The sequence below is a fragment of the Pseudomonas sp. PSB18 genome (assembly GCF_014596565.1).
Taxonomy (GTDB): domain Bacteria; phylum Pseudomonadota; class Gammaproteobacteria; order Pseudomonadales; family Pseudomonadaceae; genus Aquipseudomonas.
The window spans coordinates 1-57,671 of record NZ_NOIN01000008.1 but is presented as its reverse complement, the minus strand read 5'-3'; the positions used below and the strand labels follow the sequence as shown (position 1 = coordinate 57,671).

Genomic DNA, 57,671 nt, shown 5'->3' with positions numbered 1-57,671 from the left:
TCTGCCAAGGCCTGGGCCTTCTTCTCTTCGGCAGATTTGCGCGCTGCGTCCTGGGCCTTTTTCTTGGCGGCGTCGGCGGCGGCTTTCTTCTTCGCGTCTTCGGCGACTTTCTTTTTCGCCTCGTCAGCTTCAGCTTTCTTCTTGGCGTCTTCGGCCGCTTTCTTCTTCGCGTCCTCGACAATCTTCTTCTTGGCCTCTTCGGCGGCCGCTTTCTTGGCCTCTTCCTCAGCGGCTTTCTTGGCTTCTTCTTCGGCTTTCTTCTTGGCTATATCAGCCAATTGTTTCTCTTCTGCCTTCTTGGCCTCGGCTTTTTTCGCCTCATCGGCTTTCTTGGCCTCTTCAGCTTTCTTCGCCTCGTCGGCCTTCTTCGCTTCTTCGGCCTTTTGAGCGGCTTCCTCTTTCTTTTGTTCCGCTGCCTTTATCGCTTCCTGCTCGACCTTCTTCTGCTCCATCTGCTCGACTTCAGTCTGCCGCGCAGCGGACTTCTTCGCCTCACCGGCCAGTTTCTGGTTGGTCTGCGTGGTGGCCTGGCTCTTCGACTTGAGCTGATAAAGGGTCGCCTGCACGATCGGCTTGGCCGGCGGCAGCTCCGGCGTCATGGCAAAACTGACGAACAACATGCCGAATACCAGCACATGCAGGCCGATTGCCAGGACGCTGGGCCAGAAGTAGCTTTCCGAGGCGGACGGCTCTCGCTGTTGCTGCATCAGGGCGCCTCGGTGATCAAGCCAACATTACCGACCCCGGCTTTCTGCAGACCGCCCATAGCGCCCATCACGGCACCGTAGTCGACGGTCTTGTCACCGCGAATGAAGACCTGGGTGCGCTTGCCGGCATCGTTGCCGACACGAATGATCTTGGTCACCGCATCGGTCATCTGGGGCAGGGTCATGGCCCGGTCCTGCTGCTTCTCGGTATCGACTTCGCTGCCAAGGTTCCAGTAATAGGTCTTGTCAGCCTTGATCGAAATGGTCAGGACCTGGGTGTTGTTGTCCTGCGGCAAGGCTTCGCTGGAAACCTTGGGCAGATCAACCTTCACGCCCTGATTGAGCATCGGCGCGGTCACCATGAAGATGACCAGCAGCACCAGCATCACGTCGATGTAGGGCACTACGTTCATCTCGGCAACCGGCTTGCGCTTGTTTCGGGCTCGAGCGATTAAAGCCATCGGGAAATACCTGCTTATTCTTCGCTGGTGTGCACTTTGCGGTGCAGGATCGCCTGGAACTCATCGGCGAAGGTGTAGTAACGGCTGATCAGCGTCTCGCTGCGGGCAGCGAAGCGGTTGTAGGCGATAACGGCCGGGATGGCCGCGAACAAGCCAATGGCGGTGGCGACCAGGGCCTCGGCGATACCCGGAGCCACGGTGGCCAGGGTCGCCTGCTGGGCAGAGGCCAGGCCACGGAAGGAGTTCATGATCCCCCACACGGTACCGAACAGGCCGATGTACGGGCTGACAGAACCGACGGTGGCCAGGAACGGCAGGCTCTGCTCGAGTTTTTCTTCCTCACGGGAAATGGCGACACGCATGGCACGGGCCACGCCTTCCATCACCGCCTCAGGGTCGACGCCCGGCTGCTGGCGCAAACGGGAGAACTCCTTGAAGCCGGCACGGAAGATCTGCTCCACGCCCGAATCCGGATCCGGGTTGCTGCCCGCCTGGCGGTACAGCTTGGACAGGTCGATACCCGACCAGAAGCGCTCTTCAAAGCTCTCCAGGGCACGACGACCGGCGCGCAGCAGGTTGCTGCGCTGAAAAATCATGATCCATGAGGTCACCGATGCGGCTACCAGGGTCAGCATTACCAGTTGCACCACGACGCTGGCATTGCTGACCAGGCTCCACATGGAGGTATGGTCGACGACGTTAGCTTCCACGCTTTATCTCCTGCTCTGAGTGTGTACCCGCGCCGCTCACGCCGGCAAAGGCCGCACGTAGAGCTTCGGGAATGGCCCGGGGTTTCAAACTATGGGTGCGCACACAGGCCACCAAAAACTGCCCTTCACAGAGCAGCGCATTATCCGCAGCCCGCCTGACTTGCTGCTTGAAGCGCAGGCTGACACGGTTCAACTCGATGACATCGGCACTTACCAGAAGCTCGTCGTCCAGTCGCGCCGGCGCGTGGTAACGCGCTTCGCTGGAATGCACGACGAATAACAGATCCTCCCCTGCCAGCGCGGATTGGGCGAAACCCAGTTCCCGCAGCCGTTCGGTTCGAGCCCGTTCCATAAACTTGAGGTAATTGACGTAGTAAACGATGCCGCCGGCATCGGTGTCCTCGTAATAAACGCGACAGCGATGTGCGAACGACTCCAGCCCGTTTTGCGCGCGCATACTCTAGTGCTTACTCCTCGGGTTGCCAATCGGCGGCAACTGTTTTTTCATTCTCGAGTGCATAGACGCTCCGGACGTCGTCTGGGACAGCACAATCCGGAAAAAAGTCGCTGCACAAAAGTCGTTCAATCGTCCACGGCATCGAGGAATTCGTCTACCACCGGCATCTCACCCATTCGTGTCGGGATGTTTAAGCCGAAGTGCAGGTAGGCATGGCGTGTCACCACCCGTCCGCGCGGGGTGCGCATGATATAGCCCTGCTGGATCAGGTACGGCTCCAGTACATCTTCGATGGTATGGCGCTCTTCGCTGATGGCCGCGGCCAGGCTGTCCACGCCCACCGGACCACCGTCGAACTTCTCGATCATGGTCAGCAGCAGGCGCCGGTCCTGATGGTCGAAACCACGCTCGTCGATGTCCAGCAGGTTCAACGCCAGGTCGGCAATCGGCTTGGTGATGTGGCCCTTGGCCCGGACCTCGGCAAAATCCCGGACCCGACGCAGCAGCCGGTTGGCGATCCGCGGCGTACCCCGGGCCCGACGCGCCACTTCATAGGCACCCTCCGGGTCCAGCGGCAGCCCGAGAATGCCCGCCGAACGGCTGACGATCGTAGCCAGGTCCGCGTTGCTGTAGAACTCCAGGCGCTGGACGATGCCGAAACGGTCGCGCAGCGGGTTGGTGAGCATGCCGGCGCGGGTGGTAGCACCCACCAGGGTGAAGGGCGGCAGGTCCAGTTTGATGGAACGCGCCGCCGGGCCTTCGCCGATCATGATGTCGAGCTGGAAATCTTCCATAGCCGGATACAGCACTTCCTCGACGATCGGCGACAGCCGATGGATTTCGTCGATGAACAGCACGTCGTGTGGCTCTAGGTTGGTCAACAATGCCGCCAGGTCACCCGGACGCTCGAGGACCGGACCGGAGGTGCTCTTGATCGACACGCCCATTTCCTGGGCGATGATGTTGGCCAGGGTCGTCTTGCCCAAGCCCGGCGGACCGAAGATCAAGGTGTGATCCAGCGACTCGCTACGCCCCCGAGCCGCCTGGATGAACAACTCCATCTGCTCGCGCACGGTCGGTTGGCCGATGTAGTCGGCCAGGCTGACGGGGCGAATCGCACGGTCCTGGACTTCCTCGCGGTCACGGGGCGCACCCGTGGCGGCGATCAGACGGTCAGCTTCAATCACTTAGATCATTCCCTTCAGGGCACGACGAATCATGTCTTCAGTACTCAAGCCTTTTTCCTTGATGGCGGAAATCGCCTTGCTGGCTTCCTGCGGCTTGTAGCCCAGGGAGATCAGCGCAGTGACCGCGTCGTTCTCGGCGCTGGCCGCTGGCACCGGCGCATCCGGCTGGTTCGGCACCAGCGCGAACATGGCCGGCACTGCCTCCCAGGCCTTGAAGCGGTCCTTGAGTTCCACCAGCAGGCGTTCGGCGGTTTTCTTGCCGACACCAGGCACCTTGGTCAGGGCCGACGTGTCCTGGGATTGCACGCAACGCACCAGTTCGTCGACTTCCAGGCTCGACATCAAGGCCAGGGCCAGTTTCGGGCCGACGCCATTGAGGCGAATCAACTCACGGAAAAAATCCCGCTCACGCTTGCCGACAAAGCCATAGAGTAACTGCGCATCCTCGCGCACGACCAAATGGGTGTGCAACGTCAGCGGCTCACCGACCGACGGCAAGCGATACAGCGTGGTCATGGGCACTTCCAGCTCATAGCCCAGGCCATTTACATCCAGAATCAGGTGCGGCGGCTGTTTTTCAGCCAGGGTGCCGCGCAAGCGTCCAATCACGTTTCAGATCCTTGGGCGTTGGCCAGCCGCTGGCTGGCGAATAACAGCCCGGGCATGAAGGCCGACGACACAGGCGCAACAGACTCGGGCTCATGAATGAGTGCGCTGATGCTATCAGAGACGCAGCCGCCCGCCACGACTGCGTGCGGTTCCCAGACCATGAGGCAACAGGCTGGAGCGGGTATGGGCATGGCAAATGGCGATAGCCAGGGCGTCGGAGGCATCAATCTGCGGCTTACTGACCAACTTCAACAAGTGCATCACCATCATTTGCACCTGTTCCTTGTTTGCCGCGCCCGTTCCGACGACCGCCTGCTTGACCTGGGTCGCGGTGTACTCGGCGATCTCCAGGCTTTCCTCGGCGCCGGCAACAATCGCCGCGCCCCGGGCCTGCCCCAGTTTCAAGGCGGAATCGGCGTTACGCGCCATGAACACCTTTTCGATGCCCATGGTGACCGGGCCGTAGGTCTGGATGACTTCGCGCACGCCGCGATAAACGATCTGCAGGCGCTCATGCAACTCACCTGCCCCGGTGCGGATGCAGCCGGACGCGACATACACACAGCCGCGTCCGGTGTCGCGAACCACGCCGTAGCCGGTAATGCGCGAACCGGGGTCGATGCCAAGGATTAAAGTCATAACGCCTGCGGTTTGAAGATGGAATTATTGAACCTGTGGGAGCGAGCCTGCTCGCGATGGCGATCCTCCTGCAACTTTTTTGCAAACTGGACGACCGCTATCGCGAGCAGGCTCGCTCCCACATTCAGAACGGCGGCGACGAGTCAGCCCAGCTGTTCCGCCACCGACTCCGGAATATCGGCATTGGAATAAACGTTTTGCACGTCATCCAGGTCCTCGAGCATGTCGATCAGCTTGAGCACCTTCTCGGCGCCTTCCAGGTCCAATTCGGCACTGGTGGTCGGCTGCATGACGATTTCCGCGTCGGCCGGCTTGAACCCGGCCGCTTCCAGGGCGTTGCGCACGGCATAGAAGGTGGCGAACGACGTGAACACGTCGAACGAGCCGTCTTCATGGCCGACTACATCATCGGCGTCGGCTTCGAGGGCGGCTTCCGTCAGGGCATCTTCATCCAGGCCCGGTGCGAAACTGATCTGCCCCTTGCGCTCGAACAGATAAGCCACCGAACCGTCGGTACCGAGGTTGCCACCACACTTGCTGAAGGCATGACGCACGGCCGCCGCGGTACGGTTGCGGTTGTCGGTCATACACTCGACCATCACCGCCACACCGCCCGGCCCATAACCTTCGTAGGTCAGCTCTTCGACGTTGTCGGCCTCGGTCGCACCGGCGCCACGAGCAATGGCCCGGTCGATGATGTCGCGGCTCATGTTGGCACCGAGCGCCTTGTCCAGGGCCAGGCGCAGACGCGGGTTGGACCCCGGATCGCCGCCACCCTGGCGGGCCGCGACTGTCAGCTCACGGATCCACTTGGTAAAGATCTTGCCCCTTTTGGCATCCTGACGTTCTTTGCGGTGCTTGATGTTCGCCCACTTGGAATGACCTGCCATAACTCGCTCCGGTTCTTCTTGAAACGTTGCCCGCCCTGCGCGCTCGCGCGGTGGCAGACAAGCAGAAATATCGACACCAACGAAAAGGCGCATCCGAAGATGCGCCTTCAGGTGTCAGCCTTACTCAGCCTTTGGCTGTTCACGCAGGCGGATGTGCAGCTCGCGCAGCGCCTTGGCATCCACCGCACCCGGGGCCTGGGTCATGACATCGGCCGCGCTCTGGGTTTTCGGGAATGCGATCACTTCACGGATCGACTGGGCGCCGGTCATCAGCATCACCAGGCGATCCAGGCCGAAGGCCAGGCCACCGTGGGGTGGTGCGCCGAACTTCAGGGCGTCGAGCAGGAAGCCGAATTTCTCTTCCTGTTCCGCCTCGTCGATGCCCAGCAGGCGGAACACCGCCTGTTGCATGTCCTTGCGATGGATACGGATCGAACCGCCACCCAGCTCGGTGCCGTTCAGGACCATGTCATAGGCGCGCGACAACGCGGTAGCCGGGTTGGCTTCCAGCTCTTGCGGCGTGCATTTCGGCGCGGTGAACGGGTGATGCAGGGCGGTAAAGCTGCCATCGTCGTTTTCTTCGAACATCGGGAAGTCGACAACCCACAATGGCGCCCAGTCGCTCGTCAGCAACTCCAGGTCGTGACCGACCTTGATCCGCAACGCGCCCAGGGCTTCACTGACGATCTTGGCCTTGTCGGCGCCGAAGAACACGATGTCGCCATCGACCGCGCCAACGCGATCGAGGATCACGTTCAGGTTGGCTTCAGGGATATTCTTGACGATCGGCGATTGCAGGCCTTCAACGCCTTTGGCGCGCTCATTGACCTTGATGTACGCCAGGCCCTTGGCACCATAGATGCCGACGAACTTGGTGTAGTCGTCGATTTTGCTGCGCGGCATACTCGCCGCACCCGGCACGCGCAAGGCGGCGACGCGGCATTTCGGATCGTTGGCCGGACCGCTGAAGACCTTGAACTCGACGTCCTTGAGCTGATCGGCCACGTCCACCAGTTCCAGCGGAATACGCAGGTCCGGCTTGTCGGAACCGTAGCGGCGCATGGCCTCGTCCCAGGTCATGTGCGGGAAGTCACCGAATTCCAGACCCAGCACTTCCTTGAACAGGTTGCGGATCATGCCTTCGGTCAGGCCCATGATGTCTTTTTCGTCGAGGAAGCTGGTCTCGATATCGATCTGGGTGAATTCAGGCTGACGGTCGGCACGCAGGTCTTCGTCGCGGAAGCACTTGGCGATCTGGTAGTAACGGTCGAAGCCGGCCACCATCAACAGTTGCTTGAACAGCTGCGGCGATTGCGGCAGGGCGAAGAAGCTGCCGGGGTGGGTACGGCTCGGCACCAGGTAGTCGCGAGCGCCTTCCGGTGTGGCACGGGTCAGGATCGGCGTCTCGACGTCGAGGAAGCCGTTCTCGTCCAGGTAGCGACGGATGCTGGTGGTCATGCGCGAACGCAGGCGCAGCTTCTCGGCCATTTCCGGGCGACGCAGGTCGATGAAGCGATAGCGCAGGCGGGTTTCTTCGCCCACGTCGGAGAATTCGTTGAGCGGGAACGGCGGGGTTTCCGCTTCGTTGAGCACTTCCAGCTCATGACCCAGCACTTCGATCATGCCGGACGCCATGTTGGCATTGCCGGCACCGGCCGGACGCAAACGCACCTTGCCGGTGATCTTGACCACGTATTCGCTGCGCACGCGGTCGGCGGTGGCGAAGGTTTCAGCACGGTCCGGATCGAACACCACCTGGGCCAGGCCTTCACGATCACGGATATCGAGGAAAATCACCCCGCCATGGTCACGGCGACGATGGACCCATCCGCAAAGAGTAACTTCCTGACCTTCCAGGCTTTCGTTCAGTTGGCCGCAATAATGGCTGCGCATCATGGTAGTGGTTTCACTTCTCGTAATTCGACATTCGGTTGGAGGCCCTGCCCATGCAAGAACCCGCGCGTATTCATCTCAGTCAGCTTTGTCGCCACCGGCGAGGTTCTTCTTGGCGCCGGTCTTGAAGTCGGTTTCATACCAGCCCGTACCGCCGAGGCGGAAACCCGGCATGGACAGCATTTTTTTCAGCTCCGGCGCCTGGCAGGCGGGGCAGTCGACCAGCGGTGCTTCGCTGATCTTTTGGATGGCTTCCAACTGATGACCACAGGAAGCACATTGATAGTCGTACATCGGCATGGGTTGTCTCGGCGATCAGGTTAATCGCGCAAAAGCTGGGCTTTGCGGCAAAGAGCGGGATTATATCCATTAAATGCAGCCTGTGCAGCCGTAGGGGCGTTCTCCATTCGTTTCCATGGGATGGGAAAACGAATCTGGAAGCCCCCAACGCTGCACAGGGCACCTACCGGCGCGACCGAGTCACTGTGGAGCCCCAGGCCAGTGACGCTCCACGACCTCCATGCCGGCCTCCTTCAAACTGTGCACCACGCAGACCACACGGACCAGGCCGCTGAAATTACGGACCCCGCCATGGCGCAGATGCACCTCCCTGTCGACATGGGACAGCAGCGTATTGATGGAGCAATTGTTGAGCTCGGCGATGTCGCCGAGAATCTCCCAATAGACCCGCTCCAGCCGAAGACAGGTGGCGAACCCGTTCAAACGGATGGACCGGGACAAGGGCCGGGCCAGTTGCATATCGAACCCACTGACGAACGGGTCGATAGCGATGGCCTGCGCCCCCTCCCTCGATTCTTTTCCTTGAATCATACCGTTGACACTCCTTTGCCATACGAACCTCTCAGTCAGGACAACCAATCTGGTGCCCTATGGAAGCTCAACGGAGTCGCCAGATCCAGATGACTTTTTGATCGGCAACGTAGGACAAGCCAACAGTTGGCAGACGATGAATTACATCGTCCTACACACGATGGTTCCCCCCAACAGGCAGGCGCAAGACTGATCGGAATGCCCGATACAAGGAACACCAACGGTTGCACACGCGAGCGATGATGTCACGGCTCCCACCATCGCCCGCCTGAGACCTACCGCTCGTCCAGCAGAGAGCGCAGCATCCACGCGGTTTTTTCGTGAACCTGCATGCGTTGGGTCAGCAGGTCGGCGGTCGGCTCATCACTGACTTTGTCCAGCAAGGGGAAGATACCGCGGGCCGTGCGCGTCACCGCCTCCTGGCCAGCGACCAGTTGCCGGATCATGTCTTCGGCACCGGGCACGCCCTCCTCTTCCTTGATGGAAGACAAGCGCGCATACACCGAATAGGCCCCCGGCGCGGGGAAGCCGAGCGCACGAATGCGCTCGGCAATCAGATCCACCGCCAGCGCCAGCTCGTTGTATTGCTCTTCGAACATCAGATGCAGGGTCCGAAACATCGGCCCCGTGACGTTCCAGTGGAAATTGTGGGTCTTGAGATACAACACGTAGGTGTCCGACAACAAGCGTGAAAGCCCGTCGACGATGGACTTGCGATCTTCTTCATTGATACCGATATCAATTGCCATGTTGGTTGATCTCCTGACGGTGATGAATTCCACAGCGTAGCGGGTGTTGTCGCCAGTGGCGTGCGACAAATCGCCAGCCCTCCTGAACCGACAAGCCCGGACGCCGGACGGTTCCAGGCTATCCCGCTATCAGCAGGATAAACGCCCCTCCCTGTGGGAGCGAGCCTGCTCGCGATGGCGGCGGGTCAGCAATACCTTCAGCAACTGACAGACCGCCATCGCGAGCAGGCTCGCTCCAACAGGCGTGCAGCTTTCCGGCCGACGAACAGCGTGGTACGCACCTGTTACGAGTTTGAGAAGCCCCCGGCTTTGCTGTTAAATAGGCAGTGTGTCGCTACGTCTATTTTCCCGGGCGTAGCGCATAGGCTGATTCGGGTACGTGTCCAGCGCCTCTCATTGTTCTGAAGCGAACCGCCCCCGACCAGCTCTTCCTTGTGATCCGTCTTAACCGTGAGTCAATCAAAATGTTGAAAATCGTCCACTTGCTAATGGGCGCAGCTGCCCTGCTGCTGTCCTTCATCCCTAGCCTGGGTTCCGAAGCCACACCTTACCTGCAACATCCCGATGCGCTTTACCTGGCCTTCTTCGGCCTCCTCAACCTGATCCTCGCACCTGTCATTCCTTACTGGCACAAAGGTCCTCGTCATCAACTGCAAAACCTGGTCAGCGTACTGCTGGTGCTGGCCGTTGCCCTGCAAACCCTGAGCCTGCTGGCGCCCATGCCGGAAATCAGCGGCCAACCAGCCGTTCTGTTCAGCCTGGCGGCCGCGCTGCTTGCCGTGGCACTGCACCTGGCCGTCAGCTTCTACAAGAAGTCGTCGCCGTCTGCCGCGCCGCAGAACTACGACATGTCCAACCGCGATACCGGCACCGTGAAGTGGTTCAACACCTCCAAGGGCTTCGGCTTTATCTCCCGCGATTCCGGCGATGATATTTTCGTGCATTTCCGGGCCATCCGCGGCGAAGGCCATCGCGTACTGGTCGAAGGCCAGCGCGTGGAGTTTTCCGTGATGCACCGCGACAAAGGCCTGCAAGCCGAAGACGTCATCGCCGCACTACCGCGCCGCTGATTCCAGGCATGAAAAAACCGCGAGCAGCCAGGCTGCATCGCGGTTTTTTTTGCCCTGTCGCCCGGGCGATCAGTAATGCGGGGGCGGCGCCTCTTCCTCGACGGATTCGAACTGCCCGGCCATTTCCTCCTGCCGCTTGAGCAACGCCGCCATCTGCAATTGCAAACGCTCGACAACTCGCTGTTGCTCCACCAACACATCATTCAACGCCTGGATGGTGTCATCCTGAAATGCCAGGCGAGTTTCCAGATCGGTAACACGCGCCTCAAGATCCACGGCTCAACCCTCCACAAACTTGAAATCGTCGGTCAGGGCCATCCGCAACCGCTCGCGAATGGCCGCCACCTGCTCCGCATTATAAGGCCGGGCCGGATGCTTGCCCCATACCGGCGACGGCCAGGCAGCGTCCTCATGCCTACGCACGATGACGTGCATGTGCAACTGGCTGACAACGTTACCCAACGTCGCGATGTTCAACTTATCGGCATCAAAGGAATCCTTGAGGATCTCGGCCAGTGCGGTGGTTTCCTTCCATAGCTGACGCTGATCAACGTCATCGAGCTGAAACAACTCACTGATACTTTCCCGCCTTGGTACAAGAATGAACCACGGGTAATTCGAATCATTGGATAACAGCAACCGGCACAACGGGAAATCGCCAATGGGCAATGTGTCCTGTTGCAGTCGTGAATCTAAAACAAACACCGCGCGTACTCCTTGCTCGTTATCGGGGCTGCCCGGTTTGGGCCTGTATCGCCTATTTGCAGCATACCCCCGAATGGCCGAACGTTCACTGCGTACCCTCCCAGGCATGGCGCCAATGCCTGTTTTCGGGGCTGACCTCTTTGAGCACGGCAGCCAGACGCACCAATTTGGCGCAGCCAGTCTCCCAGAGTGCGAAAACGTCGACCCCGGCATCCCGCGAAACACCGAGCCTGGTGCGACTCATGAATTTTTTTGCACCAAAACCGCACAAAGCGTCTACGCTCAGTGCACAAAGTATCCGGGATTTACTCACCGGATAGGGTGAACCGGTAACGTTTTTGGTTGTCTCGAGCCGTTTACAGATTTCCAACACGATAGCGGCGTAGCAGTCAACCCTATTTAAAACAAGGCCTTTGAGCCCCGGTTTCATGAGGTTTCATCGCGCCGAAAGGAAGAGTGTGAAAAAAATGTGAACAAAATTCGGGTTTGTGCATGCTTGTTGCATTCATCCCGGACATCGCCTTCAGGGGATCGTAGGAACGAGAACCTGCTGGCCTATAAATAAAGTGGCAAGGTTGCCCTCAGGAGCTTCAAGTGCAGTAACAAAGGACTCTTTACACCGACGCCGAAGAAAGAAAAGCAACATTCAAGTTGCGAAACCCGATTGCGTCGGAACAGCCCCATTACGACATGGATCGAGCCATTGGCGACATGGTCGTAAAGAAGCTGAAAGGTTGGATGGGCAAGTATCGCCAATGATGTCGTCGTGATATAAATTTGCGCCGACACAAAAAGAAAGAGCCGCCCAGAAAAAAAAACAGGTGGGACGGCAGTACTCTTCTAAAAACCAAAGGAGCAAATCACGATGCGCGTGATGAAGTGGAGCATGATCGCACTGGCTGTTTCGGCCGGTGTTTCGCAGTTCGCAGTGGCGTCTTCTCAAGACGAGTCCAAAGGCTTTTTTGAAGATCAGAGCCTGAAATCCAAGACTCGTTTCGAGTACATGAACCGTGACTATAAGAACGGTGCCAGCAACCCTTCTTCGGGCACCAGCGGCTACCGCCAGGACTCCGGCCTGAGCGAATTGCTGACCTACGAGTCGGGCTTCACTCAAGGTACTGTCGGTTTCGGTCTGGACGCCATGGCAATGGGTTCGGTCAAACTGGACGGTGGCTCGGGCCGCCGTGGTAACGGCCTGTTCGCCAACGACAGTGACGGCAACCCGGAAAAATCCCAAGGTAAAGTGGGCGGTGCCGTTAAACTGCGCCTGTCCGATACCGTCCTGAAATACGGCCAGCAATTCGTTGCCAGCCCGGTTTTCGCTACTGACGACAGCCGTCTGATTCCAGAAGTCGCTACCGGTACCTTGGTCACCTCCAAAGAGATCAAAGGCCTGGAACTGAGCGCAGGTCGCTTCACCTCGCTGAGCAAACAAACCGGTATGGGCCGTGACAGCATCGGCGGTCTGCCTGATGAAAACGGCAATGGCGGCAAAGGCCTGACCAACATCAACATTTTCGGTGCAAGCTACGCCTTCACCGATAACTTCACCGGTGCCTTGGCTGCATCCGATGCTGACGACTACTTCAAGAAGTACTACGTCAACCTGAACTACACGATGCCAATCAGCGAAGATCAGTCGCTGAACATCGACTTCAACGGCTATAAAACCAAAGGCGAGAGCCGCGGCGATCTGGTTGACGCAATTGGCGATGGCACCCAGGGCGTAGACAACAACCTGTGGTCCCTGGCCGCAGCCTATAGCATCGGTGCTCACAAGTTCACCATCGCTCACCAACGCTCCAGCGGTGACAACGCTTACTACTATGGCGTAGACGGCAACGGCACGATCTTCGTTGCCAACTCCATCCAGATCTCCGACTTCGTCGGCCGCGACGAGCGTTCGTGGCAAGCTCGCTACGACCTGAACATGAAAACCTACGGTGTTCCAGGCCTGAGCTTCATGACCCGCTACGTAATGGGTGACCACATCACCACTAACGGTCTGGGCGAAGGTAAGGAAAACGAGTGGAACGTTGAGTCCAAGTACGTCATGCAAGAAGGTCCAGCCAAAGACCTGTCGTTCCGTCTGCGCTTCGCCAACTACCGCTCGAACGGCGCGTACAGCGGCTATTCGTCTGACGTCTATGACACCCGCCTGATCGTCGAATACCCACTGAGCATCCTGTAACTCAGCGGTCACTCGATAGCTACACCGACATAAAAAAACCGCTCACTGTCAAGGTGAGCGGTTTTTTTTATGCGCCGAATAAAACAACTTGGTGCAACTTCATAAATAACAAGCCAACCAAATACAACCTGACCCAATCGCCAGGTTATATCCGCGTTATCTCGCCGTCTCTTCCTGAACAACCCGAATCACTCGCTGCGGAAACGGAATATCAATACCCGCCGCCTTCAACCGGTCACGGGATTGTTCGTTGAACATGAACATCACATCCCAGTAGTCCGCCGTCTTGACCCATACCCGCAGAGACACCGTGATCGAACTGTCACCGAGTGTGGAAATCACTGCTTGAGGAGCCGGATCGGCCAATACACGCTCATCCTTCGCCAGTTCCAGCAACACTTCCCTGGCCTTCTGCAGATCAGCCTCATAATCCACACCCACGTCGAACACCACTTTGCGGGTCGGCTGGCGATTGGTGTTGGTGATGATGCCGTTCGACAGGTTGCCGTTGGGCACGATCACCGTCTTGTTGTCACCGGTGCGCAGCACGGTATGGAAGATCTGGATGCTGTCGACTGTGCCGGCGATGCCTTGGGCTTCGATCCAGTCGCCAATACGGAACGGGCGAAACAGCAGGATCAGCACGCCGCCAGCGAAGTTTGCCAGACTGCCCTGCAATGCCAGGCCTATTGCCAAGCTCGCCGCACCGATGGCGGCGACGAACGAGGTGGTTTCCACGCCGATCATCGATGCAACGCTAATCGCCAGCAATATCTTCAGGATGATATTGGCCAGGGTACTGATAAACCCTTGCAGGGCCAGGTCAGCGTTACGCAGGGCCAGCAGCGCGCCCAGTTTTTGCGTGACCTTGTTGATCAACCACCAGCCGATAGCCAGGGTGATGAGTGCCAGCAACACGCGGCTGCCATATTCCATGACCATCGGTATCGCGGCCTGGGAGGTTTTGATCAGGTGATCCACTTCTGCATTCAAGTCCATTCGACTCTCCTTTATAACCATAAGCACGAATGTGGCGAGGAAGCCTGCTCCCCCACCACCCTATTCCTGAACAGCCTGGCGTCCTGTCAGTCGCGGAAGTTATTGAACTGTAGCGGCATGCCGAATTCTTTGGCGCGCAGTGCCGCGATGGCCTCTTGCAAGTCATCGCGCTTCTTGCCGGTAACCCGCACCTGCTCGCCCTGGATGGCGGCCTGCACCTTGAGCTTGGCGTCCTTGATGTGGGCGACAATCTTCTTCGCCAGCTCCTTGTCGATGCCTTCCTTGAGCACGGCTTCCTGCTTCATCACCTTGCCCGAGGCATAGGCATCCTTGATCTCAAGGCATTGCACGTCGATCTTGCGCTTGACCAACGCAAGCTTGAGGATTTCGATCATCGCCTCGAGTTGGAACTCGGCTTCGGCGGTCAGGTTGACGGTCAGGTCCTTTTCCTTGAACTCGAAGCTGCCCTTGCCCTTGAGGTCATAGCGACGGTCGAGTTCCTTGATGGCGTTTTCAACCGCGTTGGTGGCTTCGTGCTTGTCCAGTTCGGATACCACGTCGAATGACGGCATGTAGAGTTCTCCAATAAAAAAGGCGCCCGGTAATAAAGGCGCGCGCTTGGCTTGTGGTTAAAATCGCGCTCATTATAACGAGTCTTTTCCAGCCGATACTGTGAGCCCCCAAGATGCCCGTATCAAACCGAGTAAAAAGCTGATGTCCACCACCTGGCATGTCCTCGGGGCCGGCAGTCTCGGCACATTGTGGGCTGCGCGCCTGGCCCGGGCCGACCTGCCGGTGCGGCTGGTGTTGCGCGATGAAGGCCGGTTGCAGGCCTATCGGCGCGCCGGTGGCCTGACGTTGGTGGAACAGGGCCAGTCGCAGTCCTACCCGGTGCCGGGCGAAACAGCGAACGCTCCCGAGCCGATCAGGCGCCTGCTGCTGGCCTGCAAGGCCTATGACGCGGAAGCAGCGGTGGCCTCGGTGGCCCATCGCCTGGACGCCGAGTCGGAACTGATCCTGTTGCAGAATGGCCTCGGCAGTCAGGACGCGGTGGCCAACCGCGTCCCCCAGGTCCGTTGCATCAGCGCCTCCAGCACCGAAGGCGCGTTCCGCGACGGTGACTGGCGCGTGGTGTTCGCCGGTCACGGTTACACCTGGCTCGGTGACCCCGCCCACCCTGTGGCACCGTTCTGGCTGGACGACCTGAGCGCCGCCGGCATCCCCCACGAATGGAGCGCGGACATCCTCACCCGGCTCTGGCGAAAACTGGCGCTCAATTGCGCGATCAACCCGCTGACCGTGCTGTACCACTGCAAGAATGGCGGCCTGCAGGAGCATCGTTGCGAAGTGGCAACCCTGTGCGCGGAGCTCACCGACCTGCTTGAACGCTGTGGCCAGCCCGCGGCGGCCGAAGACTTGCAGCCGGAAGTCGAACGGGTGATCCAGGCCACCGCTGCCAATTACTCCTCGATGCACCAGGATGTTGCCAACCGGCGCCGCACCGAAATCAGCTATCTGCTCGGCCACGCCTGCAAGGTCGCCCGGCGGCACGAGCTGGCGGTACCGCATCTGGAACAGTTGCGCCAGCGGCTGATCGGTCACTTGAACAACCTCGGATTGCCCAGCGACTGAGCAGCGGCTACGCTGGCCTCGTGTTCCTTTTCAGCGACGAATCTGATGCCATTGCGCCAGCGCCTTGAAAACCTGCCGGTCGGCCAGAAACTGTTGGCCGCCCTGTTGGTGTTGTTGACCACTGTCCTGCTGGTCGCCAACCTGACCTTTATCAGCGCCGCCTACTACATTTCCCAGGAAAGCATGGCCCCCCAGGCCCTGCAGACCATCGGCCGGCTGATCGCCAACCCGAGCCTGATCTCAGATGCCCTGCAATCGCCACAAGGCGCCAAGCGTCTGCTCGACGAACTCAACAGCTATGCCCCGCTGCGGGCGGCGGCGCTGTATGACGGCGAGGGCGAGCGCCTGGCGCAACTGCAGCAGGGTGAGAAGCTCAAGCTGCCGGATCATTTCCGCAACGTGCAGGCCTGGCAGGCCGGTGAATTCCGCAGCAACCAGGTCATCACCCTGCCCCGCCCCGGTACGGCACCGGGCCACCTGCTGCTGGTCGCCAGCAGTGAACTGCCTACGGCGTTCTACACCGGCACCCTGACCGCCAGCCTCGGCATCCTGATTTTCAGCGTGCTGCTGTGGCTGGTCATCGCCCAGCAGATCAAACGCCTGATCACCCGGCCGATTCATCAGTTGGAAGAGCTGTCGCGCCAGGTTACCCGGGAGGAAAACTATTCCCTGCGCGCCGCCCGTGGCAACCATGACGAAATCGGTAGCCTGGCCGAAGCCTTCAACACCATGCTGTCACGGATCGAGGCCCGGGAGCAGCAGCTCAAGCGCGCCCGGGACGACTCCCAGGCGGCCTACGACCAGGCCCAAGGCCTGGCGGAAGAAACCCGGCACACCAACCGCAAGCTGGAACTCGAAGTCCAGGTGCGCAGCAAGATCGAGAAAAAGCTCACCGGCTTCCAGAACTACCTCAACAGCATCATCGACTCCATGCCATCGGCCCTGATCGCCCTCGATGAACAGCTCTACGTCACCCAATGGAACCAGGAGGCCAGTGCCCTTTCCGGCACCCGGCTGGACGAAGCATTGAATCAGCCGATATTCCTCGCGTTCGAACCCCTCAAGCCGTACCTGCCGCAGCTCAAGCAAACGGTGGAGCAGCACACGGTGGCCAAGATCGAACGCGTCACCTGGACCAAGGACGATGAAGCCCGGCACTACGCCCTGACCTTCTACCCGCTGATGGGGGGCGCAGGGCGCGGGGTGGTGATCCGGATCGATGACATCACCCAGCGCCTGTCGCTGGAAGAGATGATGGTGCAGTCGGAAAAAATGCTCTCGGTCGGCGGTCTCGCGGCGGGCATGGCCCATGAGATCAACAACCCGCTGGGGGCCATCCTGCACAACGTACAGAACATCCGCCGCCGCCTGTCACCGGAACTGCCCAAGAACCTCGAACAGGCCGAGCAACTGGGTATCGAACTGCAGGCGGTCAATCAGTACCTCCAGGGCCGGGACATCCCGCAGTTGCTCGATGGCATCCAGCAGGCCGGCGCCCGAGCGGCGAAAATCGTCACTCACATGCTCAGTTTCAGCCGTCGCAGTACACGACAGATGGCCCCCTGCGACCTGCCGGCCCTGATCGACCAGGCGGTGGAAATCGCCGGCAACGATTTCGACCTGGCGATCGGCTTCGACTTCAAGGGCCAGGCGATCATCCGTCAGTTCGACCCGAACCTGGGCCCGGTGCCCGGCACCGCCAACGAATTGGAGCAGGTGCTGCTCAACCTGTTGAAGAACGCCGCCCAGGCCATTCACCAACGCCAGGACGACAGCGAACCCGGGCGCATTATCCTGCGCACGCGGCTGAACCCGCCCTGGGCGGAAATCCAGGTCGAGGACAACGGCATCGGCATGAGCGAAAACGTGCGCAAACGCACCTTCGAGCCGTTCTTCACCACCAAGGAAATCGGCCAGGGCACGGGGCTGGGACTGTCGGTGTCGTATTTCATCATCACCAATAACCACAAGGGCCAGATGGAAGTGCAGTCGGCGCCGGGCCAAGGCACCTGCTTCACCTTGCGCCTGCCCCTGGCGGGCATTTCGATGATGCCCCAAGAACACAAGCAACTGGAGCGCTGAGCATGGGCTTTCGCCTGTCGAAGATTTACACCCGCACCGGCGACAAGGGTGAAACCGGGTTGGGCGATGGTCGTCGCGTGGCGAAGGACCACCCACGGGTCGAGGCCATCGGCGAAGTGGATAGCTTGAACAGCCAGCTGGGATTGCTGTTGGCCGGGCTTGCCGATGAGGCGAGCCGATACCCTGCGCTAAGGGAGATCATCGAAGTGTTGGCGCCCTGTCAGCATCGGTTGTTCGACCTCGGTGGCGAACTGGCGATGCCGGCCTATCAGGCACTGACCCCGGCGGAAGTCGAGCGACTGGAAGCGGCCATCGACCTGTGGAACGAAGAGCTGGGGCCGCTGGAAAACTTCATCCTGCCCGGCGGCTCGAACCTGGTGGCCCAGGCCCACGTCTGTCGCAGCCTGGCCCGTAGTGCCGAACGCCGTTGCCAGCAGTTGAACGCCGTCGAGCCGCTGGCCGGGCCGGGGCTGGCCTATATCAATCGGATGTCGGATCTGTTGTTCGTGGCGGCACGGGTGATTGCCCGGCGGCAGGGGGTGGCGGAGGTGCTTTGGGCGGCGGCGGCCAAGCCTGGGGAGTGATTCGTCGCCTGTGAGGACGTCATCGCGAGCAGGCTCGCTCCCACAGTTTGATCGCGGTTCCCTTGTGGGAGCGAGCCTGCTCGCGATGACGTCAGCGTATACACCACAGAATCAAGCCTCTGGCCAAAACGCCCGAATCCCCGCCACACCCTGCGCGCCGGCCTCCCAGGCCTTCTGCCGCTCGGTAGGCCCCACCCCGCCCAACAGATACACCGGGCGGTTGAAACCCTCGATCAGCCGCGAAGCCTCTTCCCACCCCAATGGCTGGGCCTCGGGATGGGTCTGGGTCGGTTGCACGGGCGAGAGCGTCACGAAGTCCACATCCATCTGCTGTGCCAGGGAGAGCTCCTCGGCGCTATGGCAGGAAGCGGCCAGCCAACGGTCCTTGCCGAAGGGGCGACCGGCCGCCGCATGCTTGCGCAGTTGCGCGGCGGTGACGTGCCAGCCGGCGGAAGGGAAGTCCCCCAGCCACTCGAAAGGGCCCTTGAGCATCAACTGCGCCTTGCCGGCACACAACCCCGCCGCATCCACCGCCAGATCACGGTATTGCGGATCGTAGCCATTGGGCGCCCGCAACTGGACCAGCTTGATTCCGCCCGCGATAGCCTTCTGCATGCCCCGCAACAGGGCCGGTGTTTCAAGGCCTTCCGGGGTGATCAGGTATTCGCCGGGCAAACGTGCCGCCGCGACGATCGGCTGGTTGGCGGCCGGAAACTCATAATGGGTCAGATCCCGGGCCGTGACCCAAGCCAGCGGTTGCCCTTCGGCGCCATGGGGTTCGCCGGAGAACGCCGAGACTTCCCAGACATCCAGCAAGACCTGTTTGTCCGGATAATCGTGACAGACCTTGATCAACGGCCGGGCAGCGTCGACCACTATCCCCAGCTCTTCATGTAGCTCGCGGGCCAAGGCTGTCTCGACGGACTCGTCCGGTTCAACCTTGCCGCCGGGAAACTCCCAAAGGCCACCCTGGTGCTGGGTGTCGGCACGCCGGGCGATCAGGATCTTGCCGGCGGCGTCGCGAATGACCGCCGCCGCTACGTGTACTCGTTTCACCGCGCTGTTTCCTCCAGACCGGCTTGTTGCCACGCCTTGAACGCCGGCCATTGATAAAGGGTTTCAACATAGGCCGCATCGACCTCCGGCAGTTCCACCTGATAGCTACGCAAGCGCACGGCGACCGGCGCGAAAAACGCGTCCGCCAGGCTCAAGGTGCCGGACAGGTATGGGCCGGCTTCGGTCGCCACGGCACGGCACTCGGCCCACAGCGCCAACATCCGCTCGATTTCCGCCTGGACATCGGCCGGCATGGGCGACAACGGCGCGTCGTGGGCCCGGGCGGCCACAGCCTTGGGCCAGAGGCCGGCGTCGGGAAACTGTTCGGCCAGGTATTCGGCAATCGCCAGGGAGTCGGCGATGACACCCGTTTCGGTCTGGAGCAGCGGGACCTTGATGATCAGATGCAGGCTCATATCTGGAGTCCTTTCTTGTGGCTATTCAGAAATAGTGCAGGTCTGTTCCAACGCCATCGCGAGCAGGCTCGCTCCCACAAGGAGATCTGCAGGCTGGCATAAGCCTGTTTCCAGCACAAATCCCCTGTGGGAGCGAGCCTGCTCGCGATAGGCGCAACTCGGTCCCAGGCCTTGTTAAGTCCGGTACTCGGCGTTGATCTTCACATACTCATGGGACAGGTCGGTGGTCCAGATCGTCTCGCTGCAATCGCCACGTCCCAGTTCGATACGGATGGTGATTTCTTCCTGTTGCATCACCGCCGCCCCCTGGGCTTCGGTGTAGGTCGCGGCGCGGGCGCCTTGGCTGGCGATGCAGACTTCGCCGAGGAACACGTCGATCTTGCTCACGTCCAGGTCCGGCACGCCGGCACGGCCGACGGCTGCGAGGATCCGGCCCCAGTTCGGGTCCGAGGCGAACAGCGCGGTCTTGATCAGCGGTGAGTGCGCCACGGTGTAGCCGACATCCAGGCATTCCTGGTGATTGCCACCACCGTTGACCTGCACGGTCACGAACTTGGTCGCCCCTTCGCCGTCACGGACGATGGCCTGGGCCACTTCCATGCACACTTCGAACACCGCCTGCTTCAGGGCCGCGAACAATGGGCCGCTGGCTTCGGTGATTTCCGGCAGGTTGGCCTTGCCGGTGGCGATCAGCATGCAGCAGTCGTTGGTCGACGTGTCGCCGTCAATGGTGATGCGATTGAACGACTTGTTGGCGCCGTCGAGCATCAGGTCCTGCAGCACCTGGCGGGAAACTTTGGCGTCGGTCGCGATGTAGCCGAGCATGGTCGCCATGTTCGGACGGATCATGCCGGCGCCCTTGCTGATGCCGGTGACGGTGACCGTCACGCCGTCGTGCTGGAACTGACGACTCGCGCCCTTGGGCAAGGTGTCGGTGGTCATGATGCCGGTGGCGGCGGCGGCCCAGTTGTTTTCCGACAGATCATCGAGGGCGGCCTGCAGCGCGCCTTCGATCTTCTCGACCGGCAACGGCTCACCGATCACCCCCGTGGAGTACGGCAGCACCTGGGTAGCATTGACGCCGGTCAGCTCAGCCAGCTTGGCGCAGGTGCGCTCGGCGGCGGCCAGGCCCGGCGCACCGGTGCCGGCATTGGCGTTACCGGTGTTGGTCAGCAGGTAGCGCACCGGCCCCTGGACGCGTTGCTTGGCGAGGATGACCGGTGCGGCACAAAAAGCGTTGAGGGTGAACACACCGGCAACCGTCGAGCCTTCGGCACAACGCATGACCACCACATCCTTGCGCCCGGGACGCTTGATGCCCGCCGAGGCGATACCGAGTTCAAAACCGGCAACCGGGTGCAACGTTGGCAACGGACCAAGACCAACAGCCATGAATGCGCTCCTCAATAAATGTATGTCTGAATCAAATGGCAAAACGCCGCGACAGAGGTTGCCTGTCGCGGCGCGGGTCATTCAGCGTTTGAAACGGGCGTTACTGGATCTGCCCGTGGCAATGCTTGTATTTCTTGCCCGAACCGCAATAGCACAGTTCGTTACGGCCCAGCTTCTGCTCGTTGCGCACCGGCGCGGTCGCCAGGGCGACATCCACATCGACTCCCTCTTCCTGGGCCTGGGACACTTCCAGGCCAGGGGCTTCGGCGTGTTCGAACTGCATGCGCGCGGCCAGGGCCTCGGCTTCCTGACGCAGTCGGGCTTCCTCTTCGGCCGGGTCTTCGCGGCGAACCTGGACGTGGGACAGCACGCGGATCGAGTCGCGCTTGATCGAGTCCAGCAGCTCGGAGAACAAGGTGAAGGATTCACGCTTGTATTCCTGCTTCGGGTTCTTCTGGGCATAACCGCGCAGATGGATACCGTGGCGCAGGTGATCCATGGTCGACAGGTGGTCTTTCCACAGGTCGTCCAGTACCCGCAACACGATCTGCTTCTCGAAGGAGCGCAGCGCTTCGGCGCCGGCCTGGTCTTCTTTCTCGTTGTACGCGGCAATCAGTTCGGCCAGCAGCTTCTCGCGCAGGGTTTCCTCGTACAGGTGGTCGTCTTCGTCGAGCCACTGCTGGATCGGCAACGACACGCCAAAGTCGCTGCGCAAGGCAGCTTCCAGGCCGGCGATGTCCCACTGCTCCGGCAGCGACTGCGGTGGAATATGAGCGCTGACGGTAGCGTCGAGCACTTCCTGGCGGAAGTCGGCGATGGTGTCACCGATGTTGTCGGCGGCCAACAAACTGTTACGCATGTGATAGATCACTTTACGCTGTTCGTTGTTGACGTCGTCGAACTCGAGCAGTTGCTTGCGGATATCGAAGTTGCGTCCTTCGACCTTGCGCTGGGCCTTCTCGATGGCGTTCGTCACCATGCGGTGTTCGATCGCTTCGCCAGGCTGCATACCCAGGGCCTTCATGAAGTTCTTCACCCGGTCAGAAGCGAAGATACGCATCAGGCTGTCTTCCAGGGACAGGTAGAAGCGGCTGGAACCGGCGTCACCCTGGCGACCGGCACGGCCACGCAACTGGTTGTCGATACGGCGCGATTCATGACGCTCGGAAGCGATCACCTGCAAGCCACCGGATTCGAGCACCTGTTGGTGACGCTTCTGCCAGTCGGCCTTGATCTGCGCGATCTGCTCGGGCGTCGGGTTTTCCAGGGAGGCGACTTCCACTTCCCAGTTGCCGCCCAGCAGGATGTCGGTACCGCGACCGGCCATGTTGGTGGCGATGGTCAGCGCGCCCGGGCGACCGGCCTGGGCGATGATCTCGGCTTCCTTCTCGTGGAACTTGGCGTTGAGGACCTTGTGCTCGATGCCTTCCTTGTTGAGCAATGCGGACATGTGCTCGGAGGTTTCGATGGTGGCGGTACCCACCAGGATCGGACGACCCTGGGCCATGCCGTCCTTGATGTCGTTGATGATCGCCGCGTACTTCTCTTCGGCGGTCAGGAACACCAGGTCGTTGTAGTCTTTACGCGCCAGCGGCTTGTTCGTCGGGATCACCACCACTTGCAGGCCGTAGATCTGGTGGAACTCGAACGCTTCGGTGTCGGCGGTACCGGTCATGCCGGACAGCTTGTTGTACAGGCGGAAGTAGTTCTGGAAGGTGGTCGAGGCCAGTGTCTGGCTCTCGGCCTGGATGTTCAGGCCTTCCTTGGCTTCGATGGCCTGGTGCAGGCCTTCGGACAGGCGACGGCCGGGCATGGTACGACCGGTATGCTCGTCGACCAGCACCACCTGGCCGTCCTGCACGATGTATTCGACGTTGCGATGGAACAGCTTGTGGGCACGCAGGCCGGCATAGACGTGGGTCAGCAGGCCCAGATTATGGGCCGAGTACAGGCTTTCGCCTTCGGCCAGCAGGCCGACGCGGGTCAGCACTTCCTCGATGTATTGATGACCGGCTTCGTTGAGTTCGACCTGGCGGGTCTTCTCGTCAACGGTAAAGTGCCCGGCCTGGGTCACTTCGCCTTCGACTTCCTCGACGTGCAGCTTGAGCTGCGGGATCAGTTTGTTGATCTCCATGTACAGCTTGGAGCTGTCCTCGGCCTGACCGGAAATGATCAGCGGGGTACGGGCTTCGTCGATGAGGATGGAGTCGACTTCGTCGATGACCGCGAAATTGAGTTCACGCTGGAATTTTTCTTCCAGGCTGAACGCCATGTTGTCGCGCAGGTAGTCGAAACCGAATTCGTTGTTGGTACCGTAGGTGATGTCGGCAGCGTAGGCGGCACGTTTCTCTTCCGGCGGCTGGAACGGCGTGACCACGCCGACGGTCAGCCCGAGGAATTCGTAGAGCGGGCGCATCCAGTTGGCGTCGCGGCGGGCCAGGTAGTCGTTGACCGTCACCACGTGCACGCCCTTGCCGGACAGCGCGTTGAGGTAGACACCCAGGGTCGCCACGAGGGTTTTACCCTCACCGGTGCGCATTTCGGCGATCTTGCCTTCGTGCAAGGTCATGCCGCCGATCAACTGGACGTCGAAGTGGCGCATGCCCATGACCCGCTTGCCGGCTTCGCGGGCAACCGCAAACGCTTCGGGCAGGAGCTGGTCGAGGGTTTCCCCCTTGGCGATGCGGTCCTTGAATTCGGCAGTCTTGGCGCGTAACTGATCGTCCGAAAGGGCCACCATTTGCTCTTCGAAGGCATTGACGATCTGTACCGTCTTGAGCATGCGTTTGACTTCACGCTCGTTCTTGCTTCCAAAGAGTTTCTTTAACAAAGGCGCAAACATATCGGCAGGATCTTCCACACTAAAGGGATGGAGGGCGGCCCCGTGAGTCGCCCGTGCAGCCCTCATGGCCGCATGCGAACGAGCATTCTACCCGGAAACGATGGTGAGGAAAGTGGCGTTATCCACGATGCTGGCACAGCGCTGTGACGGGGCCCTCCTAAAATAAGGGCTTTTACGCGAAGTTCAACCCACAAAACGCATAAGTTCCTACTGTTTGTGTGAGTAAACAGCCATTGGCCGAGGCGTACCGGGCGCTTTCTGCTACCATGGCGCCTCTGTCACTCGCGGTATTCGTTCATGGCCTTCCGCCCTCTCCCAGCCAAGGCTCCCGCCGTTCTGTTGCGCGAAGCCAAACCGCTGAAAGCCATCTTCGGCCACGCCAAGCGCCTGGGCCACCTGCAACGCCTGCTGGACAGCCAGTTGCAGCCCGCCGCCCGCGAACACTGCCACGTGGCGTCCTGGCGTGAAGGCAGTTTGCTGTTGATCGTCACGGATGGTCACTGGGCCACGCGCCTGCGCTACCAACAGAAACGCCTGCTGCGTCAATTGCAGGCATTCGAGGAGTTTGCCAGCCTGACGCGGATTCTCTTCAAGGTGCAGCCACCCACCGTACAGGCCGGGGCCAAGGGGCATACCCTGGACCTGTCCACCGACGCCGCCGAAACCATCCAGGCCACCGCGGACGGCATCAGCGATCCGAGCCTGCGGGCCGCGCTGGAGCGGTTGGCGGCCCATGCCAGGGCCAAGCCCTGAGACCTCCATTGCCCGGCAGGCAGCCATCGCGAGCAGGCTCGCTCCCACAGTGAACCGCATGCGATCTCCTGTGAGAGGAACCGCATGCGATCCCTTGTGGGAGCGAGCCTGCTCGCGATGAGCGCGCCCCGGTTCTTGAGCTACCGCCGTTTGCTGCCTCCCAGCAATGATCCCATCAACCCTCGCACCAACTGTCGCCCCAATTGATTGGCCGCCTGGCGCATCGCCGATTTCAATGCCTGGCCCGCCGCCGTGCCGAGAAATTCCCCGGCCTTTTCGGTAAAGCTCGGCTCCTCGGCCACCGGTTTGCCGGGCGCCACTTCGGGCTCCAGGCCCTTGCGGCCCATCAGCACTTCATAGGCCGATTCGCGATCAATGGGTTTATCGTAGCGTCCCTGCAATGGCGAACGGGCGATCAAGCCGGCGCGCTCGGCCTCGGTCAGCGGTCCGATGCGCGACTGCGGCGGCGCCACCAACACCCGCCGGACCATCTCCGGCGTGCCCTTTTCCTGCAGGGTGCCCACCAGGGCCTCGCCGATGCCCAGTTCGGTAAGCACGGCCAGGGCGTCAAACTGAGGGTTCGGCCGAAAGCCGTCGGCCACCGCCCGCAGGGATTTCTGTTCCTTAGCGGTAAAGGCCCGCAGGCCATGCTGGATGCGCAATCCCAACTGCGCCAGGACGTCGTCCGGCAAGTCGCCTGGGGATTGAGTGACGAAATATACCCCGACGCCTTTGGAGCGGATCAGGCGCACCACTTGTTCCAAGCGCTCCTGCAACGCCTTCGGTGTACCGGCGAACAGCAAATGCGCCTCATCGAAGAACAGTGCCAGTAACGGTTTGTCCGCATCGCCGCGCTCGGGCAATTGCTCGAACAGCTCGGCCAGCAGCCACAGCAGGAACGTCGCGTAGACCTTGGGCGCCTCGTGGACCAGACGACTGGCGTCCAGCAAATGAATGCGGCCACGACCGTCGCCGTCCGGTTGCAGGATGTCTTCGAGCTGCAAGGCCGGTTCGCCAAACAACGCGTCGGCCCCCTGCTGTTCCAGGGTGGACAAGCGCCGCAACAGCGCCTGGCTGGAGCCGGTGGTCATCAGGGCCGCATCGTCCCCCAACAGCACCGGATTGTCCTTGAGGTGGTTGAGCAGGGCCTTCAGGTCCTTGAGGTCCAGCAATAACAGGCCTTCACGATCCGCCACCTTGAACGCGGCGTACAACGCCGCCTGCTGGCTGTCGGTCAGTTCCAACAGGCTGCCGAGCAGCAACGGCCCCATCTCGCTGAGGGTGGTGCGCAGCGGGTGCCCGGACTGGCCGTGAACGTCCCACAGGGTCACCGGATAAGCCCGGGGCTTATGTTCGAGCCAGGGCATGCCGGCAATGCGCTCAGCGACTTTGCCCTGGGGGTTGCCGGCGGCGCCGAGCCCGCAAAGGTCGCCCTTGATGTCCGCCGCAAACACCGCCACGCCAGCATCGCTGAAGGCTTCGGCCAGGCGCTGCAGGGTAACGGTCTTGCCGGTACCGGTGGCACCTGCCACCAGGCCATGACGGTTCGCCAGGCGCATGGCCTGGCCAATGGGCTGGCCGGCGAGGTCGGCCCCGATAACGAGTTGCAGTGAGTCAGGCATGTGGTCACCTGTGATTAATTTCTAGCCAAGTATGGCCGATATAGGAAGCGACAGACCTCAGTGAAAACACGGTCGGATAATTCCCCAGGGAGAGAAGGAAATATCAGAACTTTCAACACGGCGCCTTTTTTCGAACTTTTCATATAAAAGCACGCCCAGAGCTATAAGACTCCGCGGAACCCCGAGCCATGAACAAAAACCTGCGTTTCAGCCACAAAATCCTGCTTGCCGCCGCACTGATCGTCATAGCGGCCTTCGCTTCATTCACCGCCTACAACGATTACCTGCAACGCAACGCCATTCGTGACGACCTCGACAGCTACCTGCATGAAATGAGCGACGTCACGGCGAGCAACATCCAGACCTGGCTGAGCGGCCGTATCCTGCTGATCGAAAACCTGGCGCAGAACATCGCCGTCACTCCGGATCAGGCCAGTGTCACCCGCTTGCTGGAACAGAAAGCGCTGACTTCCACCTTCATGGCGTCCTACCTGGGTGATGCCAAGGGCAGCTTCATCATACGCCCCGACGCGAAGATGCCCGATGGCTTCGATCCCCGGGTACGCCCTTGGTACAAAGGCGCCGAAAGCAGCGGCACCGCGACCCTGACCGAACCCTACATCGATGCCGCCAGCGGCGGACTGATCATCTCCATTGCCACCGCGTCCAGGAACAACGGACAAAGTGTCGGCGTGGTAGGCGGCGACCTGAGCCTGCAGACCATCATCGACAACCTCAAGACCGTGGATTTCGACGGCATGGGCTACGCCTACCTGGTCAGCGCCGACGGCAAGATCCTGGTGCACCCCGATAAAGCCCTGGTCATGAAGACCCTGAACGATGCCTATCCGCAAAACACACCAAAAATCAGCGACCAGATCAGCGAAGTCGAGGTTGACGGCCATACGCGCATCGTCACCTTCACCCCGATCAAGGGCCTGCCCTCGGTGAACTGGTACGTCGGTGTGTCGGTCGACAAGGATCAGGCCTACTCGATGCTGAGCAATTTCCGAACCTCGGCGGTGATTGCCACGGTCATTGCCGTGGTCTTCATCATCGCGCTGCTGAGCATGCTGATTCGTCTCCTGATCCAACCATTGCATGTCATGACCCGGGCCATGGAGGACATCGCCGACGGCGAGGGCGACCTGACCAAACGCCTGACGATCCAGAGCCAGGACGAATTCGGTATCCTGGGCACTGCGTTCAACCGCTTCGTGGAGCGGATCCACGGGTCGATCCGCGAAGTGTCTTCCGCCACCGCGCACGTCAACGAAGTGGCCTTGCGCGTGGTGAGCGCCTCGAACTCGTCGATGGTCAATTCCGACGAACAGTCCAGCCGGACCAACAGCGTCGCCGCAGCCATCAACCAATTGGGCGCCGCCGCCCAGGAAATCGCCCGCAATGCCGCCCAGGCGTCCCATCAGGCCAGCGATGCCCGTGGCCTGGCGGAAGACGGCCAGCAGGTGGTAGACCGCAGCATTGCCGCGATGAACCGGCTGTCTGATCTGCTGAGCACATCAAGCAGTAACATCGAATCGCTCAATAGCAAGACCGTGAACATCGGCCAGATCCTGGAAGTGATCACCAGCATTTCCCAGCAAACCAACCTGCTGGCCCTCAACGCGGCGATCGAAGCCGCCCGGGCCGGCGAGGCCGGGCGCGGATTTGCCGTGGTGGCCGATGAGGTGCGCAACCTGGCCCATCGCACTCAGGAGTCGGCGCAACAGGTGCAGACCATGATCGAGGAGTTGCAGGTCGGCGCCCGGGCGTCGGTCACGACCATGAATGACAGCCAGCGCCACAGCCAGGAGAGCGTGGAGATCGCCAACCTGGCCGGCGAACGCCTGAACAGCGTGACCCTGCGCATCGGTGAAATCGACGGCATGAACCAGTCGGTGGCCACGGCCACCGAGGAACAGACGGCCGTGGTGGAGTCGATCAACGTGGACATCACCGAGATCAACACCCTGAACCAGGAAGGTGTGGAAAACCTGCAATCCACCTTGCGCGCATGTTCCGATCTTGAGCAGCAGGCGGCGCGGCTCAAACAGTTGGTGGGCAGTTTCCGTATCTAGCGCACTCAAGGGCCCTTTCGCGAGCAAGCCCGCTCCCACAGCGGATCTTCGTGGGCACACAGCCTGCGTCCGCCCCAAGCCGCTGTGGGAGCGGGCTTGCTCGCGAAAGCGGTGGATCAGCTTGAAGTGATGTTGGATGGGGAGCCGCCATCGCGAGCAGGCTCGCTCCCACATAGGATCTCCAGTGGGCACACAGGCTGCGAGCGGCCCCCTGCCCCCCTGTGGGAGCGAGCCTGCTCGCGATGGCGCCCTCCAGTCCATCCATTGCTCAACTGCCCCCCACCACAACCCAACCGAACATCTATTCTTCATAAAGGTCAACACAGGAGAACACAGACCGGAGGGATGTTCATCGTGCATATAGCGGACATAACCATGTTCTACGCCCCCGCCAGCGGAGGCGTGCGCACTTATCTGGATGCCAAGCATCGTCGCCTGGGGGATCGGCCCGGCATCCGCCACAGTCTGCTGATTCCCGGCGCGCATTTGAGCGAGCAGGATGGGGTCTACAAGGTGCCCGCCCCTGCGCTGCCCTTCGGCAAGGGCTACCGCTTCCCGCTGCGCCTGGCGCCCTGGCGCAATGCTCTGCGCGATCTGCAACCGGACCTGATCGAAGTCGGCGACCCCTACCTTACTGCCTGGGCCGCACTGGACGCCCGACGCCAGCTGGACGTGCCCGTCATCGGGTTCTATCACTCCGACCTGCCCCTGCTGGTGAGCAATCGCATGGGCAATTGGTTTACTCCCAACATCGAAGCCTACGTCAGCAAGTTGTACGGTAACTTCGACCGGGTCCTGGCGCCCAGCCAGGTCATGGCCGACAAGCTGGCCGGGTTGGGTGTGCGCAATGTCCATGTGCAGCCATTGGGCGTGGACCTGCAGACCTTCAACCCCGGCGCCCGCGACCCGGAACTGCGGGCCGAGTTGGGTATTGCCGAAGACACACGCCTACTGATCTTCGCCGGACGCGGTTCCAAGGAAAAGAACCTGCCGGTGCTGCTCAAATGCATGAAGCGCCTGGGCGAGCGCTACCACCTGCTGCTGGTCGGCTCGTCAATGCCCGCCATCGTGCCGGACAACGTCACCGTGATCGATGCGTTCCGTCCGGCGCCGCAAGTTGCCCGGCTGATGGCCAGCGCCGACGCCCTGCTGCATGCCGGCGATCAGGAAACCTTCGGCCTGGTCATCCTCGAAGCCATGGCCAGCGGCATTCCCGTGGTGGCGGTCGCCGCCGGGGCGTTCACCGAGATCGTCCACGAAGACTGCGGCCTGTTATGCACGCCGAATAACCCACAGGCCATGGCCAATGCCGTGCGGCAGCTCTTCTCCGAAGGGTGCCAACGCCGCGGCTTGCTGGCGCGCCGTCACGTCGAACGTCATTACGCCTGGGATTCGGTGGTCAACAGCCTGCTGGGGCATTATTACGCCGTGCTTGGCGAACAGATGCCGCTACAGGCCAACGGTTGAGACGAGGTCCATGCCGATGAATCACTCGCCCAGTGTATTACTGGTACTGCACGACGTGGCCCCGCAAACCTGGCCCGACTACCAGCCCTTCGTCGAAGCCGTCGACGCGCTCGGTCACGTGCCGATGACCTGGCTGGTGGTGCCGGACTTCCATCACACCAACGCGCTGGACGATCATCCGGACTTCCGGCGCCTGCTCGACAGCCGGGTCGAGCGTGGCGATGAATTGGTGTTGCACGGCTATTACCATTGCGACGACGGTCCGCCGGCCCTCCACCCCAGGGAATGGTTCATGCGCCGGGTCTATACCCATGAGGGTGAATTCTACGGCCTGTCCGAAGAAGCTGCCCTCGCCCGCCTGCGCGCCGGTATCGAAACCTTTGAGCGTTACCAGTGGCCGCTGGAGGGTTTCGTCGCCCCGGCCTGGCTGATGAGCGAAGGCACGCGCCAGGCCTTGCGCCAGTTGCCGTTGAGTTACACCAGCGATACCCAGCACCTGTATCGCCTGCCTGACTTCACCCCCATCGACGCCCCGGGGCTGGTCTGGAGCGCCCGCAGCGCCTGGCGCCGTGGTTTGTCGAAAGTGCTCAGCGACCAACGCGAGCAGCGTTGGCGCCAAGCGCCGGTGATCCGCCTGGGCCTGCACCCGGTAGACATGCGCCATGGGTTTTCCCGGAATTATTGGCTATGCACCCTCAAGCGCCTGCTCAATGACGGTCGCGTACCGATGACCAAGATCGACTGGCTGGCCACCCAAGGCCTGCGGGTCAGTCGCGCCGCATGAAACGGCTGATCTGGCTGGCTGCGGCGCTGCTCACGGCGCTGTTGGTACCGCTGCTGGTGGGGGGCGGGGAAATGTGGTCACGGGTGCAGCGTTTCCCCTTGTCCTTGCTATTGGGCATGCTGGGCATGATCGGGCTCTGCTGGGCGCTGAATTCCGTGCGCCTGCGCCTGCTGCTGGGTGAGCAACGTGAGTGCATCGGTGGACTGAAGAGCATCGGCGTGGTGATGTCCACCGAGTTCGCCATGTGCGCGACGCCCGGCGGCAGTGGTGGGCCGTTGACCCTGATGGCATTGCTGGCCCGTAACGGCGTGCGCCCGGCCCACGCCAGCGCGGTGTTCGCCATGGACCAGTTGAGCGACCTGCTGTTCTTCCTCTGCGCCCTGGTGGGCATCCTGCTGTACGCGCTGTTCCAGAATCTCAGCCAGCGCATGGAGTCGATGCTGGCGCTGAGCGCGCTTTCGCTGTTTGCCGGGTTGATCGGCTGTGCGCTGATGGCTCGCTATCATCGCCGGCTGATCCTGCTGGGCGCCAGGCTGCTGCGACATTTGCGTGTCAAGGCCAGTACCCGCCGCCGCTGGGGGCGCAAGATCCTGCATTTCCTGGCAGCGTTTACCGCGACGCTGAAATTGCCACGGCAGACGCTCCTCCAGGTCTTCGGCCTGACGTGCCTGCATTGGGCCCTGCGCTATAGCGTGTTGTACCTGGCCTTGAAAGGGCTGGGCGCTGATCTGCAATGGGCCTGGAGTTTCCTGATCCAGATGCTGTCCCTCAGCGCGGGACAATTCAGCCTGTTGCCCGGCGGCGCCGGAGCGGCGGAGGTGACATCGGCCGCCTTGCTGGCGCCGATGGTGGGCAAGTCCACCGCTGCGGCGGCGATCCTGATCTGGCGGGCGGTGACCTACTACTTTTATCTGGTAGCGGGCGGGCCGGTGTTTTTCCTGATGGTGGGCCGTCCGTTGATCAAGAAGCTGATGAAGCTCAGAGAGGCTTGAAGCGGTCGATGCCTACTCGGCATCGTCCTGGGGATGGGTCTGTTTCCACAGTTCGGCGGCGTCCGGAAACTCCGTGCCGTCCTCCGGCCCCAGCTCTTCGGGATCATAGCGGCTCAGGCAACCCTCACCGAGGGTGGCCGGGGCCTTGGAGGTGGCTTTGTCCAGTGGATCGGTCATGGCATGCCTCATGAAAGACCTCTACAAGCTAATGCCCATCAGTTAAAGATCAAGCGCCCCTGTGGGAGCCGAGCTTGCTCGCGATAGCGGTATGTCAGTCAACAAATATGTTGCTGATCTGCCGCCATCGCGAGCAAGCTCGGCTCCCACGGGTTGTGACCTATCCAGCTGGACGCCCGGCAGGCCCGGTGGTCAGAACACCACAGTCTTGTTGCCGTGCACCAATACCCGGTCTTCAAGGTGATAACGCAAGCCCCGAGCCAGCACCATCTTCTCCACGTCGCGGCCGAAACGCACCATGTCTTCGATGCTGTCGCTGTGGCTGACGCGCACCACGTCCTGCTCGATGATCGGGCCGGCGTCCAGCTCTTCGGTCACGTAGTGGCAAGTGGCACCAATCAGCTTCACGCCTCGCATCGAGGCCTGGTGGTAGGGCTTGGCACCGACGAACGACGGCAGGAAGCTGTGGTGGATGTTGATGACCTTGTGGGCGTATTCGCTGCACAGGTCCGGCGGCAGGATCTGCATGTAACGGGCGAGCACCACCACTTCGGCATCGTGCTGCTTGACCAGCCGCGAGACTTCAGCGAACGCCGGCTGCTTGTCCTGCGGGTTGACCGGTACGTGGTAGTACGGGATGCCGTGCCACTCCACCATGCTGCGCAAGTCGTCATGGTTGGAAATCACACAGGCGATGTCACAGTCGAGCTCGTCGCTGTGCCAGCGGTGCAACAGGTCTGCCAGACAGTGAGACTCACGACTGGCCATCAGCACCACACGTTTTTTCTGCGCGGTGTCGGTGATACGCCAGTCCATCGAGAATTCTTCGGCAATGGGCGCGAACGCCTCGCGGAAAGCCTCGATGCCAAAGGGCAGCGAGTCGGCCCGAATCTCGTGACGCATGAAAAACCAGCCGCTCTGATTGTCCGAGTGATGGCTTGCTTCAGTGATCCAACCGTTATGGGACGCCAGAAAGTTACTGACTTTAGCAACGATACCGACGCGGTCCGGGCAAGCAATCACCAGCCGAAAAGTGCGCATTAGGGAACTCCAGAACTTCGCAAAGGCGGCCATTCTAGCCATTACGCCGCAAAACTGCAGTATTGATGACAGGCCGGCCCCCTTCGGGCAGCGAGCGGGGCGGGTCCGGGGCAAGCGCTTATATTGTGAGCGGATGTGAAACCCGTGAGGGTATTTAACTGCAAGGCCCTTTTCTGTGGCCTGGTACTAAGTAATTAAATAAAAGCCTGCTTAAATGTTTACTTGATGAAACTGTCTGATTACTATTGCCACACTGTCTCCTTGTCCGCAGCGTCCTACATAAGGTAGTCCCCATGTCCTTGATCACTGAATACAACGCTACAAAACAAGCCATTGAAGAACTGCAACAGCGTCTGGCCGACCTGTCCAAAGACGATAAATTGCAAAAAGAATTGGAATTCGAAGGCAAACTGCGCACTCTGATGGGCGAATATTCCAAGTCCCTGCGCGACATCATTGCCCTGCTGGATCCAGAATCCAAGTCGGGTAAAGCACCTCGTGGCGGCGCCGTGAAAACTACCGGCACCAAACGCGCCCGCAAAGTTAAGCAATACAAAAACCCGCACAACGGCGAAGTCATCGAAACCAAAGGTGGCAACCACAAGACTCTGAAAGAGTGGAAAGCCAAGTGGGGCGGTGACGTGGTTGAAGGCTGGGCAACCCTGCTGGGCTAAGCCTCGTCGGGTTTCAGCGTTCTCTACGCACACAAAACGCCAGCCATTGCTGGCGTTTTTCATGCCTGTGGTTTTTTCACTTCATTGCCGCTCAAAGGCTTAAACGTTTGCGCAGTTGCTGGCTGTAACCCTGCCACTCCAGAAGCACCTCCCGCTGCAATGGCGTGGAAAGCGCCAGCCACTCTCCCATCGCTTCATCAAAACTTTCCAGGGTATTAGGTGCGCCCCATTGCGGTGATGACAGGCGTTGCTGACAGAACAGCTTCCAACGCCCCTGCTCTTCGGCATTCAACGTATCTGGAAAGTTGCGTGCGCGATACCGGAACAATAATTCCGGCAAACGTTCATCATCGAAAGGCCAGCGCTCTTGCGCCAAATGAGCCGGGTCCGCCATGCGGACTTGTTCACATAAACGCCGATCGCGATCACCGAGGAAGCCTGTGTATAACTGTTGCTCGGGGTCCTCGCTGGCCGTGAAATCCTCGCGACCATAAATAGCCTGAAGTTTATCCTGCCAAACTTGCTGGGCATCAGTTAGCTGCAATGCCCGTTGCTGCAGTCCATCCATGTCCAGTTGCAGTCGCTGCCGATCCTCGGCACGCAGCACCGACAACGGTGCGACCACCGGACATTTGTTGATATGAATGAGTTTGAGAGGCACCGGCAACTCGCCCTCGAGCAGTTCGTCCCGGCGGGTATATAAACGTTGCCGCAAGATGTCCGCATCGTGGTCCAACAAGCCTTGGGGATCCAGGTGCAAGTCGCAGACAATCAGGGCATTGCGGTTCTTCGGATGCCAGGCCAGCGGCAAAACCACACCGATGTAGTTTCGAGCGGCCGAGAAACGCCCGGAAACATGCACCATTGGCTGCAACAGGCGAACCTGGTCCATCACCTTCTGTTTACTGCGCAATTGGAACAACCAGTCGTAGAGCCGTGGCTGCTTCTGGCGGATCAGTCGAGCCAGGGCAATCGTTGCGCGCACGTCCGACAACGCATCGTGGGCCTGGCCATGGTCGATACCATTGGCGGCGGTCAGGCGCTCGAGCTTGAGGGTGACCCGGCCATCTTCTTGCGGCCAGGCAATACCATCGGGGCGTAGCGCATAGGCCGCGCGTACCAGGTCGATCAAGTCCCAACGGCTGTTGCCTCCCTGCCATTCCCGCGCATACGGGTCGAAAAAATTCCGATAGAGGCTGTAGCGGGTCATTTCATCGTCGAAACGCAGGGTGTTATAGCCGGCGCCACAGGTACCGGGCGCGGCCAGTTGCTGGTGGACACGGGTCATGAAATCGGCTTCGCTCAAGCCCTTTTCAGCCAGGCAGGTCGGGGTGATGCCCGTAATCGCACAAGCCGCCGGATGGGGCAGGATGTCATCGCTCGGCCGGCAATACAGGTTCACCGGTTCGTCGATTTCATTGAGCTCGAAATCGGTACGGATGCCCGCCACCTGCAAGGGCCGGTCGCAACGGGGATCGATGCCGGTGGTTTCGTAGTCGTACCAGAAGATGGAGGTCACGGGCTGTTCCTGGGCAAAAGACTGGCGAAGTCTAGGGGGTCCCACCCGGCTTCGGCCAGGGGTCGACGGATTGAATCACGTCACGATCCATAAAATGACATACACAGTTGTATCGTTTGCCCGCACGAAGGCTGCTAGCATCTGCCGGGATTGAACGTTCGAACCGGCCCATCACTCAGGTTGCCCATGCTCGAGACACCAGCACTGCAAAGGACCGCGACGCTGCCCCCGCCACTGGACACGCGGTATCAGGTCGAGACGCCCGAAGGGATCGACTTGCCACTGCGCCCGGCCGGGTTGATGCCCCGCGCACTAGCTTTTGCCATCGACCTGGGGATACGGGGGCTGATCCTGGGGTTTCTGTTCGGCATCCTCGCATTTTTCGGTGACCTAGGCATCGGCCTCGGCTCCATCCTGCTGTTCGTGGTCAGTTGGTGGTACATGGTGCTGTTCGAGGTACTGCGCCAGGGCTGCTCTCCCGGCAAGCAAATGATGGGGTTGCGGGTGGTCCAAGACGACGGCCGTCCCATCGGCTGGTCCGCCTCGCTGATCCGTAACCTGCTGCGTTTCGTCGACATGCTGCCCTTCGGCTACACCTTCGGGGCGATCAGTTGCCTGCAGCACCCGGCGTTCAAACGCCTGGGCGACCTGGCGGCCGGCACGCTGGTGGTGTATCGCGAGCAACCGGTCAAGCGCCCCGCATTGCCATTGGCACTGCCGGTACGTCCGCCCTTTGTCCTGAGCCTGAACGAGCAACGTGCGGTGCTGGGTTTTGCCGAGCGTCAGGCCGAGCTTTCCGAGGCCCGGGTCAACGAACTGGCCGCCATCCTGGCCGCGCCACTGAACGTCCAGCCACCGCGCGCCGTGGCCGAGCTCAATGGCATCGCCCGCGGCCTGCTGGGGCCGACATGAAGCAAAGCCTGTTCGAGAGTCGTCACCAAGGGGGATGGGAGCAGCTGTCCCGGCAGCTCGATCAACTGGAGCGCAGCCGCAATGTGCCCCAGAGCAGCGATTTTCCCCACGCCTACCGTCGGCTTTGCCAACATCTGGCGCTGGCCCAGGCGCGAGGCTACAGCAGCCTGCTGGTGGATTCCTTGCAACAGCTTGCGCTACGCGGTCACCAGCAACTCTACCGTGACCGCAGCCGGCCGTCGGCCAGCCTTTCGGGGTTCATCCTGGCCGGCTTTCCCCGCCTGGTCCGTGAACAATGGCGGTTCGTGCTGGCTGCCAGCCTGATGTTCCTCGGCAGCCTGGTCGGCATCGGGCTGCTGGTCTATCTGTTTCCGGACCTTGTCTACAGCGTGATGGATGCAGAAGAGATCAGCCAGATCCGCAGCATGTACGACCCGACCGCGGGCCACCTGGGACGCTCGATCGAACGGGCGGCCAGCGAAGACTGGGCCATGTTCGGCTACTACATCATGCATAACATCGGCATCGCTTTTCAGACGTTTGCCAGCGGCATGATGTTTGGCCTGGGCAGCGCCTTCTTCCTGTTCTTCAATGGCTTGACCATTGGCGCGATCGCCGGGCACCTGACCCAGATCGGTTCCGGAGGCACGTTCTGGTCGTTCGTGATCGGGCATGGCGCCTTCGAACTCACTGCCATTACCCTGGCCGGTGCCGCGGGCCTGCAACTGGGCTGGGCATTGATCGCGCCGGGACGCCTCACCCGGGGCGAAGCCCTGCGGCTCGCCGCGGGTAAAAGCGTGTCGATGATCGGCGGGGTCATGCTGTTCCTCCTCCTCGCCGCGTTCATCGAAGCGTATTGGTCCTCCAGCACCGCGACGCCCGCCGTCAAATACACGGTCGGTGCCTCGCTGTGGCTGCTGGTGGTCAGTTACCTGCTGTTTGCCGGACGGATACGCCATGCGGCTGAGTGATGCCACCGTTGCCATCCGTCCCCGTACCGCCTGGGAAGCCATGGACCTGGGCGTGCTGATGAGCCAGCAACATAGACGCCTGCTGATGACCAGCTGGGCCATCGTCACGCTGCCGATCTACGCGCTGCTGTGCCTGTTGCTATGGGACTCGCCGTCCCTGGTGGTGCTGGTGTTCTGGTGGTTGAAGCCGGCCTTCGACCGCTTGCCGCTGTACATCCTGTCCAAGGCGCTGTTTGGTGAAACACCCACCCTGAAACAAGCCTTGCGCCAGTGGCCTGCACTGCTCAAGCCGCAGTTGTTCGCCAGCCTGACCTGGCGGCGGCTGAGCCTGAGCCGCAGCTTCCTGATGCCGGTGGTGCAATTGGAAGGGCTCGCCGGGAATGCGCGAGCGCTACGCCTGCAAGTGTTGCTGCAACGCAACGGACGCGCGGCGCGATGGCTGACCGTGATCGGCGTGCACCTGGAAACCGTCTTGTGGTTCGGCCTGATGGCCCTGTTCTATATGTTCATACCGCAACAGGTCGAACTGGACTGGGATTGGCAAAAGCTGGTCGCAGCGACCGAGCACGACTGGTTGTGGTTCGAGCACCTGGTCAACGTCTTGTATCCCCTGCTGCTGATCGTCTGGGAACCGGTGTACGTCGCCTGCGGTTTCAGCCTCTACCTGAACCGGCGCACGATCCTCGAGGCCTGGGACATCGAGCTGGTGTTCCGGCGACTGCGCCAGCGCCTGAGCGGCGCAGCCCCTGCGCTGATGCTGCTGGCCCTGATCCTGTTGCCGCCGGCGCCCCCGGCCTGGGCCGACGAAGACAGCATCGCCCCCGACAGCCCGCGATTGCTCAATCAGCCCCTCACCAGCGAGGCCTCCCGGGACAGCATCAAGGCGATCCTCGAAGCCCCGCCGTTCAAGAATCCGGAAACGGTCACCCGTTATCGTTTCGGCGAAGACACCGCCGAACCCTCCGAAGCCAAGGCTACACCGGGCTGGTTCAAGGCATTGTTCCAATGGCTGGGCCGTCAGCGCTACGACGCTGCCGCCGCGCTGATCCAGGTCCTGCTCTGGGCCGCACTGGCGGGGGCGATTGCCTGGCTGGTCTGGCGCTATCGTGAAAACTTCCAGGCCCTGGGTCAGCGCCGACCGATCAAACGGCCCACGGTGGAGCGGCCCGCACCGCCTCGGATGTTCGGCCTGGATATTCGCGAGGAAAGCCTGCCCGACGACGTGGCGACCCGCGTCGAGCAGTTATGGAGCACCGACCCCCGTGATGCCCTGGGCCTGCTGTACCGGGCATTGCTCAGCCGGTTGCACCATCAGTTCGGCGTTGCCCTGAAACCGGCCGATACCGAAGGCCAGGTGCTGCATCGCGTTGAACAGCTCCAGCACGAAGACCTGCTGGCATTCAGTAAAAACCTGACCCTGCACTGGCAAAACATTGCCTACGGGCATCGCCCACCGCCTCCGGATCTGCAGCAGGCATTGTGCGACGGCTGGCGCGGCCTGTTCGATACGGGAGCGTCCCGATGAACCGTCGCGCAGGATGGCTGGTCACGATACTGATCGTCGTCGCGCTGGTGGGCACGCTGGCCATGTACCTCTACCGGAACGCGGTGCCCTATCAGGAAACCGTCGATTACGGCCCGTCCCCCGAGGCCCAGGCCAATCCCTACCTGGCGGCCGAGCATTTCCTGCGCCAGCAAGGGGTGGAGGTCGAGCATGCCAACAACCTGGACGTCCTGCCGACCCTTGAGCCCCATCAGCGCACCCTGTTGCTGCTGGGGGAACGGACAAACATGACGCCACGGCAGGTCGACCAGTTGATGAACTGGACCCGTGCCGGTGGCCGCCTGCTGTTCGTGGCCGAAGCCTTGTGGGATGACAGTACCGGCAGCAGCGGCGACCTGCTGCTGGACCGCGTGCAACTGCACCAGCTCTTGAGCAAAGACCTCAAGGAGCCGCCCCCTGAGCTGATCAAGGATCCCTACCCCGAGCTGACCAAGTTGTACCTGGAAGACGAAGAGGCCCCCGCCTATGTCGGCTTCGACACCGACTTTCACCTCGAAGACCCGAAGAACCTCGCCCAGGCCTGGGCCAACAGCGCGCAGTCGACCCACATGATGCAGCTGAACCACGGCCAGGGCTCGATCACCGTGATCACCGACGCCGAGCTGTGGAAGAACGACCAGATCGAGCAGTACGACAACGCCTGGCTGCTCTGGTACCTGAGCGCCGATAGCACCGTCACGTTGCTGTTCAATATCGACCACGACAGCCTGCTGACCCTGCTGCTGCGTTATTTCCCCCAGGCACTGGTGGCGCTGGCGGCCCTGATTGCCCTTTGGCTCTGGCGCTCGGCGATCCGCCACGGCCCGCTGCAACAACCGGCTTCCAAGGCCCGGCGCCAGCTGGAGGAACATGTACAGGCCAGCGCCGGGTTCCATCTGCGACACAATGGCCGGCAGCATCTGCTGCAAACCTTGCAACAGGACGTGCTGCGCCGGGCGCGGCATCGTCATCCCGGCTTCGAACAACTGGCCGTCGCCGAACAATGGCAAGTGCTCGCACGGCTCAGCCGCCAATCCACGCGGGCCATCAGCCAGGCCTTGAGCCCCCGGCCGAAACAGCGCATGTCCAGCGCCGAGTTCTGCCGCCAGGTAGCCCATCTGCAAACCCTCAGGAATGCCTTATGACTGAACAGAACGAACCTGCCGGCAGCCAGGCCCATGCCGCCCAACAGCGCCAGCGCGCCAGTCAGTTGGCCCAGGCCATCCGCACCGAACTGCACAAGGCGGTGGTCGGCCAGGCTGCGGTGATCGACGATGTGCTCACGGCCTTGATTGCCGGTGGGCACGTACTGCTCGAAGGGGTTCCGGGTCTGGGCAAGACGCTGTTGGTGCGTGCCCTGGCCCGCTGCTTCAGCGGCGAGTTCGCGCGCATCCAGTTCACCCCCGACCTGATGCCCAGCGATGTCACCGGACATGCGGTGTACGACTTGCAGACCGAGCAGTTCAACTTGCGCAAGGGGCCGGTGTTTACCAACCTGCTGTTGGCGGACGAGATCAACCGCGCGCCAGCCAAGACCCAGGCTGCGCTGCTCGAAGCCATGCAGGAGCGCCAGGTGACCCTCGAAGGCCGCGCTCTGCCCATCGCCCAGCCCTTCATGGTGCTGGCCACCCAGAACCCCATCGAACAGGAAGGCACCTACCCGTTGCCGGAAGCCGAACTCGACCGTTTCATGCTCAAGGTGCGCATGGACTACCCCGATGCCGAGCAGGAGATGAACATGGTGCGCCAGGTCAGCCGCTCGACCCGCGCCGACATGCTCGATGTCCAACCCTTGCGCACGGTGTTGCAGGCCAAGGACGTGCAGGCGTTGCAACGCATCGCCAGCGACCTGCCGATGGACGACCAGGTCCTCGACTACGCCGTGCGGCTGGCTCGTACCACCCGCAGTTGGCCGGGGCTGAGCCTGGGGGCGGGGCCACGGGCCTCGATCGCACTGGTGCGTTGCGCCCGGGCCCGGGCGTTGCTGCGCGGCGGCGAGTTCGTGGTGCCGGATGACATCAAGGGCTGCGCCCTGGCCGTGTTGCGTCACCGGGTACGCTTGGCGCCCGAGCTGGACATCGAAGGGCTCTCGGTGGATCAGGTCCTGGGACAACTGCTGGACCAAGTACCGGCGCCGCGTCTGTGATGATGGATCTCCTGATGACGCCGCATTCTGTGGCGAGGGGATTTATCCCCGCTGGGCTGCACAGCAGCCCCCTGGTTCTGCCTGGTACACCGCAAGGGGCTGCTTCGCAGCCAGCGGGGATAAATCCCCTCGCCACAATGGACCTGCTCAAGAGCATGCACCCATGAAGCCCTCCCGCCTGCTGCTGATCTGGCTGGCAATCCTGCTGGTCCTGGGCATGGTGCTGGGCACGTTACAAGCGCTGGGCATCGTAGTGCCATCGGCGCTCGTGTCGATCAATTGGGGCTTGCAACTGGCCCTGCTGGCCCTGGCTATCCTCGACGCGGTGCGCCTCAAGCGCTTGCCGTCGCCGCACGTGCAACGGCAAATGCCCGGGAGCCTGGCACTGGGTCGCTGGAGCGACGTTCACCTGGTGATCACTCACGACGCTCACCAGCCGCTGAACGTCCAGGTCTTCGATCATGTACCCAACGGCCTGGATTTCGAACACCTTCCCCTGTCGGTCGACCTTCAACCCGGCCAGCGCAGCCAGATCGGCTACCGCCTGCGTCCCCTCAAGCGCGGCCATTTCATCTTCGAACACTGCGAAATCAATCTGCCCAGCCCATTGGGCCTATGGACCGGCAAACGCTTGCTGGGTGCGGTCGATGAAATTCGCGTGTATCCGGATTTCGCCAGGCTCTACGACGGTCAGCTGCTGGTGGTGGACAACTGGCTCAACCAGCTCGGCGTGCGCCAGCGCCAACGGCGGGGCCAGGGGATGGAGTTCCATCAACTGCGCGAATTCCGCGAGGGCGACAGCCTGCGCCAGATCGACTGGAAGGCCACCGCCCGCCACCGCGCGCCCATCGCCCGGGAGTACGAGGACGAGCGCGACCAGCAGATCATCTTCATGCTCGATTGCGGCCGGCGCATGCGTAGCCAGGACGACGAGCTCTCGCATTTCGACCATGCCCTCAATGCCTGCCTGCTGCTCAGCTACACCGCGTTGCGCCAAGGTGACGCCGTGGGCCTGAGTACCTTCGCCAGCGATCCACCCCGCTACCTCGCCCCGGCCAAAGGCCAGGGCCAACTCAACGCGTTGCTCAACACCGTGTACGACCTCGACAGCAGCCAACGTCCCGCCGATTACCAGGCCGCCGTCAATGAGCTGCTGACCCGCCAGAAACGCCGGGCCTTGGTGGTGCTGGTGACCAATCTGCGGGATGAAGACGACGAAGACCTGCTGACGGCGGTGAAACGGCTGGGCCAGCAGCACCGGGTACTGGTGGCGAGCCTGCGCGAAGAAGCCCTCGACCGGCTGCGCCAGGCACCAGTGCAGACCTTGCCGGAGGCGCTGGCCTATTGCGGGACGGTGGAGTATTTGAATGCGCGGGCCGAACTGCATGAACGGATGAGCGCCCATGGCATTTCGGTACTGCAAGCCCGGCCCGGGGAGCTGGGGGCCGAGCTGGTGACGCTGTACCTGGGGTGGAAGAAGGCGGGAAATCTATAACAAATTTCCGTGTACATTGACCTCTGCCGGTAACGCCCGTGGCGGCAGAATCGAGCTAAGCAATTGCAGCTCAAAAGGGCCCCAATGTGACGCTTTAGTCAATATGGACCAGCTCAAGGACGCCCCCGTCACCAGCATGGATTCATACAGTGCAGGATCAAACTCCAATTCCAGAGCTCCCCCATCCTGCATTCCGATGGAAACGGTAGTCGCGTTGATCAAACTGCTGTCTTTCTTGACTCTCAACACCAGGGTGTGGCTTTCACCATCTTTCAAGCTCATTCTTCTGTTGACCAGATCGTCCATGTCAATGGGACGCTCGTTCAGCCAAAGCGTAAATTCCTGTACCCAACTGTCTAGCGTGCCCCCCACCTCAGAATCCAACCACTCCGCCTCCCACCCCAGCTCTCCCCTCACCGACGCACTCAATGAATAACGCCCTATCCTCGGCGGTAACTCAAAGGTAATCCGCGCCTTGCCATTCGCATCGGTAACGACCGGCTCCAGCACAACGCCCTTATAGAACCAGTGCACCCGCACCCCTTGAACCGGCTCACCGCTGGCCGCACTGACCACCGTGGCCTCGGCGCTGACTTCTTCCCCCGCAAGCCCCTCGAGGTCAGCGCTGGTCAGGCTTTGAATCACGCAAGCCTCATGGACGAGATACTCAAACGATACAACCTCGGTCCCACCGACTGCCCTGGCCGTCACGGTGCCCGGCCCGTCAACCGTCGCCACGAAACTGAAGCGTGCGACACCATAGAAGTTGGTGAACGTGATCGTGTCCTCCATGGCCACGTCCGTGCCACGCCAGGACACCTGTACATGTCGGGCCGGTTGACCGGTCAGTGCGTTGCTCAGGGTGATTTCAAAGGACAATGTTTCGCCCCAGTCGACCACCGTCGGGTCCTCATGCGTGGCCGCCAGGACATCCACCGGAATATGGCTGCCGAGGGAAAAAGCATTCAGCGGCGAGCGCGCCAGCAGCCGCGAGGCCGACAGCTGCAAATAGAACGCCGCATCGGTCCGGTCACCGGCCGCAAGACTCACCGGCAGGCCATCGACGGTCAATGGCCGGGGAAACCCTAGCCCTACCGGTCCGAAATTCATGGCCGTATCCAGTTCGTGAGCACCGTGGATCCCCAACGTCAGCATCTGATCGAGCAACGGGCTGCCCTCTGCGACCGAAAGCGTCAAGTCGAGCTTATCCGCCCGTCGAGGGAAGAACGTGTGTTCGCCCCAACGCTGCGTGCCCCCCGTACCGCCCTGTACGTTCAGGTCGAGCCAGGGATCTTCTGCATACGCGTGCACGGTGAACGTGTGTTCGACTTCACTCGCGTCATAGGGATTGCTGACCAACACCTGGACCTCACTGCCACCGGCCGTCGTCGGCCGGTAATCGCGCTGGGCGATACCGTCCGCGCCACTCAGGGCGGTTTCACCGTCGTGCCACTCCACTGACACGTCGTTGGCCGGCCTGCCCGTGAAGGCCGACACATACCGCAGGGCCAGTCGTGCGCTTTCGTTCTTGCTCAGGACCGGGTCCGTCGCGACCTCGTACGGCGTGCCGATCACCACTTTGTTGTGGGCCAGGTTAAGCCCGAAGGGCGGTGGCTGCGTAAAGGCACCAACGCCCAGGACTTCAGCGGCCCAGCTACGGGTGGCGACTTCGGTGGTAGCGGTGAAGTCACACTGGTAGCGAATGCCCCCCGCCGTCATCGGCGCCGACTCAGTCAAAGGCGGGGTGATGTTCCACCCTGACGGCAGGCCTGGCGCCACAGTGGTTTCAAACAACAGCCCATGCAACCCGCTCAGGTCATCCACGGGCTGGAGGGTCAGGTCGTGGATGGCACCGATGCAGGGGTACAGATCGATGGCGGCGGCCCAGGTTCTGGGTGCCTGGTCGAACACCAGCGTCATCGTCGGGGCCAGGTCCTGGGGCAGCAATCGGAATGCCAGGTCGAGCGGTTCCAGGTCAGCCGATATCACCTGCAAGTCAAACACACCACTGGAGTCGGTTTGCTGCGCTTGCACGGCCCAGGTCACCCCGGCGGCAGTCACAGGGGTCGGTGTTTCCATGCCGGTGATGACAATGGCACGGGCGCTCGCCGGATCGCGCCACCTCAGGGAAACCTCCTTGCCGAGCAACGGGCTGCCGGTTGTCACCGTGAGATGGAATTGATCGTTCTGCCCCATGCGACACACCACACCCGCCCCCACCCGATCGACCGCGGCGTCACCCAGTTTGAAACTCGCCGTTTTCCATGCGCTGGTCGCCAGTGTCTGGATGATGAAGTCACGCTCCGGCACCTGCCCGGTTTCACGGGGGTTGACCCGTGCCTTGAGGGTGTATTGCCCGTGCACCGAAGGTCGGTCAATCACGCTGGCCCAGCCGTCCACACCGGACCAGGTCCGCTGGAGCCCCTGGGCGCTGTCCCACTCCACGGGCACGCCGGGCACAGGCTGGTCCCCCTGGCTCAGCACCTGCACCATGCACCAGACATAATCGTTCTCATCGACCACCGGGACCCGGTTGGCTTCACGCACCCGGCCGATCTTGAGAGTGTGGCGCGCCAGGGACATGGCGTTGTTGACGGTAGGTTTCAGCAAACCGGTGGCGCCCAATCGCAAGCCGAAATCGCCGTCGATGCGGTCATCGCAGTCCAGCCTCCATCTCAGCGGGTTACTGTTGCCCGAGACCGGCTGCAATAGCGCCGGAGAAACCGTCACCCCCAACTCTTCAGGGGCTTTCCCATCCCATTCCAACCATACAGATTGGCCGCGCAACGGGCTGTCGGCGGCAAGCAACACCTCCAACTGATACGACCCACCGCGATCGGGGTAGCCGGTTTTTTCACCCCAGAGCGCGGCCTCCATGTTCGGAAACGCCACGCGCACATCCTTCATCGGGTCCGTGGCATGGGCCGTCACACTGAAGGTGTGCAGCGTGTTGCCTTCGGCATGGAAAGGGCTCTCGACGCTGGCCTTGACTGAAAGCGTGCCGGCGGTCTCGGGGGCAAAGTCGAACCAGGCATAGCCACCGCCGTCGGTTTCACCGCGAAACAGCACGGTATCCCCCAGCATCCAGGACACTTCCCGTTGAGGCATGGGCAGGTCGAGGTAATACGACTTCACCTGAACGCCCAGTTTGACTGATTGTTGATGCTCGATCACCGGTTGATGAGCCGGGTTCAGATGGCTCTCGACGACCAACCGATGGTGCCCCAGGGACACCGCAATCGGGTACGTCTCAGCGTGGTACTTGCTGTAGATGGACAGGTTGAACAGCTGGGTTTCATCGCTGACCGGCACCGGACAGTCCACTTTCCAGGTGTCTTCGAGCAGTTGGTTTTCACCCCATCCGGGTGTAATCACCACTGCATCCAGTGGATTGTCCTGGCTCCACAGCAACGCCTCGGTTCCCGCCCAGGGGCTGTCCGGCGCGGGCCGGAAGGACAGCTGGTGACTCTTCGCGCCGGTTGCCCCATGGCACAGGTAAAGCAGGGGCTCCCCGGTCGGGGTAAACACCTGGCCGTCATTGACAATCTGGGACAGGACCAGCGGAGCCAGTTCGAGGTGAAAATCGATCCGGGCGACAATCACGTCCAGGCGCGTGGTGGCTTCAGATGGGCTGAGGATGACAAACTCGAACAGATCATCGCTCTCGACATCGAACTCGATCGGCGCCGTCACTGGCGTCAGGCTCAGTGCCTGGGTTTCAGGATCGGCCCCCGGGTTGTCCGAGGGTGTCAGCGCGATCTCCAGACTGTCCTCGGTGCCGCGCCGACGCAGGCTGAAAACCCCGGCCACTGTAGAGCGGTTGTCGTACAGGAAGCTCAAACGGTAGCGCGCCCCTGCCGATTGCGGCACCGGCGCAGGTACGATCTGGGCGATCCCTCCTCCGCCGTAAAGGGACATGTAGTAGATGGATTGCCCCTCCCATTCGCCTGATTTCCTATCGTGTCTCTCGGGCACGCCGGCATTGTTCCAGTGGTTATAGCCCAGATCGAAATGTCCGTTGGGGAGCACATTGGTCTTGGTGTTGACCGGTTCTCTGTTCATCTTTGCACCCCCTTGAGCATTGCGCTTTCGGCGGCTCTGACTTTGCCCTGGACGTACCGGGAAAACGCCGGGCCGCCCACCTTGGCGGTGTAGCGAACCTTCACGATGATGTCGTTCAAGGCCGCCAGTTGGTTCTTCTGGCGATCCCACTCCTGGAACCAGGGGAAGGACAGTGTCCAGCGAGACACGGCGCCGGTGTTCTCGAAGATATTGCGCAGGCCCTCTTCGGGTCTCAACGCCGCCACGCCGAAATCGTCCAGGCCGATGGAAATGGCCATCTGTTCACCGCTGCTGATATTGAGCAGCACATCGGCCGGCGCCAGGCTGCTGTCGCCATACAGATAATCCAGCGACTCAAGGGACGCCTTGATGGCGGTGGAGCTGCCGATTTGCGTCAACGTCGCACAGACGTTTTCATAGGGGCCGAGCAACGTCGGCAAGGTCACGTCGACGGCGTTGATCTGACGGCAGTAGTGGTCGTGGTAATCCCGGTCGAACAACAGTTGTGAAAACTGGAAGTTCAGTGTGCCGTTGGCAATCAACCCCGCCCGCGCCTCGTCCCAGCTATGGTGATCCGCCTGAGGGTCGCTGTTGTCATTGAACAATTGACGCAGGGACACGGTCTTGACGATTTCCAGGCGTCGTTCGTACCGCAGCAGATAATCGGCCTCCATGCGTAGCAGATCGAGGCGCAACGAATCGCCGGCGGTCAGGCCGTAATAGTTATCCAGCCACGCATCGGTGCGGATGTGGCTGAGGCCGAATTCGGCGGTTTCCAGTTGCAGCGCGCTCTGGGCACTCAGGCACAGGCTGACGACCTGGTCGTAAGCCTGGTAGTGCAAGGTCTTGCATTGCCCCAGGTACCAGCGATACAGCTCGACGCGAGTGGCTCGGGTGAGCAGGAAGTCATAGAGTGCCTGGGCCTGGGCATTCATCTTGACGATTTGATCCAGATTGGCCTCGGCGGCCAACACAGCGTGTTTCTGCGCGTTGATCTGCTCGTCGATCATCGCCAGCTCCGCGGTAGCCTGGTCCCGAGCCAACCCCCAGTCTTCGCGTCGCCGCCGATAGCTTTCGGAGGTCGCGTCCTTCTCGGCATCGCTGCGAACGACCTCTGCCCCGACCTGGAACCCGTAAGCCAGGGCTCTTGGAGCACTGCCGAACTGATGGCCGCCGTTGGCCAGGCCGAACACATTGGGAAAGGCATCGATCACAGCGCCGGCCACTTGCATCGAGGTGCTCAGCGCCGTCAATAGCTTAACGGTGTCGAGGGCGCCCATGACCTTGTATTCGCTGCTGGAAATGTTCTCGCTGTACAGTTTCGTGTAGTGGGCTTGCCGCTCCGCGGTCAAGGTGCGGCTTCTGTTCAATGCCGCCAGCGTGTCCCGCAACTGCTCCAGATTTTCCTCCTGAACGGTCCGGACGAAGGTGCTCAATTCGGTCAGGTGGCGCTGTTGCAACAGTTCCTGCTCACCCCGGTCCTGCTGTTCCAGCAAGCGCATCACCTGGTTGCCGCAGTCCTGCAGATACTGGGTCGCCCGCAGGGCTGTATCGAACAGCGTGCGCCAGCGAAACGCCGCAACCCGCAACGGCCCGCCCATGGGGCGCACGGGCCCGGCACCGCCGGCGGCCAGGTTGTTGAGCAGATCCGCAGGGTTGATGGTGCTGAACAACTCGATGGACAGCGGTTTACCGTCGATGGTCAGGTTATGGCGCAGGTTGTACATGCGCTGGGCCGGTAACTCATAGAGCTGCAGCACACGCTGGCTCACCGGCAGGCGGAAACGCTCAACGCCGACAACGCCGGGGTCTTCAAAAAAACGGCTCCTGACCGGCACCCATCCCGGATCCAGCAACAGATCCTGCTCGAACGCCCTGAGCGCGGCACTGTCTTCAAGCTCCGCCACCAGTTCCGTCAGCGTGGCAGGCGTCCACTGACTGAGGGTGTGCATGTCCGGCGTGGCGCCCATCAGGTTCTTGGCGCGCAGGTATTGCATCTTGGCGGCGGCCAGACTGTCCCGTGTCAGTTGCCGGTACAACCAGTCGCCCCAGGCCACGAGGTTGGCAACGTAGTCGAGGAAAATCAGCATCTGGTAGTGCCGCGGCGTGGAATAGGCAATCGCGTCAGGATCGGTCGGGTTATCGGCTTCGCACCCCCCGTCCCCCTCGCTACCGGACACGTTCAATGGCCGGCAACGCCAATAGCGCGGCTTCGGATCCGCCCGCTCGGCCTGTGTGTCGGCGATCGCTTGGGGATCGAAGATGAAATGCAGCCATTGTTGGGCTTCGACGAAGCGCTCCTCATCCTTGAGTCGGGTCGCCACCAGGTGAGGCAGATGAAAAAACAATTCCCAAAAAAACAGCCCGTTGGCACCGTCGAACGGGCCGTTGGGTTCGTTCGAATCGTCGGGCAGCGGCGGCTCGTCGGGAAACTGGGTATCCCAATCGAGCACGGCATCGATCGACACATTGGCGCGTGTCACCAGCTCAGCGCCGATCAGGGTGTTCAGGCGCGCGTACTTGAGTGCCAGCCCCGAGTCGTTGAGGTGCAGGAATTGGGCCCCGCGTGGGTTGGTCTTGTGCACGGAAGGCAGGCTGGGGTCGGTGGGAACGCCCTTTAGCGTCAGGGTGAAGGTCTTGCTACCAAAACTATCTGGTCCCTTGAGGATGAACCGCGCCGTCAAACCGGCGAAGCTTGTGCGCTCGATCTCACGCCACCCAAACGACCAACCGCCGTTGTCGGAGTGCTCCTCGGAAATGTCCGGTTCGTCGTCCCCCCCTGAGGGGTACTGCAGCGAGAGGGTGAAAGTCTTTTCCTCTCCTGCCTTCCCGGGCATCAGCAGGGCACAGTGCGCTTGATAATGCAGGTACTGTTTGCCTCCACTCGTTGTCACTACCGTTTTGAGGGTGAACTGCTCTACCAATGGATTCGCGCCGCTCGACACCTCTTCTGTCATTTGGGAAAAACCTTCGGGGGCCACTCGCTGCTGGAGGATCGAGGAGTGCCAGAAACGAACCATGGCCAAGTGATCCATGACCGGCTTTTCATCGGCCACCTTACGAAACAGTGCGTCACGTGTTTCGTAGATCTCCACCGGCCAGGGAGGTATCTCAGGAAAAGCCAGTGTCCGCGCATTGGTCAAGTGCACCGCCAACCGCCCCTTGGGATACAACGGGTCCACGTCGTCGCGCAACATCACCGCCACCAGCCGACATCCCGGGCTGACGTCCTCGTCGAACGCCGACAGATTCAGCCGTATCGGCGGCGACCACTTCCCGTCCAGCGTAATGAAGGCCACCTTCAGCTCAAGCTCGTAGGGCTTTTGCAGGCCGCCGTCACCATCGAACAAGGCCTCGCGCCATTCGGCCCAGACCAGGCACAAGCGTCCCCCCCAAAAGACCAGGCGGCTGTCGAGCACCTGCGCATCGGCGGGGATATCGACCGGTTGCCACTCGCTCCATGCCGCCGGATTGATCGTCTGGGTGTCGGCGTCCAGCTGCACGTCGGCCTTGCGCCAGAAGTAACGGTAGGGGGCGATCCGTTCCCGGCCCACCAGGTAATAGTCGGCACGGCGGGCATCGGGCCCATCGACATAGCCGTTGAGCACATCCAGGTTGCACACTTCTTCAAAGGCGCGCAGGTATTGCTGCACGCCCGACTGCACCGAGTCGGTGGTCAGCCGGGTCTGGTTGAGGTTGTTCTCCAGCGTCCTGAACAAGCTGGTCTTGCGGATGCGCGCATACGGGGTGATGTAGTCTTCGGGCATGCACTTGAGCAACTGGCTGGCGGCCCATAGCGGATACTGGCTGGCGATGTCCCAGTCTTTCAGGTGCTTGCGGTCGAACTCCCGATGGCTGTAGCCGGGCTCCAGCTTCTGGTAGACGGCGTGGATGTACTGCTGGAAACAACTGACCGCCTCGGCGACCCAGGTCGTCTTGACCTGATGGTTGTCCAGGGGGTCGGTGCGCAGCCACTCCAGCAGATCGTCGGCGGTCTTGATCGGTGGGTACCCCTTACCGGCGTCATGGTCTTCGATTTCCTTGATACCCAAGGCACATTCGATCAACGCGTCGCGGCGCAGGGCGGTTGCCCGGGTGATGTCTTGCGTAGCCATTGCCCTCTCCTGTGAGGTGGGTGTCGTCGCCAACCGGCCAAGCTCCGTGGCGCTGGGTGGAGCGTTGTTTCAGGGGACGAATTTGACGGGGCGGAAGCCCAAATCGATGCTGCCCCTCCTGACTATCGGTTCTTCAATCTCCAGCGGTGTCGCGCTGGTGAACGTCACCTCGGTTATCCCCTCGGCATTGGTCTTGCCTGCAACGGGGAGAAGCGGGTCGAGATTCCAGGTCACCGCCTCATGGGCAGCCGGGTTGCCATGTCTGTCGTACATGAGCGCCCGCAGCGTGACGTCAACGCCGACTTTTTCCTCCCGGATGACGAAATCGCCCTGCGGACGCGCCAGTTCGAAACTGGACGGATCATTGCCCAGGCTGATCGTCACCGCTGGCTGCGGCTCACGTGCATCGAGCCGGTAACTGATCACATCACGCCCCATGGTGGTACCGGCATGCACGGTGACGGTGGCCTGCCCCTGCTCATTGGTGGTGGACTTCTGCGGTTCGACACGGCACAGCGTCGCCCCCCAATACACATTGACGTTCATCTGGGGCTCCTGCCCAAGGGTCACCGTAACGGTCAGTTGCGTGGTTTCCCTGCTGTTGGCGACCAGTTCGGTAGTCCCTACCGTGCTTTGGACCTCGACCCGATCGCCGGCGGCGTGGAGGCCGTACAGGGGTGACGTCCGATTCGGGTCCGCCAACCGGGCCGTGACCTGATCGGCCAGGTCCCGGTAAGCACTGAAGGATGCGTCGGGCAGCAACGTGCCCATTTTCAATATGGTGGGCGCATCGAGGGTGCTCTGGAGCGAGAACTCCCGCAGGCGCGTGAACAGATCCAGGTGTTGCAGGCTGCGGATGTAACCCTGCCCGCCGTTGACACGCTTGGCGCAGGCGAGCACTTCCTCGGCACTCCAGCCGAAGAGTTCGGCCAGCAGCTCGGCGGCATGGGCCTGTACCAGCAGGAGGCCGTCGCTGGACAGATCACCGGGCAGTTCATTGACCCGCTGCAGGTAATCGAGCAGCTGTGATTCGGGTTCCTCGCTGAGCGCAACGGCTCGGTTGTACACCGTCAGGTAGTACAAGGCACTTGGCGTGAAGGGGGCGGTGGCGGGTGCGTTTTCGACGCCATCGCCGATGACGAGATAAAGCGTCAGGAAGTCCGCGCTCAGCTTCAGCGCCTTCGCGACCTCGCTGCGGCCGATAAAGCTGTTGAGCATGCCCAGAAACGGGTCGCCGGGCTCATCCTCCTCACCGGCGCTTGACGGAGCGTCCGCCGTCGAGCGTCCCGACACATAGGCCAGCACCTCTTGCACTGTACTGCCCGCCCAGGTCAGCACCGGCAATGCCAGGGGCGAGGCCAGTTCGCCAAACACCGCCAGGCTCTCCTGAACCACACCACGCTGGCCGGCACGGCTGCTCAGCACCACTGCGACGATCTGTTCGACGGTATGCGGATCGTCTTTACCGAGCACTCGCCGCACCACGCGCGCGACCACTTCCCGGGCATAATCCTCATAAGCCGGGTCGGTGGATTCGTCGCGATGAATGACTAACCCCTGTTCATCGACCAGCTCAAGCAACTGTTGGGTCCATTGCCGGTCGTTGGACAACGGCGAGACACCGCCCATGCGCAACGCGGCCTCGGTAAACAACGCGGGCGCGAGCTGCGAACGGATCTGATCGAACAGCCGGGCCTGTGCCTCCGAGGGCTCGGTGGGCGCCAGCACGGGCTTGACGCGCGCCAGGGTCCAGGCCACGTCCAGGTTACTATTGGCGCACCAGCGCCCCCATCCCTCCAGGCACTGGATCTGGGTCAAGGCGTCCGGTGACTCCGAGTCGGCGCGGGCGTTGATCGCCGGCGAGCCCAGCAGCGCAGCGAGCCCGGCTTCGCCGCTCAGCCGGTTGAGGATCTCCACCGCCACATTCGGCGCGATCCCCAACAACTGCGGCAGCCTGACCATACGGTAGAACGCGGACAGTACCGGCCGGCTCCGCTTGAGCGCCGTCAGCCCCTGGGCGCTGGCAATCAACGGGGCCAGGTTGAAATAGGTCGCCAGGTCGATGTTCAGGCCACCGCAGATCTGCGCGACGGTCAACGCGTCGGCCTCGGTCTGCGGTATCAGCGCGAACGCACCGTCGTCCATCCGCAATGGCGGTGTGGACAGCACGTCGCGGTTGAACACCCGGTCGAATTGCGACAGCTCGGTGCCCCGTCCGAAAATCGAAATCTCGCCCACGAACGCCGCGAATTCTTCCGCCGAGCAGCGGTAGTCTTCCCGCAACATCTGAAACAGTCCCAGGGCCCGAACGGTGTTGCTGGTCATCCAGTAATCGGGCGGCTCCGTCGCTGACGGGCCGCCCGCCGGTGCCTCGGGATTCAGCTCGGCACCGATGATCGCCGCCAGCAGTGCATCGGTTTCATGGCTGGGCAATTGCAACGCGTTGTCCAGTCGGATCTTGCGGTTGAGCCGATCGATTCTGTCATTGAAGGTCACGTCTTCAATGAGCCCGATGATTCTATTGGTGCTGGCATCACCGCCATAGGTGATGCTCATCGAGTCATCCGCCAACCCATTGTTGACGAACACCGAGCCCGCATGTCCGGGGGTGATCACTGTATCGAGTATCAGCACATGGTCGGACAGCGAGGGGGCAAACGACTCGACCGAGAGCAAGGCTTCCAGCCCACGCTGAGTCAGCTTGGTCCGCTGGTTGAAGAACGCCGTCTGGTTCAGGTTCAGCGGTTCAAGACCTCGCGCCCCGAAGTTCACCTTGAACCAGTCATCGGTGTCCCCCTCGGGGAAAAGCGACTCTTCCACCATGAGCTGCCGCAACGCCGGGCTGAGCCGGGCCGCCTGGGTCAGGGCAGCGCCGCTGTTGCCACCCCAGGGCAGCGCCCGCAGGAAATAGGGAAACGCTGGATCGCACAGCTGCACGACACGGCCAATGGAGAGTTTCAGGTCCCGGGTCCACTCATCCAGCGTGACCCACGGGTGGTGATAAGGCAGCCCGTTGGGGTAGCGTCGCCGACTCAGCATTTCATCCAGATCGACGCCCTCACTCAGGGAGTCTTCGATGGACTTTTCCAGCACGGCGCTGACCACCTCGACCGATGACACCACCCGATATGTCGTCACCGGGTCGACGCGCAGCAGTCCCAGGTCCTTGCGGCGCAGGGTGAGCGCGTAGGCATTCTCGTTTTCGGAAGGGATGAGGCGGCGCTCGGACCAGTGCTTGAGCCACACCGCATAGGCCACGGGCGAATGGATGGCTTCGATCGCATCCGCCGGGCATTTATTACTGAAGTTGGGCTTGAACAGCTCTTCATAGGTGGGCCCCGGGACCAACGCCAGCAGGCCTTGGCGCAGGTGAGAAGGAAGCGGCTCCTGACGGGTCAGTTGATCTTCGATGAAGCTGCGCAGCACCCACGTTGCCAAGCCGTTGAGGCGTAAGGTGAGCGCCTGGGCATCTTCGGGGTCCAGCCCGTACTCGTTTACCAGCCCGGATGCCCCTTTGCGTGCCAGGGCACACACCGAGCCGCCCGCCTCGAAATACTGCCCCAGTTCGGACAGAGGCTCGGACTGTCGTCCCGCCAAGAGCTGTTCGCAAAAACGACTGGCAATTTGCGCCGGAGAATCTTTCATCGCAGTGCTCCGCTTCGAGTATTGGAGACGAGGTGGCTACAGGTCCTGGGCCAGGTCAAAACGCGGGCTTTCTCCCCAGTCCGAGCCGGCCTGCCGCGCCTTTACCCAGTGCGGGCCAGGCGTCAATGGCTCCCGGGGCGAGCCCGCCCAAGTGCCGTCAGCCACCGCAAGGTCCGGGACGATCACCTGCCGGGCGTCGAACCAGTGCGACACCTCAACATTCTTGCCGCTCTCACCGGTGCCTTCGAAGAACGCCGTACCCGCGAACCAGTGCCCCGCCTCCGGCGTCGTGAAGGTTGGAGCCGCGGACAACAACAGCACCTCATGGGTCGCGCTCCACCCGGAGCTGTACCCGTCGCATTCCTGCTGCACGATCAATGAATGAGGACCAGCCGGGCGCTCGATAGCCAGGGGCATCGACCAGGTCCGGTTCGCCTGCACCTGCACCCTGCCCAGCACCGTGTCGGGTGCATCGCTCCAGACCACGTCGATCCAGTCGCCGGTGTAGCCATGCCCGGAAATCGTCACCGTTGCGCCGAGGTGCTGCTGCAGTGCCGGCGACTCGATCACCGGGATGGCCGGCACGGCGGTGAAGGCATGGTCGGGGCTGAAATCGGAGTCCTTGTCCTTGAAGAACTGCTTGGCCCGCAGCGTATAGGTGCCTACCGGCAGGTGCGCGTCATAGAACCAGTAGCCATCGTTGCCTCTGGCCCGCACCCTTGCCAAAGGCTCGTCCGCACCGTCGAGCCACAACTCGACGGTCGCGGTGTCCAGCCCCGACACTTTGCGGGCATAGCCGTCAATGACCGAGACCCGGGCAATGGCATCGCCCGGCTGCGGATGGTCGATGGTGGGCGGAAACAGGATCACCTTGAAGCTGACGGGTTCGCTGTCCTCGGAGGGAAAGTCGCCGTATTGCTGGACCGCGTAAACCTTGTGATCGTCAAACGCAAGATCCTCGGTAATCGGCACCGACCATTCGTTACCGGTGACTTCGGCTTCGCCGAGAGGGATTTTCGACACGAAATCAAACACGCGCATCAAAGCCCCAGGGATACCACCCGAGCCCTGGATGACCGGGTTGTGGTCCACCTCTTCATCATCCACTGGTGAGGTGATGACCGGCCGTAACCCGACGACCTCGAACGACAGCGGCACCTCATCCGAGGTTTGGCCGCCAAAGGATTGCTTGATCCTGACGGTATGCGGACCGGGCACGAACGGTTCCGCCCGGGTGAAACTCCAGGTGGTGCCACTCACTTGCGCGTCATAGGGCGAAGCAGAGTCCCCGTCGAACCACACGTGCACCTCTGCACCCGCCAGGCAGGTACCGGAGAAGTGCGGAGTCAAGCCATCCTGGCGAAACTCCACGGTGGGCACCGGGGACCGGATGACGAAGGTTTGCGTTCCGGTTGGCTCAGACGGGATGCCATTGAACAGTTGCCGGGCTTCAACGGTATAACTGCCTGGATTCCAGGCCTCGGACGCAGCGCTTGACCACCTGTTGTTGGCGACATCGACAATCGGCACGACAGGCGTCGATTCTCCCACGCGCAGCACCTCGATCTGCGCCGCGGGTTGTCCCGTCCAACTGTGACCGACACCGGAAAACACCGGTTTGCGATCGGCACCCACCGTCACCGTCAGGGTGGGGACCGGGACGGGCACGGTGACCGTGAAATTGTCACTGCGAACAGAATAGATCCAGCCGCCCTCTCCATCGGGAACCCCTTGTTGGGCATTCATCTGGAGTGCGGCTGAAGGCGGCTGATCGGGCCAGTCGATGGCCCACGAGCCATTACTCCCGACAACGGTATGGACCTGGAGGGCGTCGCCGCTGAAAACCTCCAGCCTGGCGTCAGAGTAACCCCAGCCCGAAAACCTGACGGCGCCAGGGCTGGGGTAGGTGACTTGGATGTTCACCAGTCTCGGCGGCTTGATCTTGATCGCTTGGGCGACGCTGCGTGGCGATGTTACGCCCCGATAGGTCTGCTCGGCCACCAGCGAAGTCGGGCCCGCTTCCGGCACCTCTACGCTGACCCTCCAGGCACCGCTCGCCGTCACCTCCCCACCGCCGACGCGGACATCGTTAAAGTCGATCTTCACGTCGACGGTGGCGCCCGCCATGCTGTTGGTTCCGGTTAAATTGAAACGCATCTCCTGAGCAACTGAGAGAGGGTTGATGACCAACTGACCCAAGACAGTGAACGAGACCTCAGGCGTCACACTCGTTCCGGTAAGGTCCCCGACTTTGTACTGGGCCTTCACCGAGTGAACGCCGCTGGACAGTGGCTCAGTTGGCCTGACTTCCCATGTTCTCTCGGGTGTCACGTCACCCAGGTAAGCCAGCACAAGACTCCCTTCATAGACCCAGATCCTTGTGTCTGGAAATCGCGTCCCCCCGAAAACGACCTCATTGGCGCGCACCACGCTGTCCGATGCGGGCTTTGTCAGTGTCGTCAGGAACCTGTGGACCCTCCTGTAGTTATCCGGATTACGGTTGTTGGGTTGAGTGGCGTATATCTCCATGCTGTCGACCCCGCTCGGCATGGTGACACTCACCTTCCAAGTACCATCGCCATTGACAGTACCGGTACCCAGCTGGTCGATTTGGTGAGCTCGCCAGACAGTGACGGGATAGGCTCCAGGTATGCCATTGATCCCCGACACCTCGAACGTCGCAGGCACATAGCCATGCTCGGGCAGTCTGATTTCAATCAGATTGTTAACAACGTCCTTTGATGGCTCATCTTTTTCGACATCATCAAAGTCCATGGCCCGCCTCCCCGATCCTCGGCTTGCCTTGCGCAAGATCGCTCACAACCGATACCCGGGTTGACTCGGTGGGTACCACCTCAAAGCGCTGGCTATCCCCCCAATCCGAATCGCCTTGCCGGGCCCTCGCCCAGTGGGCGCCGAGCCGCAACGGGGTGTCGGGCGAAGCCGCCCAGACTCCGTCAGTCACCGGGCGGTCCTGCGCAACGAGCTGCCGGGCGTCGAACCAGTGCGACACCTCAACGCGCTTGCCGCTCTCACCGGTGCCTTCGAAGAACGCCGTACCCGCGAACCAGTGCCCCGCCTCCGGCGTCGTGAAGGTTGGAGCCGCGGACAACAACAGCACCTCATGGGTCGCGCTCCACCCGGAGCTGTACCCGTCGCATTCCTGCTGCACGATCAATGAATGAGGACCAGCCGGGCGCTCGATAGCCAGGGGAATCGACCAGGTCCGGTTCGCCTGCACCTGCACCCTGCCCAACACCGTGTCGGGTGCATCGCTCCAGGCCACGTCGATCCAGTCGCCGGTGTAGCCATGCCCGGAAATCGTCACCGTTGCGCCGAGGTGCTGCTGCAGTGCCGGCGACTCGATCACCGGGATGGCCGGCACGGCGGTGAAGGCATGGTCGGGGCTGAAGACAGATTCTTCATCTTGAAAAAACTGCCTGGCCCGCAGCGTATAGGTGCCTACCGGCAGGTGCGCGTCATAGAACCAGTAGCCATCGTTGCCTCTGGCCCGCACCCTTGCCAAAGGCTCGTCCGCACCGTCGAGCCACAACTCGACGGTCGCGGTGTCCA

General features: G+C 61.5%; 44 protein-coding genes and 2 pseudogenes (1 of these 46 running past the window's edge). 17 read left to right on the top strand and 29 right to left on the bottom strand.

Annotation, left to right across the window (positions count from 1 at the left end; translation table 11 throughout):
• From tolA to CGA22_RS19030, 12 genes are all read right to left on the bottom strand, one after another.
• A protein-coding gene (tolA, locus tag CGA22_RS19085; RefSeq protein WP_041021169.1) for a cell envelope integrity protein TolA crosses the window boundary here: on the bottom strand, positions 1 to 707 show its 5' portion. The gene continues 352 nt to the left of window position 1, outside the view; only the first 707 of its 1,059 coding nucleotides appear in the window; it begins with the start codon at positions 705 to 707; its stop codon lies off the left edge, out of view.
• Complete coding sequence (gene tolR / locus CGA22_RS19080) at positions 707 to 1,159, bottom strand: protein TolR (protein ID WP_161796096.1); 453 nt, start codon at positions 1,157 to 1,159, stop codon at positions 707 to 709. Before tolR ends, tolA begins: the two co-directional genes overlap by 1 nt.
• 23 nt (positions 1,160 to 1,182) lie before the next feature.
• Positions 1,183 to 1,878 (bottom strand): protein TolQ, encoded by a 696-nt coding sequence (gene tolQ / locus CGA22_RS19075; protein WP_024779457.1) that lies wholly within the window; start codon positions 1,876 to 1,878, stop codon positions 1,183 to 1,185.
• Positions 1,868 to 2,335 carry a tol-pal system-associated acyl-CoA thioesterase gene (gene ybgC / locus CGA22_RS19070; protein ID WP_041023876.1) on the bottom strand — a complete coding sequence of 156 codons (468 nt, stop codon included), beginning with the start codon at positions 2,333 to 2,335 and terminating at the stop codon, positions 1,868 to 1,870. Before ybgC ends, tolQ begins: the two co-directional genes overlap by 11 nt.
• Before the next feature lie 125 nt (positions 2,336 to 2,460).
• Positions 2,461 to 3,522, bottom strand: a complete 1,062-nt coding sequence (ruvB, locus tag CGA22_RS19065; protein ID WP_041023877.1) for a Holliday junction branch migration DNA helicase RuvB — start codon at positions 3,520 to 3,522, stop codon at positions 2,461 to 2,463.
• The gene (gene ruvA, locus CGA22_RS19060) at positions 3,523 to 4,131 is read right to left on the bottom strand and encodes a Holliday junction branch migration protein RuvA (protein WP_024779454.1); all 609 of its coding nucleotides are present in this window, start codon (positions 4,129 to 4,131) and stop codon (positions 3,523 to 3,525) included.
• A 114-nt stretch (positions 4,132 to 4,245) separates the two neighbouring features.
• Entirely contained in the window at positions 4,246 to 4,770 is a 525-nt protein-coding gene (gene ruvC / locus CGA22_RS19055; protein WP_024776477.1) for a crossover junction endodeoxyribonuclease RuvC, read from the bottom strand.
• 143 nt (positions 4,771 to 4,913) lie between these two features.
• The gene (locus CGA22_RS19050) at positions 4,914 to 5,660 is read right to left on the bottom strand and encodes a YebC/PmpR family DNA-binding transcriptional regulator (RefSeq protein ID WP_041021687.1); all 747 of its coding nucleotides are present in this window, start codon (positions 5,658 to 5,660) and stop codon (positions 4,914 to 4,916) included.
• Between the two features lie 120 nt (positions 5,661 to 5,780).
• The gene (gene aspS, locus CGA22_RS19045; protein ID WP_041021688.1) at positions 5,781 to 7,556 is read right to left on the bottom strand and encodes an aspartate--tRNA ligase; all 1,776 of its coding nucleotides are present in this window, start codon (positions 7,554 to 7,556) and stop codon (positions 5,781 to 5,783) included.
• 75 nt (positions 7,557 to 7,631) lie between these two features.
• Positions 7,632 to 7,853, bottom strand: a complete 222-nt coding sequence (locus CGA22_RS19040; protein WP_041021689.1) for an FmdB family zinc ribbon protein — start codon at positions 7,851 to 7,853, stop codon at positions 7,632 to 7,634.
• 180 nt (positions 7,854 to 8,033) lie between these two features.
• A complete protein-coding gene (locus CGA22_RS19035; RefSeq protein ID WP_041021690.1) occupies positions 8,034 to 8,384 on the bottom strand; it encodes a ribbon-helix-helix domain-containing protein in 351 nt (116 codons plus the stop codon).
• A gap of 275 nt (positions 8,385 to 8,659) precedes the next feature.
• On the bottom strand, positions 8,660 to 9,133 hold the full coding sequence (locus tag CGA22_RS19030; RefSeq protein ID WP_041021691.1) for a Dps family protein: 474 nt from the start codon (positions 9,131 to 9,133) through the stop codon (positions 8,660 to 8,662).
• Between the two features lie 464 nt (positions 9,134 to 9,597).
• On the opposite strand from CGA22_RS19030, the gene CGA22_RS27310 reads away from it, so the two are divergent.
• Entirely contained in the window at positions 9,598 to 10,203 is a 606-nt protein-coding gene (locus CGA22_RS27310) for a cold-shock protein (RefSeq protein WP_041021692.1), read from the top strand.
• Positions 10,204 to 10,272: 69 nt separating this feature from the next.
• Here the strand turns inward: CGA22_RS27310 and CGA22_RS19020 are convergent, their stop codons facing one another.
• Both CGA22_RS19020 and CGA22_RS19015 read right to left on the bottom strand, forming a co-directional pair.
• Positions 10,273 to 10,479 carry a SlyX family protein gene (locus tag CGA22_RS19020; protein ID WP_041021693.1) on the bottom strand — a complete coding sequence of 69 codons (207 nt, stop codon included), beginning with the start codon at positions 10,477 to 10,479 and terminating at the stop codon, positions 10,273 to 10,275.
• Between the two features lie 3 nt (positions 10,480 to 10,482).
• Positions 10,483 to 10,908, bottom strand: a complete 426-nt coding sequence (locus CGA22_RS19015) for an HIT domain-containing protein (RefSeq protein ID WP_041021694.1) — start codon at positions 10,906 to 10,908, stop codon at positions 10,483 to 10,485.
• Between the two features lie 865 nt (positions 10,909 to 11,773).
• Between CGA22_RS19015 and CGA22_RS19010 the strand changes: the two genes are divergently transcribed.
• Positions 11,774 to 13,099: an OprD family porin gene (locus CGA22_RS19010; RefSeq protein WP_188258678.1), complete on the top strand. Its 1,326-nt coding sequence runs from the start codon at positions 11,774 to 11,776 to the stop codon at positions 13,097 to 13,099.
• Positions 13,100 to 13,255: 156 nt separating this feature from the next.
• On the opposite strand, the gene CGA22_RS19005 is transcribed toward CGA22_RS19010, so the two are convergent.
• Both CGA22_RS19005 and CGA22_RS19000 read right to left on the bottom strand, forming a co-directional pair.
• Positions 13,256 to 14,098: a mechanosensitive ion channel family protein gene (locus CGA22_RS19005; protein ID WP_041022918.1), complete on the bottom strand. Its 843-nt coding sequence runs from the start codon at positions 14,096 to 14,098 to the stop codon at positions 13,256 to 13,258.
• Positions 14,099 to 14,184: 86 nt separating this feature from the next.
• Positions 14,185 to 14,670, bottom strand: coding sequence for a YajQ family cyclic di-GMP-binding protein (locus CGA22_RS19000; protein ID WP_024776466.1), 486 nt, complete (start codon positions 14,668 to 14,670; stop codon positions 14,185 to 14,187).
• 142 nt (positions 14,671 to 14,812) lie between these two features.
• On the opposite strand from CGA22_RS19000, the gene CGA22_RS18995 reads away from it, so the two are divergent.
• The 3 genes from CGA22_RS18995 to CGA22_RS18985 are packed head-to-tail and all read left to right on the top strand — an operon-like array spanning position 14,813 to position 18,396.
• A complete protein-coding gene (locus CGA22_RS18995; protein WP_041022941.1) occupies positions 14,813 to 15,730 on the top strand; it encodes a putative 2-dehydropantoate 2-reductase in 918 nt (305 codons plus the stop codon).
• A 45-nt stretch (positions 15,731 to 15,775) separates the two neighbouring features.
• On the top strand, positions 15,776 to 17,812 hold the full coding sequence (locus CGA22_RS18990) for a HAMP domain-containing sensor histidine kinase (protein WP_041022919.1): 2,037 nt from the start codon (positions 15,776 to 15,778) through the stop codon (positions 17,810 to 17,812).
• 2 nt (positions 17,813 to 17,814) lie between these two features.
• A complete protein-coding gene (locus tag CGA22_RS18985) occupies positions 17,815 to 18,396 on the top strand; it encodes a cob(I)yrinic acid a,c-diamide adenosyltransferase (RefSeq protein ID WP_041022920.1) in 582 nt (193 codons plus the stop codon).
• A gap of 111 nt (positions 18,397 to 18,507) precedes the next feature.
• Here CGA22_RS18985 and CGA22_RS18980 read toward each other — a convergent pair whose 3' ends face one another.
• From CGA22_RS18980 to secA, 4 genes and pseudogenes are all read right to left on the bottom strand, one after another.
• Positions 18,508 to 19,452 (bottom strand): Nudix family hydrolase, encoded by a 945-nt coding sequence (locus tag CGA22_RS18980; protein WP_041022921.1) that lies wholly within the window; start codon positions 19,450 to 19,452, stop codon positions 18,508 to 18,510.
• A pseudogene (locus tag CGA22_RS18975) lies at positions 19,449 to 19,847 on the bottom strand (glutathione S-transferase C-terminal domain-containing protein); the annotation flags it as partial. The gene CGA22_RS18980 and the pseudogene CGA22_RS18975, both read right to left, overlap by 4 nt.
• Before the next feature lie 195 nt (positions 19,848 to 20,042).
• Positions 20,043 to 21,260: a bifunctional glutamate N-acetyltransferase/amino-acid acetyltransferase ArgJ gene (gene argJ / locus CGA22_RS18970; protein ID WP_041022922.1), complete on the bottom strand. Its 1,218-nt coding sequence runs from the start codon at positions 21,258 to 21,260 to the stop codon at positions 20,043 to 20,045.
• A gap of 100 nt (positions 21,261 to 21,360) precedes the next feature.
• Complete coding sequence (gene secA, locus CGA22_RS18965; RefSeq protein WP_041022923.1) at positions 21,361 to 24,102, bottom strand: preprotein translocase subunit SecA; 2,742 nt, start codon at positions 24,100 to 24,102, stop codon at positions 21,361 to 21,363.
• Between the two features lie 297 nt (positions 24,103 to 24,399).
• Here secA and CGA22_RS18960 point away from each other — a divergent pair, with 297 nt between their 5' ends.
• Positions 24,400 to 24,855, top strand: coding sequence for a DUF721 domain-containing protein (locus tag CGA22_RS18960; RefSeq protein WP_041022924.1), 456 nt, complete (start codon positions 24,400 to 24,402; stop codon positions 24,853 to 24,855).
• 140 nt (positions 24,856 to 24,995) lie between these two features.
• Here CGA22_RS18960 and CGA22_RS18955 read toward each other — a convergent pair whose 3' ends face one another.
• Complete coding sequence (locus CGA22_RS18955; RefSeq protein ID WP_041022925.1) at positions 24,996 to 26,477, bottom strand: helicase HerA-like domain-containing protein; 1,482 nt, start codon at positions 26,475 to 26,477, stop codon at positions 24,996 to 24,998.
• Between the two features lie 188 nt (positions 26,478 to 26,665).
• Here CGA22_RS18955 and CGA22_RS18950 point away from each other — a divergent pair, with 188 nt between their 5' ends.
• The 4 genes from CGA22_RS18950 to CGA22_RS18935 all read left to right on the top strand — a co-directional run bounded on the left by CGA22_RS18950 (position 26,666) and on the right by CGA22_RS18935 (position 31,798).
• On the top strand, positions 26,666 to 28,555 hold the full coding sequence (locus tag CGA22_RS18950) for a methyl-accepting chemotaxis protein (RefSeq protein WP_041022926.1): 1,890 nt from the start codon (positions 26,666 to 26,668) through the stop codon (positions 28,553 to 28,555).
• A 345-nt stretch (positions 28,556 to 28,900) separates the two neighbouring features.
• A complete protein-coding gene (locus CGA22_RS18945) occupies positions 28,901 to 30,022 on the top strand; it encodes a glycosyltransferase family 4 protein (RefSeq protein WP_041022927.1) in 1,122 nt (373 codons plus the stop codon).
• 10 nt (positions 30,023 to 30,032) lie between these two features.
• A complete protein-coding gene (locus CGA22_RS18940) occupies positions 30,033 to 30,806 on the top strand; it encodes a DUF2334 domain-containing protein (RefSeq protein ID WP_370444519.1) in 774 nt (257 codons plus the stop codon).
• Positions 30,803 to 31,798 (top strand): lysylphosphatidylglycerol synthase transmembrane domain-containing protein, encoded by a 996-nt coding sequence (locus CGA22_RS18935; RefSeq protein WP_041022928.1) that lies wholly within the window; start codon positions 30,803 to 30,805, stop codon positions 31,796 to 31,798. The genes CGA22_RS18940 and CGA22_RS18935 overlap by 4 nt, the downstream gene beginning before the upstream one ends.
• A gap of 12 nt (positions 31,799 to 31,810) precedes the next feature.
• Here the strand turns inward: CGA22_RS18935 and CGA22_RS18930 are convergent, their stop codons facing one another.
• On the bottom strand, positions 31,811 to 31,975 hold the full coding sequence (locus CGA22_RS18930; RefSeq protein ID WP_175363036.1) for a hypothetical protein: 165 nt from the start codon (positions 31,973 to 31,975) through the stop codon (positions 31,811 to 31,813).
• Positions 31,976 to 32,167: 192 nt separating this feature from the next.
• The gene (gene purU, locus CGA22_RS18925) at positions 32,168 to 33,016 is read right to left on the bottom strand and encodes a formyltetrahydrofolate deformylase (protein ID WP_041022929.1); all 849 of its coding nucleotides are present in this window, start codon (positions 33,014 to 33,016) and stop codon (positions 32,168 to 32,170) included.
• Positions 33,017 to 33,309: 293 nt separating this feature from the next.
• On the opposite strand from purU, the gene mvaT reads away from it, so the two are divergent.
• Positions 33,310 to 33,690 (top strand): histone-like nucleoid-structuring protein MvaT, encoded by a 381-nt coding sequence (mvaT, locus tag CGA22_RS18920; protein WP_041022930.1) that lies wholly within the window; start codon positions 33,310 to 33,312, stop codon positions 33,688 to 33,690.
• A 91-nt stretch (positions 33,691 to 33,781) separates the two neighbouring features.
• Here mvaT and sbcB read toward each other — a convergent pair whose 3' ends face one another.
• A complete protein-coding gene (sbcB, locus tag CGA22_RS18915) occupies positions 33,782 to 35,209 on the bottom strand; it encodes an exodeoxyribonuclease I (protein WP_041022931.1) in 1,428 nt (475 codons plus the stop codon).
• Between the two features lie 186 nt (positions 35,210 to 35,395).
• On the opposite strand from sbcB, the gene CGA22_RS18910 reads away from it, so the two are divergent.
• The 6 genes from CGA22_RS18910 to CGA22_RS18885 all read left to right on the top strand — a co-directional run bounded on the left by CGA22_RS18910 (position 35,396) and on the right by CGA22_RS18885 (position 42,276).
• Positions 35,396 to 36,121: an RDD family protein gene (locus CGA22_RS18910; protein ID WP_041022932.1), complete on the top strand. Its 726-nt coding sequence runs from the start codon at positions 35,396 to 35,398 to the stop codon at positions 36,119 to 36,121.
• Positions 36,118 to 37,092, top strand: a complete 975-nt coding sequence (locus tag CGA22_RS18905; RefSeq protein WP_041022944.1) for a stage II sporulation protein M — start codon at positions 36,118 to 36,120, stop codon at positions 37,090 to 37,092. The genes CGA22_RS18910 and CGA22_RS18905 overlap by 4 nt, the downstream gene beginning before the upstream one ends.
• Positions 37,079 to 38,617 carry a DUF4129 domain-containing protein gene (locus CGA22_RS18900; RefSeq protein WP_041022933.1) on the top strand — a complete coding sequence of 513 codons (1,539 nt, stop codon included), beginning with the start codon at positions 37,079 to 37,081 and terminating at the stop codon, positions 38,615 to 38,617. The genes CGA22_RS18905 and CGA22_RS18900 overlap by 14 nt, the downstream gene beginning before the upstream one ends.
• Complete coding sequence (locus CGA22_RS18895) at positions 38,614 to 39,780, top strand: DUF4350 domain-containing protein (protein WP_041022934.1); 1,167 nt, start codon at positions 38,614 to 38,616, stop codon at positions 39,778 to 39,780. Before CGA22_RS18900 ends, CGA22_RS18895 begins: the two co-directional genes overlap by 4 nt.
• A complete protein-coding gene (locus tag CGA22_RS18890; RefSeq protein ID WP_041022935.1) occupies positions 39,777 to 40,781 on the top strand; it encodes an AAA family ATPase in 1,005 nt (334 codons plus the stop codon). Before CGA22_RS18895 ends, CGA22_RS18890 begins: the two co-directional genes overlap by 4 nt.
• Positions 40,782 to 40,944: 163 nt before the next feature.
• Complete coding sequence (locus tag CGA22_RS18885) at positions 40,945 to 42,276, top strand: DUF58 domain-containing protein (RefSeq protein WP_041022936.1); 1,332 nt, start codon at positions 40,945 to 40,947, stop codon at positions 42,274 to 42,276.
• Here CGA22_RS18885 and CGA22_RS18880 read toward each other — a convergent pair.
• From CGA22_RS18880 to CGA22_RS18860, 5 genes and pseudogenes are all read right to left on the bottom strand, one after another.
• Positions 42,271 to 46,338 (bottom strand): carboxypeptidase-like regulatory domain-containing protein, encoded by a 4,068-nt coding sequence (locus CGA22_RS18880; RefSeq protein WP_041022937.1) that lies wholly within the window; start codon positions 46,336 to 46,338, stop codon positions 42,271 to 42,273. The two genes, CGA22_RS18885 and CGA22_RS18880, sit on opposite strands and share 6 nt — an antisense overlap.
• Entirely contained in the window at positions 46,335 to 50,453 is a 4,119-nt protein-coding gene (locus tag CGA22_RS18875) for a neuraminidase-like domain-containing protein (RefSeq protein ID WP_041022938.1), read from the bottom strand. Before CGA22_RS18875 ends, CGA22_RS18880 begins: the two co-directional genes overlap by 4 nt.
• A 69-nt stretch (positions 50,454 to 50,522) precedes the next feature.
• The gene (locus CGA22_RS18870; RefSeq protein WP_041022939.1) at positions 50,523 to 54,098 is read right to left on the bottom strand and encodes a Tc toxin subunit A; all 3,576 of its coding nucleotides are present in this window, start codon (positions 54,096 to 54,098) and stop codon (positions 50,523 to 50,525) included.
• Between the two features lie 36 nt (positions 54,099 to 54,134).
• Complete coding sequence (locus CGA22_RS18865; protein ID WP_188258677.1) at positions 54,135 to 56,873, bottom strand: hypothetical protein; 2,739 nt, start codon at positions 56,871 to 56,873, stop codon at positions 54,135 to 54,137.
• Positions 56,863 to 57,671, bottom strand: a pseudogene (locus CGA22_RS18860) (hypothetical protein); the annotation flags it as partial. The pseudogene CGA22_RS18860 and the gene CGA22_RS18865, both read right to left, overlap by 11 nt.

Excerpts from the sequence above, each read along its gene's own strand:
- ybgC (WP_041023876.1), bottom strand. The coding sequence starts at position 2,335 with ATGCGCGCGCAAAACGGGCTGGAGTCGTTCGCACATCGCTGTCGCGTT.
- ruvC (WP_024776477.1), bottom strand. The coding sequence starts at position 4,770 with ATGACTTTAATCCTTGGCATCGACCCCGGTTCGCGCATTACCGGCTAC.
- CGA22_RS19050 (WP_041021687.1), bottom strand. The coding sequence starts at position 5,660 with ATGGCAGGTCATTCCAAGTGGGCGAACATCAAGCACCGCAAAGAACGT.
- aspS (WP_041021688.1), bottom strand. The coding sequence starts at position 7,556 with ATGATGCGCAGCCATTATTGCGGCCAACTGAACGAAAGCCTGGAAGGT.
- CGA22_RS19040 (WP_041021689.1), bottom strand. The coding sequence starts at position 7,853 with ATGCCGATGTACGACTATCAATGTGCTTCCTGTGGTCATCAGTTGGAA.
- CGA22_RS19035 (WP_041021690.1), bottom strand. The coding sequence starts at position 8,384 with ATGATTCAAGGAAAAGAATCGAGGGAGGGGGCGCAGGCCATCGCTATC.
- CGA22_RS19030 (WP_041021691.1), bottom strand. The coding sequence starts at position 9,133 with ATGGCAATTGATATCGGTATCAATGAAGAAGATCGCAAGTCCATCGTC.
- CGA22_RS27310 (WP_041021692.1), top strand. The coding sequence starts at position 9,598 with ATGTTGAAAATCGTCCACTTGCTAATGGGCGCAGCTGCCCTGCTGCTG.
- CGA22_RS19010 (WP_188258678.1), top strand. The coding sequence starts at position 11,774 with ATGCGCGTGATGAAGTGGAGCATGATCGCACTGGCTGTTTCGGCCGGT.
- CGA22_RS19005 (WP_041022918.1), bottom strand. The coding sequence starts at position 14,098 with ATGGACTTGAATGCAGAAGTGGATCACCTGATCAAAACCTCCCAGGCC.
- CGA22_RS19000 (WP_024776466.1), bottom strand. The coding sequence starts at position 14,670 with ATGCCGTCATTCGACGTGGTATCCGAACTGGACAAGCACGAAGCCACC.
- CGA22_RS18995 (WP_041022941.1), top strand. The coding sequence starts at position 14,813 with ATGTCCACCACCTGGCATGTCCTCGGGGCCGGCAGTCTCGGCACATTG.
- CGA22_RS18990 (WP_041022919.1), top strand. The coding sequence starts at position 15,776 with ATGCCATTGCGCCAGCGCCTTGAAAACCTGCCGGTCGGCCAGAAACTG.
- CGA22_RS18985 (WP_041022920.1), top strand. The coding sequence starts at position 17,815 with ATGGGCTTTCGCCTGTCGAAGATTTACACCCGCACCGGCGACAAGGGT.
- argJ (WP_041022922.1), bottom strand. The coding sequence starts at position 21,260 with ATGGCTGTTGGTCTTGGTCCGTTGCCAACGTTGCACCCGGTTGCCGGT.
- secA (WP_041022923.1), bottom strand. The coding sequence starts at position 24,102 with ATGTTTGCGCCTTTGTTAAAGAAACTCTTTGGAAGCAAGAACGAGCGT.
- CGA22_RS18960 (WP_041022924.1), top strand. The coding sequence starts at position 24,400 with ATGGCCTTCCGCCCTCTCCCAGCCAAGGCTCCCGCCGTTCTGTTGCGC.
- CGA22_RS18955 (WP_041022925.1), bottom strand. The coding sequence starts at position 26,477 with ATGCCTGACTCACTGCAACTCGTTATCGGGGCCGACCTCGCCGGCCAG.
- CGA22_RS18950 (WP_041022926.1), top strand. The coding sequence starts at position 26,666 with ATGAACAAAAACCTGCGTTTCAGCCACAAAATCCTGCTTGCCGCCGCA.
- CGA22_RS18945 (WP_041022927.1), top strand. The coding sequence starts at position 28,901 with ATGTTCATCGTGCATATAGCGGACATAACCATGTTCTACGCCCCCGCC.
- CGA22_RS18940 (WP_370444519.1), top strand. The coding sequence starts at position 30,033 with ATGCCGATGAATCACTCGCCCAGTGTATTACTGGTACTGCACGACGTG.
- CGA22_RS18935 (WP_041022928.1), top strand. The coding sequence starts at position 30,803 with ATGAAACGGCTGATCTGGCTGGCTGCGGCGCTGCTCACGGCGCTGTTG.
- CGA22_RS18930 (WP_175363036.1), bottom strand. The coding sequence starts at position 31,975 with ATGACCGATCCACTGGACAAAGCCACCTCCAAGGCCCCGGCCACCCTC.
- purU (WP_041022929.1), bottom strand. The coding sequence starts at position 33,016 with ATGCGCACTTTTCGGCTGGTGATTGCTTGCCCGGACCGCGTCGGTATC.
- mvaT (WP_041022930.1), top strand. The coding sequence starts at position 33,310 with ATGTCCTTGATCACTGAATACAACGCTACAAAACAAGCCATTGAAGAA.
- CGA22_RS18910 (WP_041022932.1), top strand. The coding sequence starts at position 35,396 with ATGCTCGAGACACCAGCACTGCAAAGGACCGCGACGCTGCCCCCGCCA.
- CGA22_RS18905 (WP_041022944.1), top strand. The coding sequence starts at position 36,118 with ATGAAGCAAAGCCTGTTCGAGAGTCGTCACCAAGGGGGATGGGAGCAG.
- CGA22_RS18900 (WP_041022933.1), top strand. The coding sequence starts at position 37,079 with ATGCGGCTGAGTGATGCCACCGTTGCCATCCGTCCCCGTACCGCCTGG.
- CGA22_RS18895 (WP_041022934.1), top strand. The coding sequence starts at position 38,614 with ATGAACCGTCGCGCAGGATGGCTGGTCACGATACTGATCGTCGTCGCG.
- CGA22_RS18890 (WP_041022935.1), top strand. The coding sequence starts at position 39,777 with ATGACTGAACAGAACGAACCTGCCGGCAGCCAGGCCCATGCCGCCCAA.
- CGA22_RS18885 (WP_041022936.1), top strand. The coding sequence starts at position 40,945 with ATGAAGCCCTCCCGCCTGCTGCTGATCTGGCTGGCAATCCTGCTGGTC.
- CGA22_RS18880 (WP_041022937.1), bottom strand. The coding sequence starts at position 46,338 with ATGAACAGAGAACCGGTCAACACCAAGACCAATGTGCTCCCCAACGGA.
- CGA22_RS18875 (WP_041022938.1), bottom strand. The coding sequence starts at position 50,453 with ATGGCTACGCAAGACATCACCCGGGCAACCGCCCTGCGCCGCGACGCG.
- CGA22_RS18870 (WP_041022939.1), bottom strand. The coding sequence starts at position 54,098 with ATGAAAGATTCTCCGGCGCAAATTGCCAGTCGTTTTTGCGAACAGCTC.
- CGA22_RS18865 (WP_188258677.1), bottom strand. The coding sequence starts at position 56,873 with ATGGACTTTGATGATGTCGAAAAAGATGAGCCATCAAAGGACGTTGTT.